The organism is Nostoc sp. 'Lobaria pulmonaria (5183) cyanobiont' (genome assembly GCF_002949795.1).
Taxonomy (GTDB): Bacteria; Cyanobacteriota; Cyanobacteriia; order Cyanobacteriales; family Nostocaceae; genus Nostoc.
This window is the reverse complement of sequence record NZ_CP026692.1, coordinates 5,574,737-5,632,407: the sequence shown is the minus strand read 5'-3', so window position 1 is coordinate 5,632,407 and position 57,671 is coordinate 5,574,737. Positions and strand designations below refer to the sequence as shown.

43 protein-coding genes and 3 pseudogenes (2 of these 46 running past the window's edge) are annotated in these 57,671 nt (G+C 41.8%); 23 read left to right on the top strand and 23 right to left on the bottom strand.

The features are described from left to right. The 6 genes and pseudogenes from NLP_RS25050 to NLP_RS25025 form a co-directional block, all read right to left on the bottom strand. Window positions 1-382 carry the start of a hypothetical protein gene (locus NLP_RS25050; protein ID WP_104908688.1) on the bottom strand. The gene continues 932 nt to the left of window position 1, outside the view, so the window shows 382 of its 1,314 coding nt (coding positions 1-382); it begins with the start codon at window positions 380-382; its stop codon lies beyond the left edge, outside the window. Between the two features lie 282 nt (window positions 383-664). Next, window positions 665-877: a CopG family transcriptional regulator gene (locus NLP_RS25045; protein WP_104908687.1), complete on the bottom strand. Its 213-nt coding sequence runs from the start codon at window positions 875-877 to the stop codon at window positions 665-667. 56 nt (window positions 878-933) lie between these two features. Next, entirely contained in the window at window positions 934-1,608 is a 675-nt protein-coding gene (locus tag NLP_RS25040) for a response regulator transcription factor (protein WP_104908686.1), read from the bottom strand. Then, window positions 1,605-1,742, bottom strand: a pseudogene (locus tag NLP_RS25035) (ATP-binding protein); the annotation flags it as partial. The pseudogene NLP_RS25035 and the gene NLP_RS25040, both read right to left, overlap by 4 nt. 261 nt (window positions 1,743-2,003) lie before the next feature. Next, window positions 2,004-3,437 (bottom strand): sensor histidine kinase, encoded by a 1,434-nt coding sequence (locus NLP_RS25030; protein WP_104908684.1) that lies wholly within the window; start codon window positions 3,435-3,437, stop codon window positions 2,004-2,006. A 357-nt stretch (window positions 3,438-3,794) separates the two neighbouring features. Next, a pseudogene (locus NLP_RS25025) lies at window positions 3,795-4,366 on the bottom strand (MGH1-like glycoside hydrolase domain-containing protein); the annotation flags it as partial. Window positions 4,367-4,777: 411 nt separating this feature from the next. On the opposite strand from NLP_RS25025, the gene NLP_RS25020 reads away from it, so the two are divergent. After that, entirely contained in the window at window positions 4,778-5,104 is a 327-nt protein-coding gene (locus tag NLP_RS25020) for a hypothetical protein (RefSeq protein WP_104908683.1), read from the top strand. A 1-nt stretch (window position 5,105) separates the two neighbouring features. Continuing rightward, a complete protein-coding gene (locus NLP_RS25015; protein WP_104908682.1) occupies window positions 5,106-9,632 on the top strand; it encodes a tetratricopeptide repeat protein in 4,527 nt (1,508 codons plus the stop codon). Window positions 9,633-9,694: 62 nt separating this feature from the next. On the opposite strand, the gene NLP_RS25010 is transcribed toward NLP_RS25015, so the two are convergent. From NLP_RS25010 to NLP_RS24995, 4 genes and pseudogenes are all read right to left on the bottom strand, one after another. Next, entirely contained in the window at window positions 9,695-11,704 is a 2,010-nt protein-coding gene (locus NLP_RS25010; protein WP_104908681.1) for an amylo-alpha-1,6-glucosidase, read from the bottom strand. Between the two features lie 184 nt (window positions 11,705-11,888). Continuing rightward, window positions 11,889-12,552: pseudogene (locus NLP_RS25005) on the bottom strand (GNAT family N-acetyltransferase). 358 nt (window positions 12,553-12,910) lie between these two features. Then, window positions 12,911-13,729: a PD-(D/E)XK nuclease family protein gene (locus NLP_RS25000; RefSeq protein ID WP_104908680.1), complete on the bottom strand. Its 819-nt coding sequence runs from the start codon at window positions 13,727-13,729 to the stop codon at window positions 12,911-12,913. A gap of 145 nt (window positions 13,730-13,874) precedes the next feature. Beyond that, the gene (locus NLP_RS24995; protein WP_104910030.1) at window positions 13,875-14,114 is read right to left on the bottom strand and encodes a hypothetical protein; all 240 of its coding nucleotides are present in this window, start codon (window positions 14,112-14,114) and stop codon (window positions 13,875-13,877) included. A gap of 1,016 nt (window positions 14,115-15,130) precedes the next feature. On the opposite strand from NLP_RS24995, the gene NLP_RS24990 reads away from it, so the two are divergent. The 5 genes from NLP_RS24990 (at window position 15,131) to NLP_RS24970 (ending at window position 24,792) form a co-directional block, all read left to right on the top strand. Next, window positions 15,131-15,688, top strand: a complete 558-nt coding sequence (locus tag NLP_RS24990; protein WP_104908679.1) for a PadR family transcriptional regulator — start codon at window positions 15,131-15,133, stop codon at window positions 15,686-15,688. Window positions 15,689-15,704: 16 nt separating this feature from the next. Continuing rightward, window positions 15,705-19,175 (top strand): efflux RND transporter permease subunit, encoded by a 3,471-nt coding sequence (locus NLP_RS34355; protein WP_199784685.1) that lies wholly within the window; start codon window positions 15,705-15,707, stop codon window positions 19,173-19,175. Window positions 19,176-19,326: 151 nt separating this feature from the next. Continuing rightward, complete coding sequence (locus tag NLP_RS24980; RefSeq protein ID WP_104908678.1) at window positions 19,327-19,575, top strand: hypothetical protein; 249 nt, start codon at window positions 19,327-19,329, stop codon at window positions 19,573-19,575. A gap of 21 nt (window positions 19,576-19,596) precedes the next feature. Next, window positions 19,597-20,949, top strand: a complete 1,353-nt coding sequence (locus NLP_RS24975; RefSeq protein WP_104908677.1) for an efflux RND transporter periplasmic adaptor subunit — start codon at window positions 19,597-19,599, stop codon at window positions 20,947-20,949. 324 nt (window positions 20,950-21,273) lie between these two features. Continuing rightward, a complete protein-coding gene (locus tag NLP_RS24970; RefSeq protein ID WP_104908676.1) occupies window positions 21,274-24,792 on the top strand; it encodes an NB-ARC domain-containing protein in 3,519 nt (1,172 codons plus the stop codon). Window positions 24,793-24,855: 63 nt separating this feature from the next. Here NLP_RS24970 and NLP_RS24965 read toward each other — a convergent pair whose 3' ends face one another. From NLP_RS24965 to NLP_RS24955, 3 genes are all read right to left on the bottom strand, one after another. Then, the gene (locus NLP_RS24965) at window positions 24,856-25,059 is read right to left on the bottom strand and encodes a hypothetical protein (RefSeq protein WP_104908675.1); all 204 of its coding nucleotides are present in this window, start codon (window positions 25,057-25,059) and stop codon (window positions 24,856-24,858) included. Window positions 25,060-25,069: 10 nt separating this feature from the next. Next, on the bottom strand, window positions 25,070-25,633 hold the full coding sequence (gene def, locus NLP_RS24960; protein ID WP_104908674.1) for a peptide deformylase: 564 nt from the start codon (window positions 25,631-25,633) through the stop codon (window positions 25,070-25,072). Between the two features lie 485 nt (window positions 25,634-26,118). Then, a complete protein-coding gene (locus tag NLP_RS24955; protein ID WP_104908673.1) occupies window positions 26,119-26,406 on the bottom strand; it encodes a Mo-dependent nitrogenase C-terminal domain-containing protein in 288 nt (95 codons plus the stop codon). Between the two features lie 486 nt (window positions 26,407-26,892). Here NLP_RS24955 and NLP_RS24950 point away from each other — a divergent pair, with 486 nt between their 5' ends. Next, window positions 26,893-27,795: a cell division protein FtsX gene (locus tag NLP_RS24950; protein ID WP_104908672.1), complete on the top strand. Its 903-nt coding sequence runs from the start codon at window positions 26,893-26,895 to the stop codon at window positions 27,793-27,795. Between the two features lie 21 nt (window positions 27,796-27,816). Here NLP_RS24950 and NLP_RS33560 read toward each other — a convergent pair whose 3' ends face one another. Next, window positions 27,817-28,110 carry a hypothetical protein gene (locus NLP_RS33560; protein WP_158680522.1) on the bottom strand — a complete coding sequence of 98 codons (294 nt, stop codon included), beginning with the start codon at window positions 28,108-28,110 and terminating at the stop codon, window positions 27,817-27,819. A 158-nt stretch (window positions 28,111-28,268) separates the two neighbouring features. Between NLP_RS33560 and NLP_RS24940 the strand changes: the two genes are divergently transcribed. Together NLP_RS24940 and NLP_RS24935 are read left to right on the top strand one after the other, a co-directional pair. Beyond that, complete coding sequence (locus NLP_RS24940; protein WP_104910028.1) at window positions 28,269-29,078, top strand: DUF3598 family protein; 810 nt, start codon at window positions 28,269-28,271, stop codon at window positions 29,076-29,078. A gap of 72 nt (window positions 29,079-29,150) precedes the next feature. Then, the gene (locus NLP_RS24935) at window positions 29,151-30,659 is read left to right on the top strand and encodes a BamA/TamA family outer membrane protein (RefSeq protein WP_104908670.1); all 1,509 of its coding nucleotides are present in this window, start codon (window positions 29,151-29,153) and stop codon (window positions 30,657-30,659) included. Window positions 30,660-30,889: 230 nt separating this feature from the next. On the opposite strand, the gene NLP_RS24930 is transcribed toward NLP_RS24935, so the two are convergent. Both NLP_RS24930 and NLP_RS24925 read right to left on the bottom strand, forming a co-directional pair. Continuing rightward, entirely contained in the window at window positions 30,890-31,567 is a 678-nt protein-coding gene (locus NLP_RS24930; protein WP_104908669.1) for a hypothetical protein, read from the bottom strand. Window positions 31,568-31,996: 429 nt separating this feature from the next. Continuing rightward, entirely contained in the window at window positions 31,997-32,668 is a 672-nt protein-coding gene (locus NLP_RS24925) for a LuxR C-terminal-related transcriptional regulator (RefSeq protein WP_104908668.1), read from the bottom strand. Between the two features lie 100 nt (window positions 32,669-32,768). Between NLP_RS24925 and NLP_RS24920 the strand changes: the two genes are divergently transcribed. From NLP_RS24920 to NLP_RS24905, 4 genes are all read left to right on the top strand, one after another. Continuing rightward, window positions 32,769-33,425 carry a DUF3386 domain-containing protein gene (locus NLP_RS24920; RefSeq protein ID WP_104908667.1) on the top strand — a complete coding sequence of 219 codons (657 nt, stop codon included), beginning with the start codon at window positions 32,769-32,771 and terminating at the stop codon, window positions 33,423-33,425. Window positions 33,426-33,587: 162 nt separating this feature from the next. After that, complete coding sequence (locus NLP_RS24915) at window positions 33,588-34,097, top strand: HugZ family pyridoxamine 5'-phosphate oxidase (RefSeq protein ID WP_104908666.1); 510 nt, start codon at window positions 33,588-33,590, stop codon at window positions 34,095-34,097. A gap of 191 nt (window positions 34,098-34,288) precedes the next feature. Beyond that, window positions 34,289-35,173: an alpha/beta fold hydrolase gene (locus NLP_RS24910; protein WP_104908665.1), complete on the top strand. Its 885-nt coding sequence runs from the start codon at window positions 34,289-34,291 to the stop codon at window positions 35,171-35,173. A gap of 185 nt (window positions 35,174-35,358) precedes the next feature. Beyond that, entirely contained in the window at window positions 35,359-37,665 is a 2,307-nt protein-coding gene (locus NLP_RS24905; protein ID WP_199784684.1) for an FAD/NAD(P)-binding protein, read from the top strand. An 11-nt stretch (window positions 37,666-37,676) separates the two neighbouring features. On the opposite strand, the gene NLP_RS24900 is transcribed toward NLP_RS24905, so the two are convergent. Further along, complete coding sequence (locus tag NLP_RS24900) at window positions 37,677-40,409, bottom strand: zinc-dependent metalloprotease (protein WP_104908664.1); 2,733 nt, start codon at window positions 40,407-40,409, stop codon at window positions 37,677-37,679. Between the two features lie 995 nt (window positions 40,410-41,404). On the opposite strand from NLP_RS24900, the gene NLP_RS24895 reads away from it, so the two are divergent. Then, complete coding sequence (locus NLP_RS24895) at window positions 41,405-41,788, top strand: hypothetical protein (protein WP_104908663.1); 384 nt, start codon at window positions 41,405-41,407, stop codon at window positions 41,786-41,788. 711 nt (window positions 41,789-42,499) lie between these two features. Further along, window positions 42,500-42,988 (top strand): orange carotenoid protein N-terminal domain-containing protein, encoded by a 489-nt coding sequence (locus tag NLP_RS24890; RefSeq protein ID WP_104908662.1) that lies wholly within the window; start codon window positions 42,500-42,502, stop codon window positions 42,986-42,988. Window positions 42,989-43,304: 316 nt separating this feature from the next. Here the strand turns inward: NLP_RS24890 and NLP_RS24885 are convergent, their stop codons facing one another. Next, a complete protein-coding gene (locus NLP_RS24885) occupies window positions 43,305-44,084 on the bottom strand; it encodes a glucosamine-6-phosphate deaminase (protein ID WP_104908661.1) in 780 nt (259 codons plus the stop codon). Between the two features lie 235 nt (window positions 44,085-44,319). Between NLP_RS24885 and NLP_RS24880 the strand changes: the two genes are divergently transcribed. Next, entirely contained in the window at window positions 44,320-45,006 is a 687-nt protein-coding gene (locus NLP_RS24880) for an HAD family hydrolase (RefSeq protein WP_104908660.1), read from the top strand. A 366-nt stretch (window positions 45,007-45,372) separates the two neighbouring features. On the opposite strand, the gene NLP_RS24870 is transcribed toward NLP_RS24880, so the two are convergent. After that, complete coding sequence (locus NLP_RS24870) at window positions 45,373-46,287, bottom strand: AraC family transcriptional regulator (RefSeq protein ID WP_104908659.1); 915 nt, start codon at window positions 46,285-46,287, stop codon at window positions 45,373-45,375. 207 nt (window positions 46,288-46,494) lie between these two features. On the opposite strand from NLP_RS24870, the gene NLP_RS24865 reads away from it, so the two are divergent. Beyond that, window positions 46,495-47,241, top strand: a complete 747-nt coding sequence (locus NLP_RS24865; RefSeq protein WP_104908658.1) for an SDR family oxidoreductase — start codon at window positions 46,495-46,497, stop codon at window positions 47,239-47,241. Between the two features lie 63 nt (window positions 47,242-47,304). Continuing rightward, window positions 47,305-48,303 carry an aldo/keto reductase gene (locus NLP_RS24860; protein ID WP_104908657.1) on the top strand — a complete coding sequence of 333 codons (999 nt, stop codon included), beginning with the start codon at window positions 47,305-47,307 and terminating at the stop codon, window positions 48,301-48,303. Between the two features lie 159 nt (window positions 48,304-48,462). Here NLP_RS24860 and NLP_RS24855 read toward each other — a convergent pair whose 3' ends face one another. The 3 genes from NLP_RS24855 to NLP_RS24845 form a co-directional block, all read right to left on the bottom strand. Further along, window positions 48,463-49,089, bottom strand: coding sequence for a PadR family transcriptional regulator (locus NLP_RS24855; protein ID WP_104908656.1), 627 nt, complete (start codon window positions 49,087-49,089; stop codon window positions 48,463-48,465). A gap of 1,299 nt (window positions 49,090-50,388) precedes the next feature. Next, window positions 50,389-50,844 (bottom strand): tRNA (adenosine(37)-N6)-threonylcarbamoyltransferase complex ATPase subunit type 1 TsaE, encoded by a 456-nt coding sequence (tsaE, locus tag NLP_RS24850; protein ID WP_104910025.1) that lies wholly within the window; start codon window positions 50,842-50,844, stop codon window positions 50,389-50,391. Window positions 50,845-50,899: 55 nt separating this feature from the next. Beyond that, a complete protein-coding gene (locus NLP_RS24845) occupies window positions 50,900-52,312 on the bottom strand; it encodes a gluconeogenesis factor YvcK family protein (RefSeq protein WP_104908655.1) in 1,413 nt (470 codons plus the stop codon). A 174-nt stretch (window positions 52,313-52,486) separates the two neighbouring features. Between NLP_RS24845 and ruvC the strand changes: the two genes are divergently transcribed. Beyond that, complete coding sequence (ruvC, locus tag NLP_RS24840; RefSeq protein ID WP_104908654.1) at window positions 52,487-52,978, top strand: crossover junction endodeoxyribonuclease RuvC; 492 nt, start codon at window positions 52,487-52,489, stop codon at window positions 52,976-52,978. 447 nt (window positions 52,979-53,425) lie between these two features. Here the strand turns inward: ruvC and NLP_RS24835 are convergent, their stop codons facing one another. Next, complete coding sequence (locus NLP_RS24835; RefSeq protein ID WP_104908653.1) at window positions 53,426-55,807, bottom strand: transglycosylase domain-containing protein; 2,382 nt, start codon at window positions 55,805-55,807, stop codon at window positions 53,426-53,428. Window positions 55,808-56,057: 250 nt separating this feature from the next. Here NLP_RS24835 and folK point away from each other — a divergent pair, with 250 nt between their 5' ends. From folK to NLP_RS24820, 3 genes are all read left to right on the top strand, one after another. Continuing rightward, the gene (folK, locus tag NLP_RS24830) at window positions 56,058-56,573 is read left to right on the top strand and encodes a 2-amino-4-hydroxy-6-hydroxymethyldihydropteridine diphosphokinase (protein ID WP_104908652.1); all 516 of its coding nucleotides are present in this window, start codon (window positions 56,058-56,060) and stop codon (window positions 56,571-56,573) included. A 68-nt stretch (window positions 56,574-56,641) separates the two neighbouring features. Then, window positions 56,642-57,190 carry an NUDIX hydrolase gene (locus NLP_RS24825; RefSeq protein ID WP_104908651.1) on the top strand — a complete coding sequence of 183 codons (549 nt, stop codon included), beginning with the start codon at window positions 56,642-56,644 and terminating at the stop codon, window positions 57,188-57,190. A gap of 7 nt (window positions 57,191-57,197) precedes the next feature. Further along, window positions 57,198-57,671: the 5' portion of an ADP-ribosylglycohydrolase family protein gene (locus tag NLP_RS24820; RefSeq protein WP_234017054.1), read on the top strand. Its footprint extends 24 nt past the window's final position; the window shows 474 of its 498 coding nt (coding positions 1-474); the start codon lies at window positions 57,198-57,200; the stop codon falls past the right edge of the window.

Sequence of the window (57,671 nt, the reverse complement as noted above, 5' to 3'; positions counted from 1 at the left end):
TAGAATTCTGCTGTGGTGGTTCGGGTAGCGGTGGCGGACTAGAATTTTGCTGCGGTGGTTCGGGTAGCGGTGGCGGTAATCGCAAATCAGGATTGAAGTTTTCGGGTGCCGCCATCAAAATAGGTGTTGGCTCTAACTGATAGGGGAGTGGTTTTGAGAATTGCTCTGCTGACTCAGGATTAACTGTGGTGACTTGCTCAGTCAATCCTGAGGGTGATTTCCAGGTTTGATGTGCTTGGGCTGCTTGTAACTTAGCTGCTGATAATATCCAAATACCTACGCTACAGATTACTCCCAAATGAATCTGTAGGCATCCTAAAAGAAATACAGTGTACAAACTATATCGAGAAACAAAGAGATAAGGTCTAAAAATATATACCATCGGTTGATACTATATTTGTAAATGAAAAACTGGCTGCCAAATAATTTTCTGGCTGCTAGCTGATGTATTCGGACTGGGATTATGATGCCCATAATCGATGCTTGTTAAAACATAGGAAAGGCAAAAGGCATAAAAACGTTAATTTGGCAGGATATAGAAGTTCCCAGATGCATGAAGTACATATTAAAACCTCACCCCCAACCCCTCTTTTTATCAAGAGGTTGGGGGTGAGGTTAAGTTGTACCTCATTCTGATTATGAAACGCTATATTCGAGTCGATAGTTAGTGTGATTTTGAGCAACTGCCAACAGTGATTGTTGAGTCTGCTATTCCCATCTCAAAGTTTTCAGCATTGTCAACCTCAAGACTTCGGAGCAATTCTCGAATTACATCTGTTGCTGGTCTTCCTGTGAGAGTACAGTAGTGTTCAAGTTTCTTCATTTCCTCGGTTGTGAGATTTATTGTCAATCGTTTAACAGCCCATTTTTTCTTCATAATTTTCTTTGATCTTCAATATGTTGCTTTTTCTTTAAATCACCAAGTCATTACAATTACTCCCGTAGTGCATAGCCTACACCACGGACTGTATGAATCAAACGTCTTTCATTATTTTCTTCCAACTTGAGTCGCAAGTAACGAATATAAACCTCAATAATATTAGAATCACCCATGAAATCGTAACCCCAAACTTTCTCTAAAATTTGATCTCTAGTAAATACTTGACGTGGATGTGAAAGGAGATATTCTAATAAATCAAATTCTTTTGCTGTTAACTGAATGCTTCGTTTCTCTCGAAATACTTCACGGGTGCGCCGATTTAAGCTTAAATCTTCAAATTGCAACAAATCCTCGTCTGTTTCTTGCGTGCGGCGGAGATGAGCGCGAATTCTAGCTAATAGTTCCTCAATGCTGAAGGGCTTAACTACATAATCATCAGCTCCTGCATCTAATCCTGCCACGCGATCGCTGACTTGATCTTTTGCTGTCAACAAAATCACTGGTAGTGTACTACCTGTTGTTCGCAAACGTCGACAAATTTCCAAACCCGTCAACCCTGGAAGCATCCAATCCAGAATCGCTAAATCTGGTGATGAGTCTCGCGCCAGAGTCAAGCCTGCGATGCCATCATGGGCGACACTTACCCGGTATCCTTCGCTATTAAGTTCTAATTCGACAAATCGCGCCAGTTTGACTTCATCTTCCACCAAAAGGATATGTGCTGTCATATTTTTGCTCCTAAAGCAGGTAATGTGAGAATAAAAATGCTACCATAACCTGGCTTTGAAAGGATGGCAATTTTGCCTCCTATACCTTCAATTAGGTGTTTCACAATCGATAAACCCAAACCTACTTTGCCAGTTAAACGAGGGCTGCCTTTATTCTCACAGGAAACGGGGTGACTTCCAAATAGATTACCCGATGCTTAAATTTCTGGCATTGCTGATTAGATGTAGGAATCTTGGTGTAGAAATCTTGCATTGCAAAGTATCTACAAAGGTTTTGAAATCACGCAAAATTATTTTCATCCTGGAATTCGGCAATACCAAATTTATCTGTCATCTGTACTATATCTGCAATCAAATCAAGAAACTGGGGATCTAAGTCTTGCAATTTTTACAAATTAGATAGAGCTATTATATGTAGGTAAACTAATTGTAAACATACTCCCTTCTCCTAACTTTGATTCCACACTTATACTACCTCCCATACCTTCTACAAGTGTCTTAACAATCGATAAACCCAAACCACAACCCCCAGTAGTATGAGAGCGAGATTCATCTACACGATAAAATCTCTCAAATATGCGTGCTTGCTGTTGCAAAGGAATGCCATAACCTTTGTCACAAACTTGAATAATAGCCCGTTCTTGAAGCCGATCTAACTTAAAAATTATGGGTGTGTCAGCATCAGAATACTTAATGGCATTATCAATTAAATTTAGTAACACTTGTTTAAAGCGGCTATAATCTGCTTTGATTTCAATTGGATAAATTTCTGACTCGATTGTAATTGGGCGATCGCTATATTTTTTTGCCATCAAGACCACTTCTTCAACCAAGTCATTCAGCACATAAGATTTCATTTGAAAGTATAAATAACCACTATCTGCACGTGCTAGATCAAGTAAATCTTGTAGCAGACGGATAGTGCGTTCAGCTTCTGATGCCGCAGTTTCTAAAGCTTCTTGTTGAGTTTGAGTTAAGTTATTCTGCCTTCGCAAGACGCTCTGCAAATAACCATGTACAATCGTTAAAGGTGTGCGTAATTCGTGAGAAACATTACTCACAAATTCTCGCTCTTGCTCCCATGATTGGGAAAGGCGCGATAACAGCATGGTTAAAGTTTGAGCTAATTCTTTAACTTCACTGGGTGCATTATCAAGATATAGCTGCGCTTGTCCTAAGTCTTCAGCAGAAATCACAGAAGCCATTTGATTTAGCTGGCGCAGAGGTTGCAGAGAACGCTTAATATAAAATGCGATCGCAGCAGTTAAAACAAGAATTGCCAAAACACTAGTAATACCTAAACTCTGCACCATTACTACAAACATTCTCTGTTCGTGGGTAATATCCTTGACTACAAATAACTCACCGAGTAACTTACCCTGTACTCGCACAGAACTACCACACAAAACAAAGTAGCTTTGGTTCACTTTGTAAACTTGTGGTTTAATCGGCATCTTAGTCAGGGTCATTAATTCAGCTACCGTAGTATCAGATAATAAATCCAAAGTAGTAGATTTTGCTAAAATTTTATGATCGGGACTTTTTAGCCATAATAATATGTTGGTATTTGCCAAATTATTAATAGCCTTTTGCAACCCAGTTTCAGGTTCCATCATTTCACTATAAATTTGCACATCTTGCGGCAAGCGCTTGGCAATTTGTTCTATATTATATTTATGACTATCAACTAAAATTTGCTGCATTTTCCAACTAGTCCATGTAGCGAGGCTACCTAATACCAAAGCTGAAAATGATGCAATACCAACCGTGAGGCGTGATTGTAAGGAAAATGGATCTATATTTATCCCAACTTTTCTGATTTGCTTCACTGTTTCGGTTGCGTTTTAGGTGTTTAATAAGGCTTGAAAAATAAAATTAGACTGCTAAATGTAAAGTTACTGTTAACCGCTACATCTTTAGTTATAGCAGATTTGAACTTACCTCTGTTGCATACCTACAGTGAAAAGTGCAGCCATTCCCAAAAGATTGCTAAATATTTTGATTTAATTGCCATCTTAAATCTGCAAATTATTGTCTAATAATAATCTAAATGCATTTACTAGCAATTAAATTAATTTCTGCTGAGAATTACCTTAAGATTTTTAATCATCGAAATTGATTACGAGGCGGGATAGTAACAACAAACCTTTTTCATGAAAGCGAGAGAGAATCAGATTTGGATGTTGCTATGTTAAAGCGCTCGCGTCTTTATCCTTCTCTATTTCTAGTTCTTGATGCCATGTTTCATATTCACCAAATTGCTAGATTAATTTGGCAATTAAACCTGTCCAGCCAGTTTGATGACTAGCGCCAATTCCGGCTCTATTATCACCATGAAAATATTCATAAAATAAAATCAGATTTTGCCAGTATGGATCGTTTTGAAACTTTTGCATTCCACCACAAACAGGACGTTTACCAGAGGCATTTCACAAGAAAATTCTGGTTAACTGCTGAGATAATTCTGATGCAACTTCCCAAAGTGTCATCATTTGACCATAACCTGTTGGATATTCCACTTGAAATCGTCTCCTAGATAATAATGAAACTTTTGCAGAGATTGAATTAGGATGAAATTCACCGGAAACCAAACGGGGTCACGCCAGTTAGAATTACCACCAAATAAACCACTGCTAGATTCAGTCAGTTCATAATCGACTTGAAATTGCGAACCATTGACATCAAAAATATAGGGATTTTCAGCATGAAATCTCGAAAGTGCCCGAATGCCATAAAGTCCAAAAAATCTGATTTCTTCTTGGGTTAGATTTGTCATAATATCATCCTGTGCATATCTGCATTTTAGTTCAGTTAATTTGCTATCTGGAGTATCCTTTCTTTAACTGAGATGGTACTGAAGTTTTGATTAAAAATTTATAGAGCAATTGATACAATTCAAATTTAGGATAAACTTAGGATAAAACTATATTAAATTTTGTTAATAATTTCAACTGTTTGACTTTTAAATTTGGAGAAGAACGATGTTTTTAAAAAAGTCACTATATATTTATATGTAATCAAATCTCAGGTTTCTATGAAATTTTATTTTATAAAAAAATATCCCAAAAAGTTGAGCAAAATACCCTATTTAAAGCATAATTCTATAGCTTGTAGTGTCTTGTAAAAAAAATGAGTAGTATACTTGTATTTATAGTTACTCAATTAATATATGGTAGAGGTAAAGCTTTCTCTTGAAGGTGAAGAAACTGATATTGCCGCTGAAAAACTGTTTGAAACCACTGGTCTACAGGGTAGTTGGGAGATAGCATCAAATTCTGTGACTACCAAAGAAGGTACATTGGCAGTGATAGGCACTGTGATCGGGATTGTAGGAGGTACAGTCGCAGTCGCAGAACAAATCCGTAAATGGTATCAGGAACACAAACGATCTAATAAGAAGTTTGATGTAGTACTTGTAGGTGATGATGTGCGAGTTGTCTTAGAGAATGCCACTATTGAAGACATCTGTGCAGTGTTAGAAGAGTTGGAGAGTTAATGTGCAGACGCTTTACATCAAATTAGTACCGCTTGAAAAACACTTTGTAGAATTGCGTTATGCAGTGGGATATCCAGCAAGATATGAAACACAACAGCTTGATGTATCGTCAATTGAAAACTTAATTCAGAGGGCAAAAGGTAGTTACTACATGCTGATGCCTGATTTAAAAGGAATTGGGTATCAATTATTTTGTTGGTTGGATGGAACTGGCAGGTGGCTAAGTCGAGCAATTAATAATTGCACAGAGGAAGGGTTAATTCTGGCGCTAGATGTGCGTGAACGATTAGGGCATCTGCCTTGGGAGACGTTGCATAATGGAGAGCAATTTTTAATAGAACGTGTTAATCCAGTTGTTGTACCAATACGTTGGGTTGATCGTTCTGTTCAAGATTCAGAGGATACCCAGCAACGTCCTTTACGGATTTTATTCATGGCTACATCGCCAGAGGATGTAGAACCGCCACTCGATTTTGAACAGGAAGAAGCTCAAATTTTGACAGAAATAAAAGATATTCCTCTTAATTTACGAGTAGAAGAAAGTGGTTGTATTGCAGAACTAAATAAACTCTGGGGACGTTATCGTGAACCGTTCGACGTGTTTCACCTGACGGGACATGCGTCTATCAAGGATGAACGACCGTTTTTTCTTACAGAAACTGAAACTGGCGAACTCCACGCTGCTTACGCATCAGAGATTGCTTCAGCTTTAAGGTTTCGTATACCACAGCTAGTATTTTTATCAGGCTGCCGAACAGGTGAAGCGGCGAGTGATGGTGCAGTATCTTCTTTAGCTGAATCATTAATTGAGCAAGGTTGTCGAGCCGTTTTAGGATGGGGACGACCGATCGCAGATGTAGTAGCTACACAAGCCGCAGCATATCTCTACAGCAAACTGGCTGCCGGGTATGAACTTTCGGAGGCACTTGCCAGTACTTATCAATATCTACGAGAGGCTAAGGTAGAGGATTGGCATCTACTTAGGCTTTATATCCGAGGTCAGTGTCCAAAAGCATTGGTTGAACCATTCGGCGATCAGGTATGGTTGCCAGAAGAACCGATTTATGAACAGTTTCTAGATTCGCAGGGAATTGTTCGGGTTGCCACACCACAGGAGTTTGTAGGAAGACGCAGAATACTGCAACGTAGCTTAAGAACATTGCGAGCAGCAGATAAGTTAGGTGTAATTTTGTATGGTTTAGGTGGAGTTGGCAAAAGCACTGTTGCAGCAAGGCTTTTAGAACGTTTACAAGGCTATGATGAAATTTTTATCTATCGGCAATTAGATGAAGATAAATTGCTAAGGCAGCTTGCTGAACAATGTCTTTCAGAAACGGGACAGAAAATTTTACAAAGTAATCTGCCACTCACACAAAAGTTAACCAAATTCTTACGAGAAGGACTCAATGAGCAAGCGCAGAGACTAATCTTTGTTCTTGATGACTTTGAAGCAAACCTGGAATTGAGAACAGATGGTAACGCAGTCCTAAAGCCTGAAGCTGTAACAGTCTTGATATCTCTATTGAAGGCAATAACTCAATCCCGTCTTCCACACCGGATGATTATTACATCCAGGTATGATTTTTTGCTTCCAGAGCTAAATCAGCGATTGTATCGAGAGCAGTTAGCTGCCTTATCAGGTACTGATCTACAGAAAAAATGTAACCGTTTAGTATCTTTTGCACCTGGTTCTGAAATTGATCGAGAGTTACAACTCAAAGCGTTGGCAACTTCGGCAGGTAATCCTCGCTTGTTGGAGTGGTTAAACAAAGTTTTACAAGTGCAACAAGTTGGTAAAACACAAATCCTAGAACAGGTAGAGAAAACCACCCAAGAGTTTCGTGAAAGTATTCTGGCCGAGGAACTACTGAATCGACAACCAATAAAATTACAACGAATGCTGGCGTTTGCCTTGGTGTATCACTTACCAGTACCTCAGTCTGCAATAGAAGTCCTTTGTCCTAAAACTTTCGATGTAAATAGTTATATTTCTAGAGCAGTTGGATTAGGTTTACTTGAGTGTATACATTCTCAAGAAGAAACTTTGTATTATGTTCCACGAATTATAGAGCCACTTCTTGATTTTCCTAAAGATTCCATAGAATTATACAGAACTGCTGCGAAACATTTAGATGAAATATGGTTTACCAAAGGTATTGTAAAGAGCATGGAGGCAGAGGAAAAACTATCAGAAAGCTTTCTGCTTAATGATCCTTTTGAGCAAGCCATGCCGACTGATAGATTGTTTGCGTTGTATCAACTCGCAACTAAAGCTTTTAACCCAGACTTATTAACTAGAGCAAATTGGTTTTTAGTCATGCGGCTCAACCGCCAAGGAAGGTACAGAGAAGTAGCTACGCTATGTAAATTTGTCCGTGATGGAGCTTACGGTTACTTAGGAATCCATATTGTCACTTGTAACCTCCTCTACTACTTAGCAAAAGCACAAGAACATATCGGTGAAGTGGACGAAGCTTTGCATAACTATCAACAGGCATTAGAGATATGTTCACCTGAGTATGAAGTTCTAAAAGCCTCAATCCTTCATGATTTAGGAGATTTATACGTTAAGCAAGGTAACTATCAAAAGGCACTAGAAATTTGCCAACAGGTAATTAGCATTGAAGAAAAATATAACAATAAGCTCGGCAAAGCTAAGTCTCTTAGTCAAATAGCAGATATTAAGAGAGAATTAGGTGAACCTGAAGAAGCGCTTAGATTATATATGGAAGCAATGGAGCTTGCTGAAGAAACAGGAGATAAAAATTTACTCTATGGTGTACAAAATAACATTGCCACTCTTCAAGTTTATCTTGGTCAAACTGATGCTTGGGATAATCTATTACCAAGTTTAGTTTCACACAAAACGCAGTCCCAAAACCTTGAGGATAAAATTCCATTACTCAGCAATACTGCAATGCTCAGGCTCAAACAAGGTGAAATAGAAGAGGCAAGAGAGATTTTAGAGCAGTTAAATGTCTTGCTGCCCCAAATTGATAACTCTTGGCTCAAGGGAACGCTTTTACATAATCTAGCCACTTTCCGCTCAGAGTGTGGTGACCGTGAGCTTGCTTTAGAGCTTTACAATCAAGCTCTTGAATTGCACAGAAAGAATGGCGATCAACCGCGTGAAGCATTGACACTTCAGGAGATAGGAATTTTTCATGAGCGTCAAAATAATATCAATGAAGCTTTAAAGTTTCTCGAAGATGCATACCATTTGTCTTTGAAAATTAAAAATCAAGACACTCAAGCCTATGTATTGATACAAATTGCATCAATACTCATTGATCAAGATAATTTAGATAAGGCAGAAAAGAAGCTAAATACAGCTTTAGAAGTAATTAACACAGTTAATAATCATAAAAATCATAGTTTTGCTCTTATAGAAATAGGAAGACTTAAAATAAAACAAGGAAGTTATGAAGCAGGAGCAGATTCTCTAAGGCAAGCTTTAGAAAAATGTAATTTAGTTGTTGATGTTGTTCTTCGAGCTACTATTCTTAAACTTCTAGGAGAAGTTATGTCTTTTTTGGGTGAAGTAGATGTAGCAATTGAGCATTTAACAGAATCCTTAAATATTTATCAAAAACTAAATTGGACTAAAGATGTCGAAGAAGTTAGAGGGCTAATTAAGAATGCTCAACTAAAAAAACCTACACAGTTGTATCAAGCAGCAGCAACCGAAACCGAAAAAGGTAATGCGAGAGCGGCACTTGATTTACTTGAGCAAGCCCTGCCTATGATCGAAGAACTTGGTGATCAAGAAATCAGAGTAGGCATTTTGCTATCAATGGGAAACCTTTTAATACATGAAGGAGATTTTCGGGAGGGTGTTAAAAGAGCATCTCAAGCGATTGAGATTGCTAAACAGCATAATCTTCCTGAAAGGGAAGATATAGAAAATATTGCTATTACAGTACAGTACGGGAAACTAAAACACCTTTTCGATTTGGCTCAAGAAAAATGCGAAAGTCAAAAATTTGACGAAGTACTAAATTTAGCTCACCAATGTTTAGAACTTTCAGAAATATTAAAGGATGTTCACTGGTGTTCAGAAGTTTTATCAATGCTTGGGCAAATCAAGGCACATCAGGGCAATTATCAAGGTGGACTACAAGATTTGGAAAAGGCGGTTTCTCTGGCTCAAGAAAATCAACTTGATGGAGTTGACGAATTACAGGAAATAATTTTCACAGTAAAGAATAATCAAGCAGTTCGCTTACATGAACAAGCTAATTTTGCTGCTCAACAAGGAAATTTAAAAGAGGCAATTGAACTTGCTCGAAAAGCGTATGAATTTCAGTGCAGTGTCAATAATAAAAACAGCCAACCTGCTACTTTAGGCTTGCTCGGACAACTGTTGCTAGCCCAAAATAGATCCGCCGAAGGATTAAAGCAGCTACAGCAAGCATTAGATATTGCCCAAGAACTACAAGCACAAGAAGCTATAAATCAGCTTCAAGAGATGATTTCCGTATTTTCCAAGAAGACTGAAGACCAAGATATTGGCGGTGAGCAATTATAGAGTTTTATGCGATCGCATCATAATCTTTAAACAGCGCCTTAAATCCTGAATTATTACCCGTATCAACTCTCCGTTGCCAACCAAGCACGTAAAACCTCTGCCACTGTCCACGCTTGGGCAATGCATCCCCGTGGAGTCATCGGGGCATCACCATCAAAAATTTCGCTGAGACTACCAACACCGTGCGCGTTGAGGTGATTAGCCATTGGTTCCAAAAATTGACGAGCCTGCTCAGGATTTTTGTAGACGCGAAGGTGTGCTAAGACAAACGGCCCCAATAACCAACCCCAAACTGTCCCTTGGTGGTAAGCTCCATCACGTTGATACTGATTACCACCGTATTTACCCTGGTATTGTGGATGTTCGGGGGCAAGCGATCGCAACCCATGAGAAGTCAGCAGCGTTCGCCCACAAGCTTCCACTACACCCCTTTGCTGGGCAGGTGTGAGCGGACTTTCTGGTAATGACACAGCAAATATTTGGTTAGGTCGCAACAACGCATCATCACCATCAGGACTGTCTAAAACGTCATAGCAATAACCTGTCTCGTCATTCCAGAAGCGAGAAAATCTATACTTTGCCCGGTCTGCCATTGCCTCATACTCTTGGTGTGGTTTACCAAGTTGACGGGCAAACTTTGCCATTGTCCGTAAAGCATTATACCAGAGGGCATTAACTTCAATCGGTTTGCCAATTCGGGGCGTAACTACCCAATCGTCAACTTTGGCATCCATCCAGGTGAGTTGTACACCAGCAACGCCTGCATAAAGTAAGCCATCGGCGGCATCGAGGTGGATGTTGTAGCGTGTACCGCGACAGTGCCAATTAATGATGTCTGCAAGTATGGGAAAGAGTTCACCAAGCAAATTATCGTCTTCTGTAGCGCTGTAGTAGGCGCGGACTGCTTCAAAGTACCAGAGTGTAGCATCGACTGTATTATATTCTGGTTGCTCACCTGCATCGGGAAAGCGATTAGGTAACATTCCCTGGTCTACATATCTGGCAAAGGTGCGAAGAATTGAACGTGCTACCTCTGGGCGACCAGTGGAAATTGTCAAACCAGGTAGACTAATCATGGTGTCGCGTCCCCAGTCACTAAACCAGTGATAACCAGCAATGATGGTTTTACCGTAAGGGTCTTCTGGCAATGAGCGATCGACAAGAAACTGGTCAGCAGCTAGTACTAGGTGGTTGATCCAACTAGGGACTTCCTTAGTTTTGAGGGGTCGATTAGTTTTCCAAAATCCTGTTAACTTCTGCTCTTGAGCGCGACGTAACTTTAGTGCCGCTTCACCGTTGAGATTTGGTTGTTTTTCTGTACTGGCTACAAACGCGATCGCTTCCCCAGGATTCAGTGTAACTTCAAAAGTGGCGGCGTGAAGGTGGTCTTCTTTATCTTTCAATCCCCGATAGCGTTCAACTGCCAAGTCAAAGCCATGATACCAATTGTGGACAACAGATATACTAGCGCGTGAAATGCTGCGATCGCCTTTAGCTGAATCACTCAGTAGATATAGTGGTACAGCACCCGCATAAGCTGTTACACAAATCCCTTGTTCTACCTCCTCTACAGACATCTGCCAACCATTGCTTTGAGTGTCGCTGTGATAATCGCGGTAGTTGACTATTGCTTTGAGCGTCAGCTTTAGCGGTTGGGTGGCACGACGCAAAGTATACTGGACATAAGTTGTGTTCGCGCCTTGTTGCATCCACACCCGTTTTTCTAATAAGGCATCAGCAACGGCAAAACACCATACAGGAATTGTACCTTCTAAAGAAAAACGTTCAATATGCTGATAACCGTGCGGACTGACAATACCATCTGCCCAACGATTGGTGTCTAGAAAAAAAGAGCGGGTATCATACAATACAGTTTCATCTAGTTTTGCCAGCATTAAAGTACGACCCAGAGGTGGTTTCAATGCTGCTACCAATAGTCCGTGATAGCGGCGAGTCAATAAACCAGCCACAGTCCCAGAGGCGTAACCACCAATACCGTTAGTAACTAACCACTCTCGCGATTCTGCAATGTCAAGATTGCCACAAATTTCCCGCCCAAATTCTATAGACATAAGTCACGCCACTTTGCTTAAATTCAAAAGTAACAATCACCATCATGCTTTTCTCTCTGCGTTTTCTGTGCCTCTACGGTTTAAAAATAATTTATTGAACCACAGAGTCGCAGATAACACGGAGAAAAGAGGAATTATTGTCCAAAAATTTTACTCACTTTGAAAGGGCTAATCCTAACTTTTGTTAGATTGGAGATTGCTCCTCAGTTATTTGAGATTCACTCACTAGAGGATTAAGGACGACTTCATTAGCAACACTATCAGGCTTACGGGCACGAATATGCCGGACGCGTAGGCGTAGCCCGTCGTAGACATCGCCTATAACCTGCTCTTTCAGCTTTTTGGTGTTCGTAATCAATTAATCTGCCATAATATTCATACTTGCTTAAATTCATCGACAAGAAAATATGCTGGCGGATATTACCAAAACCTTTGCGGTTAAAAAACTTTAATGCTGAAGTATTGGTGGGGTCAGTGTCTACCAGCATAAACCGCGCCCCATCTTCAATCATCCGGGCGACGACTTTATCAACCAACTTGTCTGCAACTCCCCGACGCTGATACTTCGGGCTAACTCCCAGCCATAAAATATATCCATAAGTCCAGGATGCTTTGGTGATGATCGTTCCTAAAATGAATCCTGCTAATTCCCCATCTGTTTCGGCCACAAGACAGTATTCTGGATCGGTGTTGTAAAGTCCAATCACCTCCCATTCGTCCCAGGTGCGATATAAATAAGGATATAAATCGCTGGTAAATAACCCTTCTCCCAAGTGGTAAACGGGAGCAATGTCATCAATTCCTAATTCGTGTACATAAATTGCTTCAGTTTCATCAAAAGTTGACATAAATTTATAAATCGTGATTTATTTACATAGATATGTTGTTGAATGAAAAAAAAAGAGCATTTACCGAATCTAGCTCTTTTAATCAAAATGCTTTCGAGTTAAAAAAAGGACTTTACATTACTTTTTTATTTTCCACAAGACTCTACAGATATAGCAGTCCTAAATCATTTGTGAAATTATATATCTCTTTGTTCTTTCTTCCCTTTGCGTCCTTCTCTAACGAGACGCTGCGCGTTGGCGTCAGCCTCTCGTAGAGAAGGCGTTCTTGGCGGTTCGTTTCCTTATCTATATTTTTCACGACTCATTTAGGATTGCTATATAAGGAATCTGTTTTAGCAACAAAATCCTGCGGATCAAATCAAAGTGAGACTTCTTGAATACTGTCAAAATTTGGCAATGAGTCTTTCACTGCATCTTCAGTCGCTTGTATGCGTAGTTTACCGCCGTAGGCATCGCACCGTTTGGCAAACTGACAATAATCACAGTTTTTACTACCCTCCACCACTTGGGGAAACTGCTGGTTATTTTGGTAATTTTCCAACCAATTAGTTAACTGACTTAATAGTTGATTAAGTTTCTTTCCTGTTTGTGCGTGTTGAACAGTACTGTAATTAAATTTAATATTTTGCGGTTTGCCCTCAGATTGGACAAACCAATAAGTCATGGAAATCTTTTCTGGCAAATAGTCGCTAGTTTCTGCCAACACATACAGATAAAGCCGTGTTTGCCAGTTGGATTCTAACTTGCGTTTATTGGGTGGTTTAGGATAAGTTTTCCAGTCGAGAATTTGCGCTTGTTGGTTATCTGCAATCAATAAATCATATACAACTGTTAGCAAATAATCCTGAACTTGCAGAGTGCGGTAGTGTTCACTTTCACGGAAAGTTTGATTATCAGATGCAGCCGTTAAGATTTCTGGCGCTGCATCAGCAAAACCCAGCATCCAGCTTTGCAGTTGAGCATCTGCTTTCAGGAAACTATCAATTGGCAAACCCATTTCTCGTTGCTGCATTAGCAAGTGAAAACGACTACCCAAAGTTAGCCGTTCTTCTTGTTCTGGATTTGAGGGGGAATTGAGTTTTTCGAGATAGGTATGTTGAAATTTACGCGGACAAGCTTCTAGTAAGTTAAGTTGTCCTTGAGACAGTCGCAATAGTTGAGTGGGAGTTGACAGCATTCTTCTATTTTAGAAGTAAATTATAATCTGCAACTCACCTTTGGTAGACTATCTGTAAAAAACAGGTATTTTATGAAAAATTACGAAGCCTTTAGCTGACCTTCACTCAGCTAAAGGTTATTTATGCTCAGTATGAATCTTAGTCTTAACCCCAAGACTCATAGATCATGGCGATCGCAAATAGACAGACTAGGAAAATCGCTATCCTCGCAACCCATAACCATAGACTTGCGGATAAAAGCATCCCAACTATCGCATTTGCCCCAAAAGTGTGAGACACAACAAAGGCTATTCCCAGCCCCAGCAGCGCCAGCAGAAAATATTTGAGTCCTGTACAAAACCACCTGAAAAATAGATTATCGTTATCTTTTAGACTGGGTTTCATAGTTTTTTTCCTGTTTTGAAAGTTGAATCTAGGCAGCAGTTCGCGCTCCCCTGACCACACTAAAGAAACAGCGAATTTCCACAGCTTTGCTCCCACTAAATCAAGGTACACAACAGTCCTACTCCTGAGTGGAGTGGGAATACCAAAAAAGCTGGTCTTGATATTTGCAGATTATGAAAAATTAAGCTCTTTGATGAATTCGCAGGGCAATCTGGATATCAAAAACCAGGCGCTCAATGCGCGTAATCGCATAGAAGGCATACTACGCACATTGAACCCTCGAAATTCCTACAGGTAATTTGTATACAAATTGCCTTTTTCAGAATTTGCAGTTCCAGCCTTTGCCTTTATCTTTTGCTCACTAAGTTTTTTTAATTCACCCGTAACCTTACTAAGTCACCGTGGTTTCTACTGCTAAACTCACTATAAAGTAACTTAGTTACTTAGGTCAAGGTAAACTGTAGAGAAAATTATTTAAACAGCATAAGATACTACAAATCTCAATACGCTTGGGTTGATCGTAAGCGTTACCAACAAAGTCTCGATAATGTTGGGTTTCATTCCTCAAAAGCTACTTGCTTCTCCCAAGGGGAGACGCTGCGCGAACAACGGGGGGAACCCCCCTTCGGGTTCGGGAGTGACGCTCCTGCGTCGCTACCGCTAACGCTAACGCAATCGACGGGAACCGCCAAGACTGCGACTCCCTCACCGCAACGCAGTGGCTCCCCAACCTACGTTAGTATAATTTTTAGGCTTAACTGAACTGTATTGCGACAAATCTGGCTGAAGTCTCCAAATGAATCCTCACTTTTGGCAGTAAGGGACTTTCAAATAAAAAAATACTCAACTACCTATTGTGAGGTGAGCGTCTCACTTGTCCCTAACTAGCCCACAGGTAACTTATCTGGCTAGTATCCTGCGGTATCACAGAGAATGCTGACAATTGAACCTTAAGTACTTGGCTAAAAAAGCTCAATTTGATATGGTTAATCAACATATCAGATTGATATATCAGAATGCTGAAGTTGGCAGTATTAGGTTTATTACAGCGAGAGCCATTAAATGGTTATCGGCTCAAGCAGCAACTAGAGATGTTTATGAGTTGCAGTATTTGTGTCAACTATGGTGCGATTTATCCTCTTTTGAAGCGCATGGAAGAACAAGGTGAAGCGATCCTATGTGCAGAACAAGGAGAAGAAGGTGGACAGTGTGGAAAGGTATATGAGATTACACCCCTCGGCAAAACCACTTGGTATCAAGAGATGCTGGCATATCCTCATGAAAGCTGGGTGAATATGCGATCGCGATTCTTCATCAAATTTTTTTTCTTTAGTCATTTATTACCCGAAGAACGAGTCCAGTTAATTGAACATCGATTGATGTTATGTCAGTTACGCCTTGCAGAGAAAAAAGCACTTGAAGTTACTGATGATTTATATCAAGCAAAAGTGCAAAAGCGCGCAGTTGAAGTGATCAAATCAGAAATTGAGTGGCTAATTGAGCAACTCCAAACAGAACAACTTCAATTAGCTCAAACGTCAACCTCAGTCAGCTTTAACAGAAAAAACTTTTGAAGTATCCTAATTAACTATGTGGATCGTCAAAATTGCTTTACGTCTTCCGTATACATTCGCGATCGCTGCTTTGATGATTGCGATCCTGGGTGCAGTCACGATATTTAGTACACCAGTTGACATTTTTCCCGCAATTAACATTCCGGTTGTCAGCGTAGTTTGGACTTACACTGGTACCACATCAGAGGAAATGGCACAGCGAATCGTCACCATTAGCGAACGTGCTATGACAACAACCGTTGGTGACATCGAACACATTGAGTCTCAATCTTTAAGTGGTGTTAGCGTTGTCAAAGTTTTCTTCCAACCTAACGCCAATATCGCCTCAGCAGTTGCTCAAATTACCTCTGTCAGCCAAACAATTCTTCGCCCTTTGCCACCTGGGATCACACCGCCATTCATTATTCAATACAACGCTTCTTCGGTGCCGATTATCCAGATGAGTGTCAGTAGCAAAAGCTTACCGGAAGAAGCACTTTTCGACTATGCTACCAACTTCGTCCGCACCCAATTAGCAACAGTGCAAGGAGCGAGTATACCTCTGCCTTATGGTGGTAAACCTCGGCAAATTATGGTTGATATCGATCCCCAAGCGATGTTGGCTAATGGCGTTTCTGCTCAAGACGTGACTAATGCTGTCAGTGCCCAAAACCTGGTTTTGCCCGCAGGCGATATGAAAATAGGCGATCGCAACTTCGCCGTACAAATCAACAATAGTCCAAGTGTGGTGGAAGCCCTCAACGATTTGCCGATTAAGCAAATTAATGGTACTGTCATTTCCATTCGTGATGTCGCCCAGGTAAGAGATGGCTTTGGCGTGCAATCGAACATTGTACGTCAGAATGGCAGGCGATCGAGCTTACTTAGTATTTTGAAGAGTGGCAATGCCTCAACGATTGATGTGATCGAGCGGGTTAAAAAAACTTTGCCTCGCATCCAATCCACCTTACCCCCAGAACTGAATTTAGCGTTTTTGTTCGATCAATCTATATTTGTGAAAGCTTCGATTGAAGGTGTTCTCAAAGAAGGATTGATTGCAGCCTGTCTGACTGCGGTGATGATTTTGATTTTCCTGGGAAGTTGGCGCAGCACGGTAATTGTAGCCATATCGATTCCTCTGTCGATGCTAGTTTCAATTATTGTGATGAGTCGTTTGGGACAAACTTTCAATATCATGACCTTAGGTGGTTTGTCCTTAGCTGTTGGTATTCTTGTAGATGATGCCACAGTAGAAATTGAAAATATCCACCGAAATCTCGGACAAGGTAAACCCATCAAGCGAGCAATCTTAGATGGGGCGCAGCAAATCGCCACTCCAGCACTTGTAGCAACATTATGTATTTGTATTGTCTTTGTGCCGGTCGTGTTTCTCAGTGGAGTGGCAAAGTACCTATTTGTCCCCCTAGCGATGGCGGTAGTATTTGGGATGCTTGCTTCCTATGTGCTATCTCGGACTGTAGTCCCGACAATGGCAAGCTATCTTTTACCAGCTGAAGTAGACTGGCATAGAGAAAGCGAGGATCATAATGGTCATAGCGACAACCACCATACTGATTCGCCAGTTCAAAACAATAATGGTCGCGACAACCACCATAGTGATTCGCCAGTCCAAAACAATAATGGTCGCGACAATCACCACAGCCATTCTTCACTAGTCGAAATCCATGATAATCGCGACCACCATACTGATTCGCCAGTCCAAAACAATAATGGTCACGACAACCACCACCAAAAGTCAGAAGCAACAACGACAACTGCCAAATCTGTGAAGAAAGATTGGATATGGCGGCTACACGAAAAGTTTAACCGGCAATTTGAGAAACTTCGCAGTTGGTACTATAATCTCCTGACCTCAGCATTAAATCACCGCCGCATAGTCTTTGTGTTATTTGGTGCTTTTATCGTCAGTGCAGGAGTTTTGTTGCCATTCGTCGGTCAAGACTTTTTCCCTGAAGTCGATGGTGGTCAGTTTAGCCTTCATGTTCGAGCCTTACCTGGGACTCGTTTGGAAGAGACAGAAAGAATTGTCAGCCAAGTCGAAGGCGTTATCCGCCAGACTGTACCGAAAGAGAATCTCTCTCTAATTCTGGATAACATCGGCTTACCCACCAGTGGCATTAACCTTACTTATGGCTACAACGGTGCCACAATTGGATCGGCTGATGCTGATATTCTTGTGTCTTTAAAAGAATCTGGTGCAACTTTTTCTTACGTCAAGGAACTCCGCCAGAAATTGAAAGCGACATTTCCCAGCTACACTTTCTTTTTTGAGCCGGCTGATATCGTAACTCAAATTCTTAATTTCGGTTTGCCTGCTGCTGTTGACGTGCAAATATCTGGCCCTCTGAAAAACTCAAAGGGCAACTTTGAAATTGCCCAACAAATCGCCGCTCGGATGACGCGCATTCCTGGGGCTGTAGATGTACATCTTCAGCAAGTTGTCGATGCTCCCAAATTACGTCTTGATGTAGATCGCACCGAGGCTCAACAACTGGGTATGACCCAGCGTGATGTTGCCAATAGCGTTCTTACTTCCTTAAGTTCAAGCGGTCAAGCTGCAATTAACCAGTGGCTAGATCCCAAAAAAGGCGTGAGTTACACCCTTGCTGTACAAGTTCCTCAGTACAAACTTGACTCTATTGACAGCCTAAAAAATACGCCAGTTGGCAACGGTCAAACTGCACCTCAACTTTTGGGTAATTTGGCTAGTGTCAAACGCGACACAGTGATGCAAGTTGTGAATCATTACAACATTCAGCCAGTTTTCGATATCTACGCTAACTCCTCTGGCCGTGACCTTGGGGGAGTTGCCAGCGATGTAAATCGAATCATCGCTGATTATCAGAAAAAATTGCCTAAGGGAAGTCAGATTAATGTCCGTGGGCAAGTGCAAACGATGAACTCTTCCTTTCTGGGACTTGGTTTAGGACTTGTGTTTGCAATTGTGTTGGTTTACTGCTTAATGGTGGTGAACTTCCAATCTTGGCTCGATCCCCTGATTATTATGATGGCGCTGCCAAGTGCTTTAGCAGGGATCGTTTGGATGCTGTTTGTCACCCGCACCACTTTCAGCGTTCCTTCGTTAATGGGTGCAATTATGAGTATCGGTGTGGCGACATCCAACAGTATTTTAATGATCACTTTTGCTAATGACCAGCGTCAGGAAGGGGAAAATGCCTATAAAGCAGCTCTCGCGGCAGGCTATACAAGGTTGCGTCCTGTGTTGATGACTGCCTTAGCCATGCTCATCGGCATGGTGCCAATGTCTCTTGGTCTTGGTGAAGGTGGTGAACAGAATGCACCCTTGGGTCGCGCTGTAATTGGTGGCTTGTCAGCTGCAACAGTTGCTACTCTGATCTTTGTACCTGTGGTATATAGCATGTTACGGCGTCAACAACCTCGTCCTATCGATCAGGATGATGATGATTTAAATTTCTCAGATTCGCAGACAGCATATTCGTTGTCATCATCTCAAGGCAAGTCATAGCATATAAGAGCTACGGTGTACACATAAATCTCTTAAAGTTACTACGTAACGTAGGGTAGATTAATTTTTGCAAGTCAATGCAATTAAGGTGCAGGTCGATGCAATTAAAGTGTAGGTCAATGCAATTAAAGTGTAGGTCGATGCAATTAAAGTGCAAGTCGATGCAATTAAGGTGCAGGTCAATGCAATTAAAGTGCAAGTCGATGCAATTAAAGTGCAAGTCGATGCAATTAAAGTGCAGGTCAAAAACTTGTGTGTACACCGTAGGGGAAAGGGAAAAGGTCAAAGGGAAAGGCTTTTTTCTGAGCCGCTTTCCTCTTTACCTCTTACCCCTTATCCTACTTTTGCAAGAAGTTTAATAATGGTAATGACTCTAGCTGCTAAATTTCTGCTTTCTTAGATAATACAGGACAGTTTACCTATGGATTCTCAGCATCGTCCATCTCCTGATTCTGAACAACAAACGACTTCTAAAAAACACAGGCGCGGTATCGGTGCAATTGGTTGGGCTGTAATTGGTGCTGTTTTTTTTGGTGGCTTACTGGCCATAGGCATTCTACCCCGATTAAGCCAAAAGTCAGAATTACAAGCAGCAGTCAAAGAAGCAAGCACCCTACCCTCGATCAACGTAATCACTCCCCGTCGCGCTACTGGTGCTACCAAATTGGAACTACCTGGCAGTGTTGTAGCCCTGAATCAAACGACTATCTACGCTCGCAGTACTGGGTATTTAAAGCGGTGGTACGCAGATATTGGCGATCGCGTCCAAGCCGGTCAGTTGTTAGCAGAAATTGATTCACCAGACATAGATCAGCAAGTTTTGCAAGCGAAGGCAGAGGTAGCACAAGCACAAGCCAATGTATCTCAAACTCGTGCTAGTTTAGCTAAAAGCGTTTCTGATTTGAAGCAAGCCCAGGCTAATCTATTGATCGCACGTCAGAGTTGGCAGCGCTGGAGTGTTCTTGTCAAGCAAGGTGCAGTGCCTCAACAAGATGCAGATACAAGATATGCCACATATCAGGCTAATCTTGCCAACGTTGAGGCAGCAAAAAATACTATCAATTCTGACTCTGCTAACGTCAAAGCAGCACAAGCTAACGCCTACGCCATTCAAGCAAACTTCCAGCGTAATACTGTTTTGCAGTCTTATAAGAAAGTCACTGCTCCTTTTGCAGGAGTGATTACTGCACGTAATGTCAATACAGGTGTTTTAATTTCAGCAGGTAATGGCAACACCAGTAACAGTACCAGCAACACCAACACTAGCAATACCAGCCTTTATACTATTGCTGCTTATGATAATCTAAACGTAAATGTGAGTGTTCCCCAGAGTTTATCACAGTCACTTCAAACTGGACAAACAGCACAAATTACAGTCAGAGAGTTACCCCAACGAGTGTTTACGGGTAAAGTAATACGTACTAGCAACGCTATAGACCCAACTACTCGCACTTTACTGACACAATTAGAAGTGCAGAATTTAGACGCGACGCTGCGACCTGGGATGTATGCCAATGTCAGATTTGCGATTAACCGCACTAATCCTCCTTTTATCGTGCCAGATAGTGCCTTAGTCGTTAATGGCGGAGGTACGCAGGTAGCAACTGTAACCAAAGATCATACAGTGCATTATCAAAAAGTTGCCGTTGGGCGAGATTATGGTACTGAAGTAGAAATTACATCAGGTCTGACAGGAAATGAATCGTTGATTGCCACTCCTACGGTTGATGAGACAGAGGGTTTGCGCGTGCAGCCAGTTGCACAAAGAAAGTAGACTCAATGTATTTAAGGAATAAGAATTAAATAACATATCAATTTATGTCCTTGGCTTACCTCACCCTCAATCCCTCTCCTTATAAAGGAGAGGGAAGCTAGATACAAGATTAAGTTTTGCATTTTATTTAATTCACGTTCCTAAGTGAGGTACACTAACTCAACCGCGCGATCGCGCACCTTGTCAGAGAAAAAACGACAAAGCCCCAACAAAGCATTCCCACAGCAAATGTTTACCCTGAAATATTGAGGGGATACAAGATTGGCAGTAATGTTATCTCACTATGTGAGATAACATTGGTTTGTAATCTGTCTTTGTGTGAGTATGAGTGTCATTCCCGAAAACGTTCTTTTGGCTTTTGCCGAAAAACTGTGCTTGTCTAACAGCGAGATCGAAGTGTTTTTATATGCTGTTGAGGGACAATCACCAAATGCGATCGCTAAAAAATTGGCAATCAGCGCCGAGGCAGTACGCAAAAGATTAAGCGAAGTTTACAAGAAATTTAATGTTACTGGTAGCGGCCCAGGTAAGCTCACTAAGTTACAGCAAGTTATAGAATCTGAGTATCAAGCATCTTTGCTGAATATTACCCAAAATCGCCAAGATTGGGGTGAAGCGCCTGGTGTCTGCGTTTTTTATGGACGTGTAGCAGAATTGTCTGGGCTAAGGCAGTGGCTAATCGAGGATAACTGCCAACTAGTGGCAATATTGGGAATGGGCGGAATCGGCAAAACTGCTTTATCTGTGAAACTGGCAAAGGAAGTTCAGGAGAATTTTGAATATTTGATTTGGCGAAGTCTCCGCAATGCGCCACCTGTTGCAGAGATGTTAGCGAACCTAATCGGATTTTTATCTGATGAGAGGGAAACAGATTTGCCAGAAACCGTAGATGGTAGAGTAACGCTGCTGATTAATTATTTACGAGAGCGTCGTTGTCTGGTGGTATTTGATAATACAGAGACAATTTTACAAGAAGGCGATCGCGCTGGACAATATAGACAAGAATATGAAGATTATGGTCAACTACTTAGGCGGGTAGGGGAAGAAGCACATCAAAGCTGTTTGGTGCTGACATCTCGCGAAAAACCAAAAGAATTTGCGCCTTTAGAGGGAAAAGCATCACCAGTCAGAACATTATCATTAGTTGGCTTAGGAGAAATAGAAGGGCAAGAAATTCTCCAAGATAAAGGGTTATTTGGCTCACAACAGGAATGGGCCAAGCTAGTTGAGAAGTATTCAGGCAATCCTTTAGCATTAAAGCTAGTTTCTGAGCCAATTCGGGAGTTATTTGATGGTGATATCGCTGCTTTTCTGACTGAAGGAGAAATAATTTTTGGCGACACCCGGAATTTACTAGACCAGCAATTTGAGCGGTTGTCAGAGATCGAAAAAGAAATAATTTATTGGCTAGCAATCAAGCGCGAGTTAGTTTCTCTCGACGAATTGCTAAACGCTCTTGTGCGTACCTTGCCCAAAAGGGAAGTCATGGAGGCGCTAGAATCACTACGGAGGCGATCGCTAATTGAACAAAGAACAGCACTTTTTACCCTCCAGTCTGTGGTCATGGAATACATGACTGACCAACTGATTGAACAGGTTTGTCACGAAATTACCACTTGTAATATTAGACTATTTACGAGCCATGCTTTAATGGAAGCTACGGCCAAAGATTATATTAGAAACACTCAGATTACCCTAATTATCAAACCAATTATAGATAGGTTATCAACTATTTTTAGATATGCTAGAAATATTGAACATCATCTATATCAAATTTTATTGTCCCTGCAACAGATTCCCCAAACAGCAGGATATGCAGGTGGAAATCTGTTAAATATTCTTTGTCAACTACAAATTGATTTTAGCGGCTATGACTTTTCTCATCTGACTATTTGGCAAGCATATTTACAAGGTGTGAATTTGCATCGAGTAAATTTTACCAATGCTGATTTAGCTAAGTCCGTTTTTTCCGAAACATTAGTTAGTGTTTCCTCAGTAGCATTTAGCCCCAATGGAAAACTTTTGGCTACGGGTGATGCTGATGGCAAGACTTACTTGTGGCAAGTTGATGATGGAAAGCTACTTTTGAGCTGTACTGGACATAGTAGTTGGGTAAAATCAGTTGCCTTCAGTCCCGATGGTCAAACTTTGGCTAGTGGCAGTGATGACCAAACAGTGAAGTTATGGGATGTTCATGACGGTAATTGCCTCAAAACCTTGGACGGACATAGCAATTGGGTAAGGTCAGTTGCCTTTAGCCCGGATGGTCAAACTTTAGCTAGTGGCAGTGAAGACCAAACAGTGAAGTTATGGAATGTCCACACCGGCAAATGTCTGATAACTTTGCAGGAGAATACCAATCGAATTATGTCAGTTGCCTTCAGTCCCGATGGTCAAATTTTAGCTAGTTGCAGTGAAAAGCAAACAGTGAAGTTATGGGATGTCCGCAATGGGAAATGCCTGAAAATCTTGCAGGGGCATAGCAGTTGGGTAAGGTCAGTTGCTTTTAGTCCCGATGGTCAAACTTTAGCTACTGGCAGTGACGACCAAACTGTGAAATTATGGGATGTTCGTGATGCTAAATGTCTGAAAACCTTAGAGGGGCATACTAATCGGGTTTGGTCGATTGCCTTCAGTCCCGATGGTCAAACTTTAGCTAGCGGTGGTGACGACCCAACAGTGAAATTATGGGATCTTCGTGATGGTAAATGTCTGAAAACGTTTCAGGGACATACCAATCGAGTAAGGTCAGTTGCTTTCAGTCCCGATGGTCAAACTTTAGCTAGTGGTAGTGAAAACCAAACAGTTAAATTATGGAATGTCCAGGATGGTAAGTCCTTGACAACCTTGCAGGGAAATAGCAATCGAGTAAGGTCAGTTGCCTTCAGTCCCGATGGTCAAATTTTAGCTAGCGGCAGTGAAAAGCAAACAGTGAAATTATCGGATGTCCGTAACGATAAGTTTCTCAAAATTTTGGAGGGACATAACAGTTGGGTACGTTCGATTGCCTTCAGTCCTGATGGTGAAATTTTAGCTAGCGGCAGCGAAAAACAAACAATTAAATTATGGGATGTTCACACAGGGCAATGCTTGAAAAAATTGCAGGAACATACCAATCGAATTAGGTCAGTTGCTTTTAGTCCCAATGGTGAAATTTTAGCTAGCGGTAGTGATGACCAAACAGTGAAATTATGGGATGTCTACACCGGAAAATGTCTCCAAACCTTGAAAGGGCATACCAGTTGGGTAAGATCGGTTGCCTTTAGTCACGATGGTCAAACTTTAGCTAGTGGTAGTGAAAACCAAAGAGTCAGGTTATGGAATATTTATACAGGAGAATGTCTCCATATTTTGGAGGGACACAGCAATCGGATCAGGTCAGTTACTTTCAGCCCAGATGGTCAGACTTTAGCTAGTGGCAGTGATGACCAAACAGTAAAGTTATGGGATGTTTACATGGGCAAGTGCTTGACAACCTTGCAAGAACATACTAATCGAGTCTGGTCAGTTGCCTTTAGTCCCGATGGTCAAATTTTAGCTAGTGCCAGTGAAGACCAAACGATAAAATTATGGGATGTCTATAATGGCAAGTGCCTGAAAACTTTGCAGGGGGCTAATTGGGTAAAGTCAGTTGCCTTTAGTCTTGATGGTCAAACCCTGATTAGTGGTAGCCAAGATGAGACAATTAAGCTTTGGGATGTATCGACGGGTGAGTGCCTAAGAATACTGCGATCGCCACGACCTTACGAAAAAATGAATATCACCGGGGTTACAGGGTTAACCGCAGCGCAGTTAGTGACGCTAAAAGCTTTAGGGGCAGTGGAAAATGGAGAGCAAAAATAAAAGGTAAAAGAATGAATTTTGCCTTTTTCCTTCATCCTTTTACCTTTTTTATGTACCTGATGCTTATTTAATGTTAGCCCTTGCGTCCTTCACTGCGGCAAAGAAAAATAATCCTGTGAGTGGAATGCTTAATACCAGGATAATTGCCGTGGCTGTGACACCAAAATCTGGTTGTCCGTAACCGAGTTCAAAAATCGAGCCGACGGCGGCGATCGCACTTACACAAGAACCACCCAGAAATAAACTGCTTTTTGGAGTTAAATACACTATTGCCCCCCTATGCTATTGGTTTCACCGCTTGATACGAGAAGCCATTCTTAGATAGCTCCTGGGCTAAAGTCAAGGAGTTTTCTACACGGTCTACAAATACCACGCCGTTAAGGTGATCCATTTCGTGCTGAATGCAGCGTCCCAAGAGGTCATTAGCCTTTAATGTCCGGGGACGACCGTATTCGTCTTTATAGGCAATTTCTACGACTTCGGGGCGCTTTACGTCTAGATATACGTTGGGAATGCTCAAGCATCCTTCTTGGGCAACAGAGATATCGCGGCTGACTTGTTTAATGGTGGGGTTAATCAACACTAAAGGCTGATTAGCTGCGTTCTCTGGTTCCAGGTCGATAACAATTAATTGTTTGTGAATTCCCACTTGGGGCGCAGCCAAACCAATGCCATCTTTGCTGTACATAGTTTGCAGCATTTCGCGCACTATTTGGCGAAGTTCGTCATCAACCTTAGAAATCCGTTTTGCAGCTTGACGCAGCACGCGATCGCCTAAATAATGAAGCTCCAAAGGTGGATTTTTTAACTTTTTTTTCTCGACAGCAATTTCAGAGGGCATGAGTCTCGATGGCTAGATGGTGCAAATTCCTACTATTTTCATTCTATCAATCTCAGTTAGAGGATGTTTAAAAAGTCCTAGAGTATACCAAATAACCCAGCTGCCATTCCTCTGTTTGCTTGCCTAACGGCAGGCTGATGCCAAGGGGGAGAGGCTGTCAAACCCTTATTTCATTGTCAGGAAGGCTTGCTAAGGGGGTTACGTTGTTAGCAATAATACTTTTAAACATCCTCTTAGACGTAGTATCAATCTCCAAAATAATTCTTGTGAAGTCACGTTGCATATACTTGGAGTGATAATATTATCGAGGCTGAGGTTATTAAACAGTACTTTTAAAGCTTCTGAGCCTCACCGAATGTGAAATCGATTATAAGTCGTTCGCTAGCCTATTTTGTATTCACATCTGATTGCAACTAGGATTTCTATACAATTTTTCTTGGTAAAAATATTTATCCAATCTATTTTTTATTGGTAGAAACCTATGTTTAACAATATTTTCTGGCATCCTCACCACATTCATTGACTAAATATAATAAACACTTAAAACGAAGAACAACTATCTGTTCATAGAGAGGATTCAATTTACATAAAGGTGGAATCTGAAGCAGAGTCCGACCGAAAACTTTAACTGTTCTTTCAAAAGGGCAATTGGAAGGAATTATTTTGCACAATAGTCTGGCCAGATTATAATTATGTATTTCTACGGACTCAAGCTGAGAGCGAATCTGGTTTAATAAGGTATTGCCCAAATTGGCTTTATTTAAGAAGCTCATAGTTTAACTTTCCTTTAATCAATCTGTTGCTCCTACCAAATTACTCCGAACTTCAGAGAAAAACATCGTATAATTACCAAACTATTTCCCCCCTTTTTGGAAGTCAAGTTTAAAGAACAGTAAAATTGCTTAGGAAGCAGAACAGCTAGTACCGCAAGGCGGAAGTCAAAAGTCAAAAGTCAAAAGTCAAAAGTATTATTGAATAAGCTCTTTAGGGATTTTAAATGGTTGCTCTATTTACGCTGTGGCGGACTAGTCAATTATTATCAATAACTGTTAAAAGCAATAATGAATCTGTGGGAAATGGTATAAAGATTAGGGAAATGGTCGAGACAGCAGGAGGACAAAGGAAGGTAGTAGCAATGGATAAAAGCTGATGTATTGGCAAACTTTGCACCATTGACTATAAATAGTAGTGTTATTGACGCAAAGACGCAAAAGCTGAACTTAGTGCCTTGGCGTTAAGTTCAAATTTTGAGGTGATGTGTGTTTAAATCTTTCACGAAACTTGACTATCTGCTCAAAGAAACTTTCCTCGGTTTACTGCGGGGAGGTTGGATGAATTGGGCAGCTGTAAGTACTGTAACAGTGTTATTGTTTTTATTTGGCTTGAGTTTGCAAACCTCTTGGCAAGTTGAAAAACTCCTTTATCAGTTTGGTAGCCAGCTAGAAATATCAGTTTATCTTGAAGCAGATACGCAAATCGAAAGCATTGAGCCACGAATCGCAAAAATGCCAGAGGTAGCGGCGATAAAAACTATTACCAAAGAAGAAGCTTGGACTAAGTTAGTTAAGGAAATGAGAATTTCTGATATTGAGGGTGCTACCCAGCAGCTAGGTGAGAATCCTCTGGTTGATGAAATGAAGGTGAAAGCGCGTAATTCTCAAGTTGTGCCAACCTTAGCAACGCAGTTGGCTAAATTACCAGGAGTTGAGACGGTGCAGTATGTCGATGAAGCGGTTAAACGCATTGCCCAGTTGCACCGAGGTCTGAACTGGATTAGTTTAACAATTACGATTATTCTGACTTTAACAGCGATCGCAGTGACTACCACCACAATTAAGCTGATTGTCATGGCGCGTCGCCAGGAAATTGAAATTATGCAGCTAGTGGGAGCGACTTCTGTTTGGATTTACCTCCCGTTTATTTTACAAGGAATTGCCTTTGGTTTGGTTGGTGGTGCGATCGCCTGGAGTTTCATTTCTGTAATTCAACAGTTTCTCGGTAAGTTACTAGTCAATCAACCTGAGTTTATCCAAGTCATCACCAACAGAGTGCAACTCACTCCAGCAGAAATTTTATTATTGCCTCTGATTCTTTTGGGTTTCGGTGCAGGTGTAGGATTAATGGGGAGCTTATTTGCTGTCCGACGTTTTGCTAAAGGATAGTCATTGGTCATTTGTCCTTTGTCATTTGTCCTTTGAACTCGGAATTTCGACTTCTGAACTTGGAATTTTGACCTCTGAACTCGGAACTTCGACTTCTGAACTCGGAACTTTGACCTCTGAACTCGGAACTTTGACCTCTGAACTCGGAATTTTGACCTCTGAACTCGGAATTTCGACTTCTGAACTCGAAATTTTGACCTCTGAACTCGGAATTTCGACTTCTGAACTCGGAATTTCGACTTCTGAACTCGAAACTTCGACCTCTGAACTCGAAACTTCGACCTCTGAACTCGGAACTTCGACCTCTGAACTCAAAATTTTCAAAATTTTAAAAGAATAACTGAAGTTTTGCTTGAACGAATATGAAATTAAACCTACATATCAACTTATCAGGGCTAATCAAATGACAAATCACAAATGACCAATGACCAATAACCAATGACCAATCACAAATGACAAATGACAAAATCACTATGAAATCACAATGGGAATGTTTTTTGCAGAATCTCGGTGTTTGGGAAGGTTCATTTACAAATTTTTCTCCCCAAGGAACACTTTTGAATGATACTCCTAGTTGTCTTTCCCTAGAACATTTGAACACTAGCCAGAAAGTGCGGCTAACTCTGAGCCGTTCGGGACAAGATATAATCAGAGAATTTAATTCTGTGGGAGGGGGTCTGCTGTTTTTTGAAAATGGTTCATTTTCTGAAGGTTTAATTCAGTTAGGGCCATTTTCCGAATTTGGTGGAGAACTCGCTTTTGTTCGTGAAAATCGGCGCTTGCGTCTGGTGCAACTGTTTGATAATACTGGTCAGCTAAAGGAATTAATTTTAATTCGAGAACATCTCGCTGGAACCCCAGCAGCAGAACGTCCAAGTTTGCAGATAAATGATTTGTTGGGAGAATGGCAAGGTCAAGCAGTAACAATATATCCAGATTGGCGATCGCCTGATACTTACTCTACAACCTTAAAATTACAACTTGATGATGCTGGGCGATTAATTCAAAGTACTTATTTTAGCAATCGCACTATTACCTCAACTGCTACCATCAAAGGCCCGATTGTTCTCTTTGACCAAAACCCAGAAAAGCAGGTGCAAGTATTATTTTTACCAGATGGCGCTTCTGCAACATCACCTGTCAAAGTGCAGTTACGCCAACCATTTTTTATAGAAGCGGGTTGGTTAATCCAACCAAACCTTCGCCAAAGGATGATTCGCAGCTATAACGAGAAAGGCGAATGGGTTAGTTTGACATTAGTTACTGAAGAAAGAAAGCTTTGATATCATGTCCGCTTGATTAGTTATCAAATCTTTAACTGTTGTCAAAATGTGGGTAATGACAAAGCTTTATTTATGTATATTCAAATAGCTGTAGTTGCGATCGCAGTCATCTTAATAGCTGGAGAAAATCTAGAAGCCGTTGCAGACTCGCAATCTTCTACTGAAGATAGCACTAGTATTGTGGCAACAAAACCGACATTACAGATAGAGGGAGAGTATGCAAAATATGGTGATTATATTGGATTAACTCCAGTCGATAACCAGTCTGTCGAGTTTTCCCAAAGAATTATCAAAGATATCCAGATTCGTTTTGTTAATAACAAAGATCAATTACTCGATGAAAAAGGTCAGCCGATCAAAGGACGAACTCGAAAAGATTTCATCATTGGTCTGCTGAAACTTAAACCTGGTCAGGTATTCCGTGAAGATTTACTAAAAGCAGACTTGCAACGATTGCGGAGATTAGAATCATTTAATGAAGTCAATGTTTACCGACAAGAAGATGCCAATAGTGTTAATCTCATTTATGAAATCAAAGAGCGTAACTTCCCTTCTCTAATTTTAGGAGGCGGTAGTAACGAAGATGTTGGATTATTCGGTCGGGTGGGTTATAAAGATGAAAATATCAGCGGTCTTAACGATAAATTAGATACAACTGTGCAAATCAGCGGTAAAGATGTCCAATTTAATGGTCAGTTCATTAGTCGTTATCGTCCTGAAGAACCAAACCGCTTAGGCTACAGCATCAGAGCTTTTCGTAGTCGTAATATATCAGGAACTTTCAACGACGATATCAGATTGTCTGACGGTGACAAAGTACGTGAGGGAAGGTTTGGCGGTTCTGTAGGAGTTTTAAAATCTTTTGATGAGTGGGATGCAGGTATAAGCTTGAATTATACCAGAATTAGCTTGCGCGATCGCGAATATAATGTCGCACAGGTCGATAGATTAGGGAGTCCTTTATCTGTGAGCGGTACTGGCATTGATGACTTATTTACAGTAGGGCTTGCTATATCCAGAGATCAACGCGATCGCCGAGAAAATCCGACTCAAGGATCAATCCTCACTTTCAGCACAGAACAAGCAATTCCGATTGGACTGGGCAATATTTCTAGCAACCGCCTACAGGGAGATTATATTCAGTATTTACCAGTCAGTTGGATAGGTAATGGTAGACCAACTGACAATCCAGAAATGTTGGCGATTAATTTACAAATTGGTACGACTCTTGGAAACTTTCCACCAGCTAATGCTTTTAATATTGGTGGGCTAAATTCTGTCAGGGGTTACGGTTATGGGAAAGTCGCCAGTGGTCGAAGTTATGGTTTAGCTTCTGTGGAATATCGTTTCCCAATTTTTTACTCAATCGGAGGAGTTCTTTTTACTGACTTCGCCTCAGATTTCGGGTCTAGCGAAACCGTGCTAGGAGAACCAGGAGTGCTACGAGATAAACCTGGAAGTGGCTTTGGTTACGGCTTAGGATTGCGCGTCAAGTCATCCTTTGGGCTAATTCGAGGTGACTTAGGAATTAGCGATCGAGGAGAACTTAGATTTGAAGTTACTACAGGTCAGCGATTTTAACAGGTGGCAAAAAAGCCCTAGTACCGCTGCGCGGAAGTCAAAAGTCAAAAGTCAAAAGTCAAAAAGCTCGAATTTCGCAGCTTTGAGCGATTTGGAATGGGTAGTTTATTTTTGCCGATGTGTACTAGAAAACTACTGAAGATTGCTTAATAACACACTCAGGGCGATTTCATTCTAAAAAGCTGCTTGAGTGTGTCTAGTCTAAAAGGACATAATTAAGATATTGGAGATTACTTGCACATTTGTAACGTGCGGCGATCGCTAGCAGCGATCGAATTTAACCGATAAAAGTCTTGCAGAGCCAGGGAGTAAGCATAAGAATTTGACTCATCATCACTAACCTGGGGCAGTCTATTGCTTGTAGCTACCTGATTGGATTGCTCAGAATTGGCTTCATTTGACGAAGTATTAACCGTCATTGCCAATTCTCCTGATGGGTTGATTGTACCCTGAAAACAATTCAACTCTGATTCGGGCATATACAACGCACCCCTTACCTTGTCCTGCTGCTTTTGAAATATGATATAACCTTGACCAAGCTGGTTGGGTTTTGGGGATTGACCATAGAGGTAAATCCCATCTTTTACAGGAAAATTTGCTTTTGGTAAAACTCTTGCGCTTTTTGTAGTTCCCCCATCGCCTGGAACCAGTGCTGTAATTATAGGTGCTGTATTTCCGCCTCCAGAAGCCGCATTAAGTTGACTTCTTTGCTCTCGAACTTTTCTAAGCTGCGACAAAAGAGAGTTTTCGGAGGTTTTGTGAATCTGAGCCGATGAGAATCGAGAATCTGTAAATGATGTTACTTGGTTTTGCTTGGATATAAGGCCCAAACCGAGAAGTAAGCCTAAGCCCGCGAGGGGAATTCCCCACTTCCGGGGAGATAATAACTGATGAAGGTTGTTAAGCACCCTACTTCTCCTGTTAAAAAAACTAACTAAGTTCTCTAGAACTTACTTAAATCATAACCAAGTCTTACATTGTCAAAGACTTTATCCACGACTTATATTACTATTGTTCAAAAAAGAAAACTGTCAAAAACAAAAGTTTTTATCGAATTTGGTTCTACAATCTTAGATTACCATCAGTTAGAGTCTTTTTAACAGAAGGTAAAAGGCAGGGGGCAGGGGGCAGGAGGCACAAGGCAGGAATAACCCACGTTTAAAAGCGTGAGATTAAAGTAAGAAGAATTGTATCTCGCTACACTCTACTGAATACAATTCTTCTTTTAAAACTGGATTTGATACCCAGAATTAAAGTTTTCATATCATCTGCGGCTAATTAGTTATAGATTCCCGAATCTAAGCAGAAAGCCCAAAAAGCCCTGCCCCCCACCTCCTTCAAGAAACTTGTATATCTTGTAGCTTTGCCACCATTTCTGCACGCGCCGAAACCTTCAACTTCCGAAACATCCTCTTCAAAGCTTGTTTGACGGAATTTTGCGTAATCCAAAGTTTTTCTCCGATTTCCGCATTCGTTAACCCCTGTGCCACCAACTCGGCAATTTCTAACTCACGCGCTGTTAAAGGATTTACTAAAAGGGAATTGGATATTTTGGGTTTTGTCCGTAAGGTTGCCATTTTTGCTGACAAATGAATACATAAAGCGCTCAAGTCAGCTAAATCGTTGCCATTAAAGGCAGGATTTCCCTTGTCACGTGCCAAGTTAAGCGTTCCTACAAGACGACCATCGCAAACAATTGGCCCAGTCATCACGTGTTCGTGGTCAGAACGCGAACAAAAATGCTTCCAGTCTCCTGGCGATAATAATAACTGTTCATGGGCGGGAGCATGACGCTCAACCACATAGCGCCCCACTGGATTGCTCTCTAAGCATACTGCCGGAATGCCTGGAACATTAATTTCAGTGGTTGGCTGCTCATCAAGGAGATAAATACCCCAATTTTGCACGCCAAAATGCTCGCTAATTTGATCCGTGAGAGCAAGTCTTAACTCTTGCTCATTCTGGACATTAGCGATCGCATGAAATACAGCGTGTAGAGAATTAGCCATAAGTGTACCCAGTTGGGGACTATCCAAGCCTCAACAATTACTTCTATGCTAATACCAAGGAAACTAAAACGCTAATCACAGTAGCGACTAGGAGAAGCACATGACAGTTACACAACTCTCTGCTCAGGAACTTTTCCGGGCTGCTTATGAAAACCGCTATACTTGGGACAATAATTTCCCTGGTTATACCGCAAATATTACCTTTAAGCATGATGATAAAGTGTTTACAGGCAAAGTTATCATCAGTGCCAATCTCAAAGCCGAAGTTTTGGATGTAGATGACGAGTCAGCCCAGAAAGCAATTCATGGTCAAGCCTGGGAGATAGCAATTCACCGCATCCGCCGCAGCTTTGAAGACACCCACAGCGCCAATACGTTTAGCTATGGTAAAACTGACGAAACTGGTGCTGTTGAGCTTTTAATGGGTGGTAAGGCTGAAGGCGATAAATACAAAGTCCGCAATAATGAAGTCTGCCATGTTCACCGTCTAATCCACGGTACTTTTGTTACTATTGACACCTTCAGCAGTCACGACACCGGGGAAGGTTATCTATCCCGTACCTATGACTCTGTGTACCATGACCCCAAAACTGGAGAACAGAAAGGCGGTAGAAGCGAATTTATTGATGAGTATGAAAAAGTTGGTGACTATTTCATCCTAAATCGTCGGGAGATTCGCACCGAGACAGCAGGACAATTTTCTACTCAGGAATTTATTTTCTCTGACATTAAATTGTTGGAACCTGTTGCTGCTTAAGCTGTATTCTGTAATTCAAAAATTAGCGATCGCTCTTGAGTTAAAGGGAGCGATCGCTTTTATTTTTTGGGGATTCCATGCGTAGCTGTAGCCCATCCTAGACATCGCTCAATCACGTTAAGATACTTTATTAGGTGTTCCTAATCAAGCGGTAATCTACTTATGAGTCAACTTGAAAACATTCAAGCTGAGTATGAAAAGTTTCCTGAAGCATTGGAGAGTGTAATTATTAGCACTGTGAGCGCACAAGCAATACCCAATGCTAGTTATGCTCCCTTTGTAATGGATGATTCCAAAAATATCTACATTTACGTCAGCGGTCTTTCGATTCATACCAAAAATCTTTATGCCAATCCTCATGTTAGTGTCTTGTTTATCGAGGATGAAGCTAAAAGTAATCTAATTTTTGCCCGTCGTCGTTTGAGTTTTGATTGTACGGCAACTTTGATAGAGCGTGAAACTGACAAGTGGAATCAAATTGTTGAGCAATTTCAAGGGCGGTTTGGTGAAATTGTCGAGGTTTTGCGCGGCTTGTCTGACTTTCGGATTTTCCGGCTAACTCCAAGTGAAGGTCGTTTTGTAGTTGGTTTTGGGGGAGCATATCATATTAGTGGTGATAACCTCCATCAACTCGTTCAAATCACAGGAGATGCCGATAAAAAACAAGGGTAAACTATGAATTATGAATTGCAATAATTCAGCACCCAAGAGTCAAAAGCTATAATTTAGCAGGAATCCAGTGTAATTGATATATTGATTCATCAAATGTTCTCCTGATTCTTGAACTATTCAGACAAATGTATTTTGATTCCTGAATTAGTTTGACTGTGTGCAAATTCAAATAAACTAAACTTTTTAATTTTATGCTTCAGTTTCAACCTCCTGGCTTTGGACATAAAGTCATCCATACATTCTTGGGGGCAATGGTTTACTATACCCAAACGAATGCACCTTGGGCGATTGCTGACACTGAAGATTTACCCCCATTACTATTTCTCCATAACTTTGGTGGGGGAGCGTCTGCTTATGAATGGTCTAAAGTTTACCCGGCTTTTGCCTCTAATTACCACATTTTAGCCCCCGATCTCATCGGCTGGGGAGAATCGGCCCATCCAGTCCGGGATTATAAAATTAGGGATTATCTCAGTACGATCGCAGAGTTTATCATCCAAACTTGTCGCCAGCCGGTGACAGTGGTAGCCTCATCTCTCACAGCCGCTTTTGCTATTCGTCTAGCTATTGTTCAACCCAATTTATTCAAATCACTGTTTTTGGTTTCCCCTTCTGGATTTGATGATTTTGGGCAGGGTGCTGGACGCAGACTTCCGCTTTCGGTAATCAATGCGCCTCTGTTGGACAATTTTATTTATCTGCTTGGTGCTGAAAATGAAATTGCGGTCCGAAATTTTTTACAAAGTTTTCTCTTTGCTAAGTCACAACGAGTATCTCAAGAAATGGTGGAGGCTTATTTAACCTCGGCACAACAACCTAATGCTAAGTTTGCGGCTTTGGCATTTTTACGAGGCGATCTTTACTTTGATCTGAGTTTATATATCCAACAACTAACAGTTCCCACCTTCATTTTTTGGGGGGAAAAAGCACAATTTACTGACATCAAATTAGGACAACGCTTGGCAAATTTAAATCCCAGGGCAATTCGAGATTTTTATGCGATCGCAGATGCCGGAATATTACCTCATTTGGAAATACCAGAAGTTTTTATTGGTTTATTGCAGCGGTATCTTTAGGAGTTAGGACAAATTTTCATAGTCAAACCATAGTCAAGTTAAGCAATCTAGTTAAAATAAAGGAGACTGGAATCATACACCAAAAAACCGATAGGTATATTGTTCAATGAACAAATTTACTTTTACCACTGTCGGCAAAAGTCTGATTGAGAAAGTAGTCACCATACACTCTATTTAGCACTGTGATGGATTCTAATGTCTTGATAGCACATCCTTCAAGCACGACGATCGCGCTGATTGGTGCTGGCTTTAGTGGTTCTCTAGTAGCGGCTCACCTGTTAAAAACTGCCAACCGTCCCCTGTTGATCAAGCTGATTGAGCGCAGTCACGACATTGGCAAGGGAGTCGCCTACAGTACGGACACCATCAGCCATTTGCTGAATGTATCCGCAGGCAAGATGAGTGCCTTTCCCGATGATCCCGGTCATCTGCTGCGCTGGTTAAACTACAACCGCAGTGAGTTAGGAACATTTCTGCCTAGTGATCTGAATGCCAGCAGCTTTATTCCCCGTCAGATATTCGGGCTTTATATCCAGTCGATTTTGGAGGAAGCTGAAGCCACGGCATCGAGTAACGTCCGGCTAGAGCGCGTCATCGATGAGGTGGTGGCAGTGGAGCCACAAGCCAAAGGCGCGATCGTCTCCTTGAGTAGCAGCCGTACTTTCGTGGCAGACAAAATTGTACTAGCACTGGGAAACGCACCTTCCGCCCCTCCTGGATCGCAACCCTCTGAGGACAATGACACCCCCTACCTACGTCATGCCTGGTCAGCCGAGGCGTTGGCAGAACTGAAGCCTGATGCGCCTGTATTGCTGATTGGCACTGGACTGACGATGGTGGATATGGTAGTGTCACTCCACGCTGGCAACCATCGGGGCAAAATTTATGCCGTCTCTCGCCGGGGATTGTCTCCGCTACCGCATCAATCGACTAAACCCTACCCCGCCTTTTTAACCCCAGACACCGCGCCTAAAACAGTTCGCGGCTTGCTGCGGCGCATTCGCAGTCAGGTGCAAACGGCAGCAGTGCAGGGCTACAACTGGCGCTCGGTGATTGATTCCCTGCGTCCGATCACCCAGCAACTCTGGCAACAACTGCCCCGCGTGGAGCAAAAACGGCTTTTGCGCCATCTCACCCCCTATTGGGATGTACATCGCCATCGAATTGCCCCCAAAATTGGCAAGGTTGTCCAAGCAATGCTGGATTCTGGGCAACTAACTATTACCGCAGGGCGCATTCAGGGTTATGAAGCGGCATCTGAGGCCGTGGCAGTGACCCTTCGCCAGCGCCAAACGCAAAGGAATCAGGTCTTGCAAGTCAGCCGCGTGGTGAATTGCACCGGGGTACAGGCAAATTATCAGCGATCGCCTCAATCCCTAATTGCCAATTTACGCACTCAGGGATTGATCCACCCCAACGATATTGGCTTGGGTTTGGATACTACCCCCGATGGTGCTGTATTAGATGCTGAGGGCAAACGTTCAAGCCTACTCTATACCTTGGGCACTCCCCGCAAAGGCAATTTATGGGAAACGATCGCTGTTCCCGAACTGCGTGAGCAGGCCCAGGCATTGGCGACAACGGTGTTGCAGTCCTTACCGGTGCGGGTACGTCCCGTTTCGCCCATTTCTCGCGCCGCTGAACAAGACTATAGCGACCTTCGACCCGCTATAGCCCAGTCAACGCTATTGTTTCGCCAATTCTTTGACCCAGAATCTAGCACCTACACCTATCTGATTGCGGACAGTCAGACTAAAGATGCGGTGCTAGTAGATACAGTATTGGAGCAGGTTGACCGTGATTTACAAGTGCTGGATGACTTGGGGTTGAGTCTTTGCTACTGTTTAGAAACTCACATCCATGCTGACCATATCACTGGTGCTGGCAAACTGAGACAGCAAACAGGTTGTCAGGTGATGGTGCCCCAAAATGCCACTGCTAGGTCTGCGGATCACTCCCTTGCCGATCGCGAAACCTTAATTGTGGGGGCGGTGCGGATTGAGGCGATCGCTACACCAGGGCACACCGACGGACATCTGGCTTATTTAGTCAACAATACCCATTTGTTAACGGGGGATGCCTTGTTGATTCGCGGCTGTGGACGCACAGACTTTCAATCGGGCGATGCGGGTACTCTGTACGAGACAGTGACGCAACAGTTATTTACTCTCCCAGAGGACACCCTGGTTTATCCCGCCCATGACTATAAAGGGCGCACTGTTTCTACTATTGGTGAAGAAAAACGCCTCAATCCCCGATTTGCCAATCGCAGCCGCGATCAATTTATCGCAATCATGAGCCATCTGGGTTTGAGTTTTCCCAAGAAGATGAAGGAAGCCGTACCCGCCAACGAATACTGTGGCGATTTCATGCTCGAAGGGAGTCTGAGCAATGGTACGAGTTTGGCGATTGATGTAGATCGTGAAAAAGTAGAAAAAACGCTATCAACTAATACTGAAATTTATGAGGACTACTTTGCTATGTACATTTAGGAGTATCGTGGCTACCTAGAGAGGAACTGCGCGTTTAATGCTTTAGTAATGCGATCGCCAGAAGCTTCTAAGTGAGCTAAGGTGTAAATATCAAGACTTTCACCAAGTTGTTTGAGTCTGACATCAATTGCTTTTTGCAGTTGGCGCAGTTTATACCAAGCCAATGTTCGACCATCTTCAGGTGTATTAGTAGTACCCAACATCATCTGTAACAAAATATTCAGATGTTCCCGTTGCAATGAACGGCGGATGCTAGAAATTGGCTTTGGTTCTCCTGGGGCGAAAACTTCTGTCCAGATGCCTGTTTGCAGGGTGTCGAACAGTTCTGGAATGGAAAGTGCTTCCCCAGGCAGAGTTTTTAATTCTATATCTTGTAAACGATTCAGGCGATCACTGTCTAATAGCGATCGCAATATCGCACTTTGAAAACTCAAAATGCGATCGTGAATTGGATAATCAAGGCGATTATTAGGTGCAGAACTACCCCAGTCTCCCCAATGCGATGGTGCTAGTTGATTGAGCAATTGTGGTGAAAAGCTGAAAGCATCCTCCGCAAATACATACTCTTGCAACTTTGTCAATGCTTGACGTTGTTTTAAAAGTGAAACTGGTACAAATGCCCAAGCATCATCACTGGTATGGAGACGCCGAAACGATTGTCCACCAATGTATTTAGAAAGCAAAGTGGCGTTCCGAAAATAATATTTAAGTACTCCATTAAATTTAAGGCGCAGGTTACTATAGCTTTCTCTTTTCGATAGATAACCCTGATCAAGACGCTGCCACATAAAACGAGCATTATCCATTTGCCACTGTGAATAAAGTAGCACATCACTACTCATATCCCAGACATTTGCCAAAGGATTGATATCCCAGATATCTTCATCAGTTGCGTAAGATAATTCTGGTTGAGGCGACGCTAGTGCAATCTGGTTTAAAAAACTTTTTTCTGATTCTGGAATCGTTACCTTAAGTCCTGTTGCTGGAAATTTTTTATAACCATACTCAATTGCCCATTCGTCATAAGGCCCAATAACTCCGGGGAAATAGTCACCTTGCTGTATTCCCTGTGGTGCTATATTCACAGGTACATAATCCATCACCGAACCTACTAAACCTTTGGTGTGAGTGATTTCAGTATTATTTAATTCTTGTGGCGCTAACATGGTGCTACCATAAAAGTTGTGATGCAAACCCAGAGTGTGCCCGACTTCGTGAGCGATAAGAGAACGCAAATATTGATGTACATACTCCTTTATGCTTTCACTACTAGGTGTAGTGTTTGGCAACATTGACAACGCCAGCGCCCCCATAGCTGCTTGATTTGAAGACTCCATACCATAGCAGGACTCAGAGGAGAAAAACAGAGCAGAGGAAGATGATGCAAAGAATCTATCCAGATATTTACCCGCGTCTTCATGTCCTTTCATCTTTTCTGGACATGAATTTGCCTCCATTAATGCATGATATTCTTGCTGAACTAAACGCACCATATTGGCATCCACAATAATATCTGCATCCAATATTTCCCCGGTGAATGGGTTGACGCGCATCGGACCTTTGGCAAAACCTGCATCTAAAGAATTAAACCAGCGAATAGTGTTGTAATGTACATCTGCTGGTTTCCAATCAGCATCATCTGGCATTTGCTGCACTTCAATAGCATTTTGAAATCCGGCTTTTTCAAATGCTTTGTTCCACATCAAAACGCCTTCACGAATCGCATCACGGTATTTTAGTGGTACAGCATTTTCAATCCAATACACAATTGGTTTTTTGGGTGAAGATAAAGGGGCGCTAGGATTGGATGGTTCTAGATGCCAGCGATTAATATAACGTACAAATGATTCGCGAGCATTATTATCAGAAAAGTCTTGGAAAGCAGTAGTAAAATATCCAACTCTATCATCGGCAAGTCTGGGAATATAACCATTGTTTTCTCTCAACTGAGAAAAACTATAGTGTACCTTTAGAGTGAGTGCCCTACTATCGGGTACGGTGATTAAATTTGAGCCTTCTAGTGATGAAAAACCATAAATCGAATCAATCTCTATGTTTTCTGGGAAACTGTTAACATCACCAAAATATGACTTGCGTGCATCTAAGCGGTAATCGGCTTGTAAAGAGTATTTTAATAGAGGAGTTAATCCAGGAAAATCCTGCATTAGCAGTTCATTCAGATTAATTAGAATATTTTGATTTTTGGGATCGATAGTGGCTATTTCGAGTGAATAAAGAACTGAATCGCTAAATGAACGAGCAAGCGATCGCTGTTCTGGTATACTGTCTGTACGGAATTTTACATTACGCACAACAAAATGCAATCTATTATTTATTCTTCGGAAGTAAAAGATAAAATCAGAAAGAGGTAATCCACTATAAATCCCACTTTCCCCAATGCCTGATTCCAATGTCACTATAGCTAGGTAGTTTTTATTTAGCTGTTCTGGCTTAAGTTCTAAGAAAACTTTTCCCGAATCCTCGCTGCAATAAAGTGTGAAAATTCCTTCTAGTTTATCTATCCGATTAACAATCCCATTAAATCGGCAAAAATCTTCCTTTTTAATCTCAGCAATATTTTTGTCAGTACTTGCTACGTTTTCAACTATTGGCAGTGCATTTAATTGCTGTACATTAATATTAGAAGTATTTGAAAGTTGGTTTGCTCCTGCATAATCATTTGATAGCAACAAGCTATACAGTAATACTATACAGATTGCTAATTTCGTTATCCAGTATTTCATCCTTTGGCTTTTCACCTGAAGCAGTTCTCGTGTTAAGGAAAAATGTCGAGTAGTTTTTCGTCTGTAAGCCCTTCAAATATCTAGGGATTATAATATAAATTCACTCAGTCAGATAAACAATGCCTCTAGTACAGCACAGCAGAAATCCAGCTACTATCTTAATTAACTAGACAAATTGTTCAAGCAACTTGTTTAAGGTAGGCAAACTTCCGCCACAGTGTAGTGTACTAGCCTAAAAGTCGTGTGACTGTTGATTGTTATTAGTAACTATTGAGGAATTATCCATAAGCATCTATCTTTTAAGGTTGATAATTTTTACAACCAAAGATATATGTTTTTTTTATTTCTATCTGTATTTAAAACCAAATGTTGTATTAAAAATGTATTTAGTGCTACATTTAGCCGCCTCAGGAATCTCAAGCATGATTTATAAACAAAGAGTAATACTGATAAAAAAGCTATTATTGAGCATTAAAATGCTTTTTTTCGGATGAATTTTGGAAATTTATGCTAATCTCAACCGTTTTCTCACATCGTCAATTTTTATCAATGGTCTTCAAAGCCTTATTCCCAGACAAAATCAGCTTTTTTGTCTAATTATCGACCTTTTGCTCTAGGCAACCACAAACCAGTTGTGAGTGATTTGCGGTTATTTTGTGTACAAGCAAAAGTGAGTACAGCAATTTATACCGCTTGGGTGATGTCAAAATCAAGCAATCTATGAAAAATATCGTGGTTAACTAAATATTGCAGTTAATACACATCTGGCGAAATTAAATATGCCTTATCCAGAACCCTTGTAGAGAGCTAGCATTGCTAAGTTTCTAGATTCTTTTTCACCTCTATGAATGGTTTGATTTAGTTGATTTACTTGCGGATGATTGGTATAGTCTCATCTGAGATGTTTCATAACTGAGATATGCCTTTTGTTAGAAGGATAATTATTTTTTTATAGGTAATCTTTATTTGTACTCCAAAAAACAAACTAATTCAGCATGATAAATTTGATTTCTAGGACTATTAGTCAGATCGGTTCCCTCCTTAAAGGACTTCAAATAAAAGGTTTTTTGGCTGTCGTCATAGTTGGGTTTCTAGTGCTGACGACGAATGTTGCTCCTGGGCAAAGTAACACAGGCTTAAAAGAAAGGGTTCGCGAACAGATACAGCAAGATGATTCTCAAAGACCGAGAACAATCGGGGAATGGAATAAAGAAGCTCGTGAAACCGAAGGTGCTCCTGGTGAGCGACTTAAAAAGATTGGAGAAGAGTCAGCAGAAGCCTTTAAACAATTTGGATCTGGCTACGTAGAAGGTGCTGAGAAAACTGCTAATGATGTCGGGGAAAGTGCAGCACAAACAGGCAAAAAAATCCTTAACTAAGTTCGACGTTAAATGCATTCCAATCTTTACTTGGCAGTAAGTACTAATAACTTTTCGCCCATAAATGAGTAATATTAGGAAGGCTGGTATCTAACCAACGAACTCTTCTAATATTTGGGTAAAGCGTTCACCCTTACTGATGAGAGATTGTAGCGTTTCGTCAATTGCATTAAATATAGGTTTCTTAGTAGGGGCGTACAGCTAGCTGTATACCCCTATTGTGTATTATAATTTCACGTCCATTTGATTACTATTAAACTCGAAGAACCCCAAAGACTCAAAACTATACTTTGTTTACCCTTGCTTTGGCTTATTAGAGGCTGCGACCTGCTGGTTTGACTGGAGGCAGTAACTCACCTACAAGAGGATTACAATGCAGAGACATCCAACAATATTTAACTCACAGTTGGTTGCTTCTGTCAATGCGTAAGTGATAAATTGAGCCATTTCAAAGATTAATAAGTAGTGCTTTTTTATCCACTATTATAATTAAGCTAACATCTATCCAAGGAAATACCTTTTAATAATCTTTGAATTTGGCAACAGACTTATAATTGCTAACTCTTTCATTTGGCACTTGCCAAGCATTATTTTGGCTTTGAACGATCTTCTTTATGATTTTAAGACATCTGTCTTCAGTAGGGTAAAACTGCAAATGTACATTTGATAACATTTTAAGAATAAATAAATAATTGCGATTTGGAGTTAATCATGACATCTACACAAACCAACGATCCAACTATTCGTGAACACGTTCAAGCTTGGCAAAATTTAAATGTAGATCAACAACTTGCTTTGTTTTGGTTTATCTATAAAGAAATGGGGAGTTCAATTACTCCAGCCGCTCCTGGAGCCAGTACTGTTTCTCCAGAAATAGCTGAAGGTTTATTTAATCAAGTTAAGGAATTATCTCACGAACAACAATTACAAGTTCAGCGTGATTTGATTAATAAAGCGGATAGCGAAATTTCTCGTGAATATGGCTCTTTGGGTGATACTACAAAACTCCTGTTTTGGTATCGATTATCTCAAGGGATGGATAATGGCACTATCATTCCTGTACCTGCTGATTATGAACTTCCTTCCGAAGCTAAACCACTGTTTGGTAAAATTCAACTCTTAGAGTTTGAGCAACAGATGACTCTTTTCCGTGATTATGTCTCGCCAATGGGTGCTGAAGCATCAAGTGTTGGAATTTAGCACTTTTGAACTTTTTAGGATGTTGAGGGTATCTATTAAGTTATTTATACCCTTCTCTTAAAATTTTCTAGATTCGCCAGTCGCTTAATATAAAGCTGATTTTTGATGGCTGGCGTATTTAGGAATTTTTATTTCATTACTTTGAGATGTTTATGACTTCTATAAACATCAAGTTTGTAGAACAAAGTGTATCAGAATTTGCGTGGATATAGAATATCGCTTGACAATTATAGGTTTATTGTATACTAAAACTATCTCATGCAATTCCAGCGATCGCTCGAATAATTAGCTTGGAAGATTGAGGATGTGGATAAGTTTAAGTTGATTTTAGTAAGCTAGCAGAATTAACATCTAAAAACAACGTCGCTTGGGATTGTTGACGGAGAATAGAAGCCGGACAGTCTTTACCAACATAACTTTCCAGCATTTCTTTTACCACATTCGCTTTACGTTTTTCTGGAGCAAGACAGATAATTTTTTTAGCTGAACAAATTGTTGGAATGGTGACAGTAAAAGCATACTGTGGGACATTTTCTAAATTCGGAAAGTGACCTGTACTTACTTGTTGCTGACGGTTAATAGTATCCAGTTTCACCAGTTTCACGCTGTAAGGATCTTGAAAATTTGCGACAGCTGGATCGTTAAAAGCTAAATGTCCATTTTCGCCAATACCAAGACAGCATAAGTCAATCGGTTGTGCTTGCAATAATTTAGTGTAGCGATCGCACTCTGTTACTGGTTGTAATGTATCACCTTCTATATAGTGAAATTTTTTAGGATTAACTCGCTTCTCTACACGTTCTCGCATATAACGCCGAAAACTAGCAGAATGGTCAGCAGTAATTCCCAAATATTCATCTAGATGGAACAGAATAATCCGTGACCAATCTACACCACCCAATGCAATCAAAGCATCAAGAAATTTGAGTTGGGAGTTACCTGTAGCTAACAATACAGCAGCTGTATCCTGCTGCTTGAGAACTTGCTGTAAATACTTTTGCACGATTTCGGCAACATCCTCGGCCATTTCGACTTCAGAGTTGTAAATCTGCACTAATAAATCATCAACGCGAAAAAAGTTTGTGGCGGCTACCATTTGCTTACGAAGAAGGTTATCAATTATACGGCAGTTTCCCCTGAAGCTTTACCTGTCTGCCCTTATATGCCCTATCCAGTATAGATTTTAGGATTTAGCAGATTAATTTCTGACTCTTGAAATTTATTCTCCAGTCCTCAATCCCCGTATTAACGAAGGAATAATTACTAAAGACAAAAAACAATGTAAACTATTTAAATTAAGTTAACAATTATTTACATTCTACCCAAAAATTATGCTGGCTGCAATTCTCTTTGACCTAGACGGGACTATTGTCAACACTGACCCTATACATTACCGAGCTTGGCAGGAAATGCTGTTAAATTACAGCATAGAAATAGATGAAACATTTTATAAATCCCGAATTAGTGGAAGGCTAAATCCAGAAATTGTTAAAGACATTCTGCCACAATTATCAGCACTAGAAGGGCAAAGATTTGCAGACGAAAAAGAGACGCTTTTCCGCAAACTCGCCCCACATCTCAAACCGCTAAGTGGATTTTCTGAACTACTAGCATGGACAGATGCACATCAATTAAAACGTGCATTAGTAACTAATGCCCCTAGATTAAATGCAGAATTTATGCTAGAAGTTTTGGGGATCAAAGAAGCTTTCCATACAGTTGTTTTAGCGGATGATTGTATTGCAGGTAAACCCGACCCTGCGCCCTACCAAGTTGCCCTGAATAAGTTGGAGATTACAGCAGAAGAAGCGATCGCTTTAGAAGACTCTCCCTCTGGTATTCGGGCAGCCGTGGGCGCAGATATCCGCACCATTGGCATCGCCTCCACCCACGATCCGCAAATTTTGCAGTCAGTCGGTGCATTTATGGCAATTCCAGACTTTACTGATTTGCAATTGTGGACATTCCTAAACTCACTCATCGAGCCAGATTTAAGTGCGATCGCTTCTAATTTTTGAGGGCAGGGGGCAGGAGGCAGAGGAGCAGAGGAGCAGAGGAGCAGAGGAGCAGGGCGCTAAGTTCCAAGCTACGTCCGCAAGTATCAAAGCCTCATTAATGAGGATCAAAGACTCATTAAAGGAGTTCTAAGCCTCATTAATGAGTATCAAAGACTCATTAAAGGAGTTCAAAGCCTCATTAATGAGGATCAAAGACTCATTAAAGGAGTTCAAAGCCTCATTAATGAGGATCAAAGACTCATTAAAGGAGTTCTAAGCCTCATTAATCAGTATCAAAGACTCATTAAAGGAGTTCTAAGCCTCATTAATCAGTATCAAAGACTTAATTAATTAGGATTTACGCACAGGTAATGAAAAACTTCCCCCTCATCCCCCATCCCCAAAAACTCCACTTTTTAACCGAGCCATATCACGCAGTGGTGGTGCGCCGAACAACCGACTGTATTCACGGCTAAACTGTGAGGGACTTTCATAACCCACGTAATGACTAGCTGTTGCCGCATCCATACCTTGCCCCAGCATCAGGCGACGGGCTTGTTGAAGCCGAAGCTGTTTTTGATATTGCAAAGGACTCATGGTGGTGACTGACTTGAAGTGATGATGCAGGGACGAGGGACTCATGCACGCTTCACGAGCGATCGTATCGATCCGAAATGGTTTTTCGTAGTTCCATTTAAGCCAGTTAATCGCTCTACTAATTGCTTGGAGTTGTTTATCGACTAAAGCAATCTGTCGCAATATAGCACTGTGTTCGCCTGATAACAAACGGTAGAGAATTTCTCGAACAATCAAAGGTGCGAGGATGGCAATATCTTCAGGTGTTTCCAACAACCGTACAAGTCTGATTGCTGCATCAAGCAGTTGGGGGCTAACAGGATTAATAGACAAGCCCGGTTTTAGTGGTTGGTTACCGGGAGCGTCTAGTTTTGCCTCCATCATCAGTGTGCTGAGTTCTCCCGGATCTAAATCGAGCCGCAGGCCCAGATACGGAACGGTTGGCGTTGCTTCAATCACCTGACCGACGACAGGCAGATCGATGGATACCACCAAATATTGGTCTTGACCATAAACATAGAGATTATCTGCCAACATTACCTGTTTCTTGCCCTGAGCGACAATGCACAGGGAAGGCTCATGCAGGGCATGAACAGGCGCAGTTGGTTGTGAGGAGCATAACAAGAACAACCGCTCGATCCCTGTGGGATGGACACCATCTCCATTACTGTTCTGTGCAATCAGAGCGGCTAGCTCGGACTGCTGCTTTCTAACAGTCTGTTCCATAATGTCGTTTAAAATCCTTATGAAACTAACATTCAGGGCAGCCGCAATCTCTTCAGCCGCTTCGGTCAGCTGATCTTTTTATGATAAACAATAAAGGAAAATGCAGGATTAGGCAAGAATTCCGCAGGATCAGATTACCGCATCAAGCTTTGACTCTCTTAGATTAAAAGTGTGCTAGAGAGTACAACCACTTGGAGATACGGTTTTATGACTACCAACGAAAACACTGGTAAAGAACAGAAAGTCGTACTGATTACAGGTGCAAGCAGTGGTATCGGTGAGGCGACAGCACGTCTACTCGCTCGTAAGGGCATCCACGTTATTTTGGGCGCACGACGCACGGAGCGGCTAGAAACCCTCGTGGCTACAATCCGCTCTGAGGGAGGCTCGGCGGAGTATCAGACCCTTGATGTCACCGATCGCGCCAACTTCCAAGCCTTTGTAGAATTTGCTCAGAGCAAATTTGGCCGCATTGATGCGATCGTCAACAATGCAGGCGTTATGCCGCTCTCGAAGCTAGAAGCGCTGAAGGTTGATGAATGGGACTGGATGATTGACGTGAACATCCGTGGCGTACTCAATGGCATCGCCGCTGGGCTACCGCTGATGAAACGCCAAGGATTCGGCCAGTTCGTTAACCTGTCCTCCATCGGCGGACACGCTGTCTGGCCAACCTGTGCCGTTTACTCGGCTACCAAGTTCGCTGTGCTGGCAATTTCGGAGGGGCTGCGTCAGGAAAATACCGACATTCGCGTTACGGTTATTTCACCGGGCGTAACAGAGTCCGAATTGGCAGATAGTATAACTGACGCAGAAGCTGGCAAAGGAATGCAGGAATTCCGCAAGATTGCGCTTCCGGCTGAAGCGATCGCCAGAGCGATCGCCTTTGCAATCGAGCAACCGGATGATGTTGATGTGAATGAGATTATCGTGCGCCCCACAGCCAGCGTATAGTTACGCAAAGATGTGGTGAATTTTCTAACCTTACCTCGCAGTAAAACAACACAGAAGCGATATATGACTACCCAAAATCAAATTCAACCTCGCCAACTTGGTTCTAAAGGTCTAACTGTTTTCCCCCTAGCTCTCGGATGTATGGGTATGTCTGGTGTGTACGGTGCAGCAGACGAAAACGAAAGCATTGCAACTATCCAGGCAGCTCTTGACCACGGGATGACATTATTGGATACTGGCGATTTTTATGCCAGTGGGCACAATGAGATGTTAATTGGTCGGGCAATCAAGGAGCGTCGAGACAAAGCCTTGGTTTCGGTGAAATTCGGCGCTTTACGTACTGCCGATGGCGGATGGCTTGGTATAGATACCCGCCCTGCTTCGGTGAAAAACTTTGTAGCTTATAGCCTTACCCGATTGGGAGTAGACCACATTGACATCTACCGTCCGGCTCGATTAGACCCGCAAGTTCCCATTGAAGACACCATCGGCGCGATCGCCGAGCTAGTCAAGGCTGGCTACGTCCGATATATCGGGTTATCGGAGGTGGGAGCGGACACCATCCGCCGCGCCCACGCCATTCACCCGATCAGTGACCTACAAATCGAGTACTCCCTGATTAGCCGTAGTCCTGAGAGCGAGATTTTGCCTGTACTGGAAGAACTTGGTATTGGCGTGACTGCCTATGGCGTGCTGTCGCGAGGACTGCTGAGTGGCTCCACTCCAGCCACACAGGGCGATTTTCGTGCCTACTTACCACGCTTCAGCAAAGAAAACCTTGCCCAGAACCAACGCTTGATCGATGAACTAAAGCAAATTGCCACCGAGAAAGGAATTCTTCCTTCGCAGTTGGCTATTGCCTGGGTACTTGCCAAAGGCAAAAACATTGTGCCAGTCATCGGGGCACGCAAGCGCAGCCAACTTTCCGAATCGTTGGCGGCTTTGGATGTGAACCTATCCCCAGAGGACTTAACCCGCATTGAAGCAGCAATTCCCGCATCTGCGATCGCAGGCACTCGTTACGATCAACATCAGATGCAAATGCTGGACAGCGAACGCTAATGCGTAACAAAGTACTTAGAGGGTTTGTAGTGAATTAGCGCGTTCTGCTCTACGAGACGCTTCGTAAAGGGTTTCCCCCATGAGCGACTAACTTTCCCGTTCGGTAAGCAGTTTAGTGTTTAGAAAATAAAGACTAAAGTCTTTACTACGAGCCTATACTTATTTTTCAGCTAGAATCGCGTAAATTTCCCGTTTAACTTGCTCTAAAAGCTCACGCACCCGATTTATTCGCTCCATATTCCCACTACGAGCAACCTGCACTACCGCAGCAGCTAACTCTGTGGCGGCATTCCGCAACTCAATAAACTCTTGGGGCTTACCTGTAACAAAACTTTTGAAGGTATCCCAAGGAGTGTCTGAAGGTTCTTGTTGGGTACGTTCTGCCAATAATTGTTTACCCTCATCCGTAATCGTATAAATCCGCTTGCCCCCTTCCTGCGCGCTCTTGAGATAACCACCTTCTTCCAACAATTGGAGTGTTGGATACACTGAGCCAGGACTGAGGCGACGGAAACCACCATAGCGAGTTTCCATCTCTTTAATCAGGTCGTAACCATGACTAGGATGCTCGGATAACAATTCCAGCAGAATGAACTTGATGTCACCTCGACGAGTCCGATATTCATCTCCCCAACCACGACCAAACATTTCATTGCCAAAGTGTTTCTCATGATGTCTACCATGATGCTTCTCATGATGAAACCAAGACCTGACAAGCAATGAATCCTCTTCGCTAACTCCTGCCCATGCAGGTGCGCCAAAACGTGACCGAAAATGTCTAAACATAAGTGAATCTCAAATCAACTTTCTCTAATATACGATATATCACGATATATTCCGATATATCGGAATAGAATTTTGATGAAGATTTGTAACGAAAACAACTTCGACTAGCCAAGAGTCTGCACTTGTTGGACAAAAGACTCTACCCATTGCAAAAAAATGCTTAATCTACGATGTTTAATCGTAGATTAAGCATTTTTGCTCAACTCTGAAGTAATAGATGTAGCAAAGAGTTCACTCCACAGATAAAACCCTATATCTTTACATGGTTTGGTTTTTTCATGCCAACTTACTTAATACATCTTGTATTTCTAGATAAAATACAGCAGATTGCAACTTGATGAGGTACAGATAATCGTAGTTGTGCCCCTACCCGTGTACTTTATTTAAGTAAGTGGGTCAAATTAAATATAAAACCTCACCCTGCCTCCTCAATCCCTCTCCTTAGTAAGGAAAGGGATTGAGGGTGAGGTTTTATCTTATGTCTAATTACGCCTACTCACTTACCTGAAATACGCTGTATGTATAAATACGAGATATTATTAGTTAATATTTTTTTGAGATTGGTGCTAATTACAGATGTGAATATAATAATTTATTGCTAATTAAAATTATTAAAACTAATTTTGTCAATTTATAAAATACTTTATTTTTTTGTATAGATTATGAACTTAACTTGGGAATACTAAGTGTAAGAAAAGTTAAAATTATACAAAAACTGATGATTGCTTAACTTTTTCTACTAGCATTCGCTGCTAAATAATCTAGATTCCTTTTTTGAACCACAGTAGGGAACTAATCGGGTTCAATCGAAGCTGATTCAGTTCTCTCAAAACTCTCATTGAACCCAACAACAGTTTATTTACACTTGCTTGATTCGTGTACCAACCATCTAAATCAGTTTTTAACTGCTTATTACAGCAATAAAACTAGTAGATGCCTATATGCCGTTTAGTTAAGAACCACTTTAGGTTCAATACTATTTGGATAATATAAACCCGCCTGAATTTAAGGGAGTCAAGGAAAAAATAGTCTCCCTTTTAAAGAAAGCCAGTGCGTTGCGAACTTTCCTAAATTCATAGGGACAGGTATAAGCTTTGCTTACCACCAGTTTTCTATTCAAGAAAAGCTGATTAAATATTTTTGTTTGGGTTGAGATAACAATGTTAGTAACTGACAGTGGCGAACGTGGTAGTGGTAGATAGGACGAGTGTAAAGTTCTCTCTCGATTTATTTGCAGGAATTTTTGAGTGTTGCGGTCAATAAAAGTGAAATCCCTCGTACTTTAGTCGGGAGATGAGCTTAAATCGCCGCAATGAATTTGCTAATGGCACAATTGAATGGTGTGAGTTCGACTTGACGAGTGCCTTCATGTCCATAAGTCAAACTCACGCTCAGATAACTATCTGGCTTGTAAAGTAATCGTTTTGCCCATTCAACTGCCACTATTCCTGGTATGACTTCAACACCTTCCCAGTAACTTTCTAAATTTAGGGTTGCAACTTCTTGCGGTTCTAAGCGATATAAATCCAGATGGTAAAGGGGAAAGCGCCCTTCCGTGTACTCATTAATCAGCGTGAAAGTGGGACTGACAATGGGTTCAGCAATTCCTAAACCTTTACCAATGCCTTGAACTAAAGTAGTTTTACCAGCGCCTAAATCACCTTCTAGTAAAATTACACTGCCAGGTGTCAGGGATTCGCCAAGATTAATACCTAAGCGCAGCGTCGCTTCTGTATCTGCAAGAAAAATTTTCATGATTAAGGTATTGGGCATTACTGATTAGTCTAAAAAAATGACAAATGACAAATTTTCATTTTCCTGAATTTTGAATTTTGAATTTTGAATTTTGAATTCCCCGAAGGGACTGACGTCTACCGTACCACCGCAATAACACTTGTGCTAGTTTCTGCGGATTGTGACGTACAAAACCTGTTTCGTCTTCATACAAAACATTAGCTGGAACAATCCGTCGCCCTAGCTGAGTTACTGCTTCTCTATCGAGGAAAACGGGATGAGAGTTTTGTTGGGCATAGCGGATGAGTGATTGCTCTGAGGGGGATTTTTTGTGTATTAATACAGCATCGAATAGTCGTCTTTGTCCACAAGCAGCATCAATTGCTCTGATATGATCGGCAACAGTGTAGCCTTCAGTTTCTCCTGGTTGAGTCATTATATTGCAGATATAAATACGGGGGGCATCTGATTGAGCGATCGCATCGGCAATTTCTGGTACTAATAAATTAGGAATTAGGCTTGTATAAAGGCTACCTGGGCCAATAATGATGTAATCAGCTTCTTTAATTGCCTTAATAGCTGCTGGTACCGCCGGAGGATTAGCCGGAATGCAGCCAATTTTGACAATTTTACCGCCAGCTTTGGGAATACTAGACTCCCCCTCAATACGACGACCATCGGCTAATTCTGCCCACAGGCGAACATCACTGAGAGTTGCTGGTAGTACTTGTCCTCGCACGGCTAGAACTTTAGAACTGGCTGCAACTGCTTGTTCTAAATCTCCAGTAATATCACTCATTGCCGTTAAAAACAAATTGCCAAAACTGTGACCAGTTAACCCATCTCCAGCCCGAAAACGGTATTGAAACAATTCTGTTAATAACTTTTCTTCATCTGCTAGTGCGGCCAAACAATTGCGAATATCCCCTGGTGGTAGCACTCCAAATTCTTGACGCAAACGCCCAGAAGACCCACCATCATCGGCGACAGTGACAATTGCAGTAATATTAGCGCTGTAGGTTTTCAGCCCCCTCAACAACGTAGAAAGTCCCGTACCACCACCAATTACCACTATTTTTGGGCCTCGGTACAATCGACGATGGGCCAGCAAGACATCAATGAGTTCCTCTCCGCCTTCTGCTCTTAGTACCTTAGTAATTGAGCCTACGGTGCGAGTTTGCCCCCAAAGCACTAACAGCAAGCCGCCAAGCAGCACCAAAGGCCCACTGATATAGTTCGGTAAGAGGTTGGTGATGACTCCCAAGAAACCTCTAACCAACTCAATCATCCAAAAAATTGGGGTCAACTTAATCCAAATGGCTAACCCCAAACTCGCCAGCAGTACACCCCCAACACTAATCAACAACCAACGTTTTACCGATAGTCCAGGGGATAACCATTTGAACCACTGGTTAACCCGATAAGAAGTACGAGAGCGCGACTGCTTTTGCAGGGCGTTGAGGGCTTGTCTGAGAAAACCAATTGACATATTTGATTTGGAGCGGTGCTACAAACAATAATTAACAGAAAATCTACACCACTTGGTTTAAAACACCAGGCGTGAAACTATTATATTTGTCAATCCTATTAGACTAAGAGCAAGTCGTGAAGATTGCCAGTATTTCTAGTTAAACAATACCCTGGCTTGGTAAAAGTGAATTTAATGGAAAAACGAATTTTAGGATTAGATCCAGGACTGGCAATTTTAGGATTTGGGGCAATTAGCTGCACACAAAATCTCAAAAAGGTGCAAGAGACTACAGTAAATATGCTGGATTTTGGAGTAATTAAAACGTCAGCAGATGTAGAAATGGGACAGCGCTTATGTACCTTGTTTGATGATTTACACACCGTGATGGAGGAATTTCAACCAGATTTAGTAGCGATCGAGAAACTATTCTTCTATCGTATGTCAAGTACAATCCTGGTTGCACAGGCGCGGGGTATAGTCATTTTAGTGTTAGGCCAGCGTCGTCTTCCTTATGTAGAGTTTACTCCGGCTCAAATTAAACAAGCTTTAACAGGTTATGGTAATGCTGATAAGTCAGAAGTGCAAGAAGCGGTGGCGCGGGAGTTGGATTTAGATGAAATTCCTAAGCCAGATGATGCTGCGGATGCTTTGGCAGTGGCTTTAACGGCTTCTTATCAGCTGTAGTTATGTACACAAACAATAAAGTTCTTAAGGGAACAATAAAGTTTTTAAGTGACAATAAAGTTCTTTTCTAACTGGCACAAAAGTACAAATACTTGAAACTTGCTTCATGCACAGAAAAACTAAACTTCTTTACTGGCCCCTAAACCCGGATTTCTCATAAGACTTGAAAAAATAGTGGTCACAAACTGCCAAAATGTATATTTTAAAAGGATTTCAGCAGTTTACTGTATTCAAAGACGAAATTTTTAACTTTGCAGTGGACTATGCAACTCAAGTTGAATGTGACTACAGGAGTTTTGTAGATGCTTATAAACAAGGGGTGAAACTCTACTAGAACACTCGGAAAATAAAGCATAGAAGTAAGTGAGATAGGTAACTCAAATGCTGAAAAATGAGTACCTCAAATAGTGGTCGTGCATACGTATCAACAATGCCCACTTCTCATTACTATTGAGAAGGTCTAAGTCTATCCCGCCAAGATGGTTGTGACGGTGAAGATCCTGAAGAACCGGAACTATTTGCGGGAGACAACTCTCGCCGAGTTCTTCGAGGTGGAGGAGAATCAGATTCTACTCTTCTAGAGCGTCGCCGTGGAGTAGATGATTCTGAGGAAGAGTTATTAGAACTTGATTCGCTGCGATCGCGCCTTCTCCGTCTTGGGGTATAATCGCTTGCTTGCTGTTCTTCTTGAGAATAGCTCCTGGTTCTTCTACGTCTTCTAGATGAACCACTCTCCTCAGAATTAGAATTTCTAGCTCTTTCCCCTTCTGAGTCATCATCATCAGAGGCAATAGAATGATTCAGCACTTGTTTGGGCTTGATGGACTGGGCTTTGATAGTGCCTTTACGACCTTCTAACTTAGGTCGTTTGGGAAACTTTTCTATGGGCATCCCCTCTACCGCTTTTTCCATAAATTCGTGCCAGGTGTAAGCGGCACTACTACTACTGCCATCAGTAGGGTGGTTGTCATCGTTACCTAGCCATACCCCTGTCACCATCTGAGGAATGTAGCCAATAAACCATAAATCGCGGGCTTCGTCTGAGGTGCCGGTTTTGCCGGCAACTGGTCTATTATCTAATTGGGCAGCACCACCAGTTCCCGCTTCGACCACGTTGCGTAGCATCCAAGTCATGATGGCGGCACTGTCAGCGTCGAGGGCCCGTTTTGACTTGAAATTAGCTGACCAGATGACTTTGCCTTGGCGGTTGAGAATGCGGGTAATACCATGACTTTCTGCGTGCAATCCCTGAGTCGCAAAACTACCATAAGCACTAGTCAACTCTAGCAGATTGACTTCATTTGAGCCGAGTGCTAAGGAATAGGTGGGCTTGAGTTCAGATTTTATCCCCATATCATGGGCAAGTTTAATCGTTGGGGTAAATCCCACATCAATCAACACCTTGACGGCAACAATATTAACAGAGCGGGTGAGGGCATCTCGGATGTTCATTGAACCGTGGAAGTTTTCACTATAGTTTTTTGGTTCATAGCCGTCTACGACAAAGGGCGCATCTTCGTAGCTATCGTAAGGGCTTTTACCGGTAGCGATCGCAGTGGCATATACAAACCCTTTAAATGTCGATCCTGGCTGCCGTTGTGCCTGGGTAACTCGATTAAACTGATTTTTACCAAAGTCTTTTCCTCCAACCATTGCCTTAATTTCACCGTTTCGGGGGTCTATGGCCACCATTGCAGCTTGCTTAAAGTTTTCCCAGCGTCCTTGATTTCGCAATGTTTTCGCAACTGCCTCTTCTGCCACCTTTTGCCAACTTGGGTTGAGTGTGGTTTCTACTACTAGACCCCCACTTTTGAGCACGTTAGGAGAAACATACTTGGGCAATTCTTTTTGGATGTAGCTGGTAAAATAGGGTGATTCTACTTGGACTCGCTTGGGTGAACTGCTTTTGAGGGCTAATGGCTCCTGAACTGCTGCCTGTCTTTGCTCTGGTGTAATTACTTTATCTTCTTGCATCCGTAGTAATACTAAGTCCCGCCGCCGTTTTGCCGCTTCGGGGTTTTTGTCTGGGGCGTATAAGCTAGGAGCAGGAGCTAATCCAGCAATCGTTGCCATTTGGGCGAGGGAAAGTTGATCTGGCGACTTACTAAAGTATACCCAGGCGGCATCTGCCACACCATAAGCTCCAGATCCCAAATAAACCAGATTCAGGTAACGCTCTAGAATCTGATCTTTGGTTAATTCTTGCTCCATTTTTTGAGCTAGGCGGACTTCTTTGAGTTTGCGCCAGATTGTCTGTTCTTGTTTCAAAAACAGAATCCGCGTTAGCTGTTGGGTGATGGTGCTACCACCTTCTACCACACCTTGCGATCGCAAATTACTCAAACCCGCTCTGACAATCCCTTGCGGATCGACTCCGTTGTGTTGCCTAAATCTTCGATCTTCTGAGGCGATGAAAGCTTTTTTTAAATTATCTGGTATTTGTTCTAGCTTTAGCTGTTCTCTGGTCGCTTCACCTTGTTGTTGTAATATAGTGCCATCAGCAGCTTTAATGGTCAGTGTTTGCTCTCGAAACACAGCATTCAACTCGGACTTATCTGGCAAAGTCCGATCTATTAAACTGATGCCGTAGATGAAGGCAACTATCCCACCACCAACACCCAAACCTGCCCAAAACCAAAAGCGGCGATAGAGTGGTCTAGCGCCAGTTGCCCGATTGACCCTCATCTTAGATGGTAAAATTTTCATTTTGCTCAGTAACTGCCTCGTCTGCGCCAGATATGCTGGTGGTAAGCTCTCATTCGTTCCTCCTTGTCCAAAGTCACTCAAATTAGTTGGTCTTCGCTTGAACCAGGAGGTAAGCTTCCCCACGTCAGTTCCTCGCTCAAAGTAGTAACCGTATAACCACCATCAATCAATTTTGGGGTTATTTAATTACCATTGTGTTTAGTATAATATCCTATAAATAATTAACTGAATTCACTAGAAAAGAATGTTTTTTAAATTTGGTTAATTTAGTTTTGTAAAAAATGTTGCAATTTTGATAACTACTGCGAATATAAAAGCTATTGACAAGTATCCCCAAAGACAGCCTGAAAACGGCTTATTTTAGGAAAGTATAATGTCTACACCGGGCTACGACAAAGCACAGCTAAGACGAAGCGCCGTTGCTCTTGGTAGTAATATCGGCGATTCCCAGACAATTTTAGAAGCAGCTATAGAGACTTTAGCCCAAACGCCAGGTATTGTTTTAGAAGCCAGATCCCATTGGTATCAAACCAAAGCTGTCGGCCCACCACAGCCAGATTACCTCAACGGCTGCGTCACATTGCAGGTAGAAATACTCCCCCAGCAGTTATTAGAAATTTTGTTAGGAATTGAACAACAATTTGGGCGCGTGCGTCAGGAACGCTGGGGGCCACGAACCCTAGATTTGGATTTGTTATTATATGATGACATTACTTTGGATACACCAAATCTCCAGATTCCCCATCCCCGAATGCGGGATCGGGCCTTTGTGTTAGTTCCGCTAGCAGAAATTGCCCCAGATTGGATAGAACCAGTTTCCGGGTGTGTTATTAAAGAGCTGCTGAAAAAGGTAGACTGTTCTGATGTACATTTAAGGATGGACAATTAAAATTACCATCCTTAAAAGTAGAAGAACACTGATTTTGCCTCTGTATTCACAGATAATCAGATTTTATTATGCCATTAGGTAGAGAATTACCACAACTGCTGAGACAACGCCTGTTTCATAAAGGACGCAAGTTTGATTTTGAAGTTAATCGCTTGCGTTTGCCAAATAAATCGGAAGGAGAATGGGAATGTATTCGTCACCCTGGCGGTGCTCTAGCTGTACCAGTGACAGCGGAAGGTAAACTTATACTGGTGCGCCAGTACCGTTTTGCAATTCAGGGACGGATATTAGAATTTCCGGCGGGGACAGTGGAAGCAAGTGAAGAGCCTTTAGAAACAATACAGCGTGAAATTGCCGAAGAAACTGGCTATAGTGCCCAAAAATGGGATAAATTAGGCGAATTTTTCCTAGCTCCTGGCTATTCTGATGAAATTATCTATGCTTTTCTGGCGCGAGATTTAGAAAAGCTGGAGACACCACCACCACAAGATGGAGACGAGGATATCGAAACGGTGTTTATGACTCCTGAAGAATTAGAAAAAGCTATTCTGGAGGGAGAGCCGGTAGACGCTAAATCAGTTTCTAGCTTTTTTCTGGCGCGTCCGTTTTTAGTTTAATACCCTTATGTTGCTAAAGTTAGCGATCGCAGATGCCTACGGTGCAGGTTTTGAATATGCTGACGAAGCGATCGCTAACAACGATTTGAGTCGATACGTTGAACATCCGCGTTTTCCACTCAATCCTGGCAGCTATACTGATGATACTCAGATGAGTATTGCGATTGCGGAAGTGATTGTCGCTCAAGCAGCGTGGACGCCAGTAGTTTTAGCCGATAGTTTTGTTAGAGCTTTTAAACGCGATCACAGAGAAGGTTATGCTCGAAAATTTTACCATTTTCTACTAGAAATTCAAGATGGGGAAGAGTTTTTAACCAAAATTAACCCTGAAAGTGACAAAAGTGGGGGAGCGATGCGTGCAGCACCCATTGGCATCTATCCGACACCAGCAAAAGTCATTGAGGCGGCAACAATTCAAGCGGCAATTACCCATAATACACCCGATGGGATCAATGCTGCTGTTGCGGCTGCCTTGTGGTTG

Bases quoted from the DNA above. Each gene is read 5' to 3' on its own strand.
- NLP_RS25045 (WP_104908687.1), bottom strand. From the start codon at position 877: ATGAAGAAAAAATGGGCTGTTAAACGATTGACAATAAATCTCACAACC.
- NLP_RS25040 (WP_104908686.1), bottom strand. From the start codon at position 1,608: ATGACAGCACATATCCTTTTGGTGGAAGATGAAGTCAAACTGGCGCGA.
- NLP_RS25020 (WP_104908683.1), top strand. From the start codon at position 4,778: ATGGTAGAGGTAAAGCTTTCTCTTGAAGGTGAAGAAACTGATATTGCC.
- NLP_RS25010 (WP_104908681.1), bottom strand. From the start codon at position 11,704: ATGTCTATAGAATTTGGGCGGGAAATTTGTGGCAATCTTGACATTGCA.
- NLP_RS25000 (WP_104908680.1), bottom strand. From the start codon at position 13,729: ATGCTGTCAACTCCCACTCAACTATTGCGACTGTCTCAAGGACAACTT.
- NLP_RS24995 (WP_104910030.1), bottom strand. From the start codon at position 14,114: ATGAAACCCAGTCTAAAAGATAACGATAATCTATTTTTCAGGTGGTTT.
- NLP_RS24990 (WP_104908679.1), top strand. From the start codon at position 15,131: ATGCTGAAGTTGGCAGTATTAGGTTTATTACAGCGAGAGCCATTAAAT.
- NLP_RS34355 (WP_199784685.1), top strand. From the start codon at position 15,705: ATGTGGATCGTCAAAATTGCTTTACGTCTTCCGTATACATTCGCGATC.
- NLP_RS24975 (WP_104908677.1), top strand. From the start codon at position 19,597: ATGGATTCTCAGCATCGTCCATCTCCTGATTCTGAACAACAAACGACT.
- NLP_RS24970 (WP_104908676.1), top strand. From the start codon at position 21,274: ATGAGTGTCATTCCCGAAAACGTTCTTTTGGCTTTTGCCGAAAAACTG.
- def (WP_104908674.1), bottom strand. From the start codon at position 25,633: ATGCCCTCTGAAATTGCTGTCGAGAAAAAAAAGTTAAAAAATCCACCT.
- NLP_RS24955 (WP_104908673.1), bottom strand. From the start codon at position 26,406: ATGAGCTTCTTAAATAAAGCCAATTTGGGCAATACCTTATTAAACCAG.
- NLP_RS24940 (WP_104910028.1), top strand. From the start codon at position 28,269: ATGAAATCACAATGGGAATGTTTTTTGCAGAATCTCGGTGTTTGGGAA.
- NLP_RS24935 (WP_104908670.1), top strand. From the start codon at position 29,151: ATGTATATTCAAATAGCTGTAGTTGCGATCGCAGTCATCTTAATAGCT.
- NLP_RS24925 (WP_104908668.1), bottom strand. From the start codon at position 32,668: ATGGCTAATTCTCTACACGCTGTATTTCATGCGATCGCTAATGTCCAG.
- NLP_RS24920 (WP_104908667.1), top strand. From the start codon at position 32,769: ATGACAGTTACACAACTCTCTGCTCAGGAACTTTTCCGGGCTGCTTAT.
- NLP_RS24915 (WP_104908666.1), top strand. From the start codon at position 33,588: ATGAGTCAACTTGAAAACATTCAAGCTGAGTATGAAAAGTTTCCTGAA.
- NLP_RS24910 (WP_104908665.1), top strand. From the start codon at position 34,289: ATGCTTCAGTTTCAACCTCCTGGCTTTGGACATAAAGTCATCCATACA.
- NLP_RS24905 (WP_199784684.1), top strand. From the start codon at position 35,359: ATGGATTCTAATGTCTTGATAGCACATCCTTCAAGCACGACGATCGCG.
- NLP_RS24900 (WP_104908664.1), bottom strand. From the start codon at position 40,409: ATGAAATACTGGATAACGAAATTAGCAATCTGTATAGTATTACTGTAT.
- NLP_RS24895 (WP_104908663.1), top strand. From the start codon at position 41,405: ATGATAAATTTGATTTCTAGGACTATTAGTCAGATCGGTTCCCTCCTT.
- NLP_RS24890 (WP_104908662.1), top strand. From the start codon at position 42,500: ATGACATCTACACAAACCAACGATCCAACTATTCGTGAACACGTTCAA.
- NLP_RS24885 (WP_104908661.1), bottom strand. From the start codon at position 44,084: ATGGTAGCCGCCACAAACTTTTTTCGCGTTGATGATTTATTAGTGCAG.
- NLP_RS24880 (WP_104908660.1), top strand. From the start codon at position 44,320: ATGCTGGCTGCAATTCTCTTTGACCTAGACGGGACTATTGTCAACACT.
- NLP_RS24870 (WP_104908659.1), bottom strand. From the start codon at position 46,287: ATGGAACAGACTGTTAGAAAGCAGCAGTCCGAGCTAGCCGCTCTGATT.
- NLP_RS24865 (WP_104908658.1), top strand. From the start codon at position 46,495: ATGACTACCAACGAAAACACTGGTAAAGAACAGAAAGTCGTACTGATT.
- NLP_RS24860 (WP_104908657.1), top strand. From the start codon at position 47,305: ATGACTACCCAAAATCAAATTCAACCTCGCCAACTTGGTTCTAAAGGT.
- NLP_RS24855 (WP_104908656.1), bottom strand. From the start codon at position 49,089: ATGTTTAGACATTTTCGGTCACGTTTTGGCGCACCTGCATGGGCAGGA.
- tsaE (WP_104910025.1), bottom strand. From the start codon at position 50,844: ATGAAAATTTTTCTTGCAGATACAGAAGCGACGCTGCGCTTAGGTATT.
- NLP_RS24845 (WP_104908655.1), bottom strand. From the start codon at position 52,312: ATGTCAATTGGTTTTCTCAGACAAGCCCTCAACGCCCTGCAAAAGCAG.
- ruvC (WP_104908654.1), top strand. From the start codon at position 52,487: ATGGAAAAACGAATTTTAGGATTAGATCCAGGACTGGCAATTTTAGGA.
- folK (WP_104908652.1), top strand. From the start codon at position 56,058: ATGTCTACACCGGGCTACGACAAAGCACAGCTAAGACGAAGCGCCGTT.
- NLP_RS24825 (WP_104908651.1), top strand. From the start codon at position 56,642: ATGCCATTAGGTAGAGAATTACCACAACTGCTGAGACAACGCCTGTTT.